General features: G+C 68.9%; 51 protein-coding genes, 1 tRNA gene and 7 pseudogenes (2 of these 59 cut by a window edge). 25 read left to right on the top strand and 34 right to left on the bottom strand.

All coding sequences use genetic code 11. The features are described 5' to 3' along the window. Both G4G29_RS13400 and G4G29_RS13405 read left to right on the top strand, forming a co-directional pair. Nucleotides 1-370, top strand: partial view of a YihY/virulence factor BrkB family protein gene (locus G4G29_RS13400; RefSeq protein ID WP_183150464.1) — the end only. Its footprint begins 842 nt before the window's first position; 370 of the gene's 1,212 nt are visible here — the last part of the coding sequence; its start codon lies off the left edge, out of view; it ends in the stop codon at nt 368-370. A 10-nt stretch (nt 371-380) separates the two neighbouring features. Next, a pseudogene (locus G4G29_RS13405) lies at nt 381-1,218 on the top strand (exodeoxyribonuclease III). A gap of 163 nt (nt 1,219-1,381) precedes the next feature. On the opposite strand, the pseudogene G4G29_RS24090 reads toward G4G29_RS13405, so the two are convergent. Then, nucleotides 1,382-1,915: pseudogene (locus G4G29_RS24090) on the bottom strand (DUF4166 domain-containing protein); the annotation flags it as partial. Between the two features lie 74 nt (nt 1,916-1,989). Between G4G29_RS24090 and trpS the strand changes: the two are divergent. Together trpS and G4G29_RS13420 are read left to right on the top strand one after the other, a co-directional pair. Then, nucleotides 1,990-2,994, top strand: a complete 1,005-nt coding sequence (gene trpS / locus G4G29_RS13415) for a tryptophan--tRNA ligase (RefSeq protein ID WP_183150465.1) — start codon at nt 1,990-1,992, stop codon at nt 2,992-2,994. 341 nt (nt 2,995-3,335) lie between these two features. Further along, complete coding sequence (locus tag G4G29_RS13420; protein ID WP_183150466.1) at nt 3,336-3,737, top strand: hypothetical protein; 402 nt, start codon at nt 3,336-3,338, stop codon at nt 3,735-3,737. Between the two features lie 55 nt (nt 3,738-3,792). Here G4G29_RS13420 and pth read toward each other — a convergent pair. Continuing rightward, nucleotides 3,793-4,373: pseudogene (gene pth / locus G4G29_RS13425) on the bottom strand (aminoacyl-tRNA hydrolase). A gap of 99 nt (nt 4,374-4,472) precedes the next feature. Further along, nucleotides 4,473-5,087 carry a 50S ribosomal protein L25/general stress protein Ctc gene (locus G4G29_RS13430; RefSeq protein ID WP_183150467.1) on the bottom strand — a complete coding sequence of 205 codons (615 nt, stop codon included), beginning with the start codon at nt 5,085-5,087 and terminating at the stop codon, nt 4,473-4,475. Nucleotides 5,088-5,314: 227 nt separating this feature from the next. Between G4G29_RS13430 and G4G29_RS23485 the strand changes: the two genes are divergently transcribed. Next, a complete protein-coding gene (locus tag G4G29_RS23485; protein ID WP_258566847.1) occupies nt 5,315-5,440 on the top strand; it encodes a hypothetical protein in 126 nt (41 codons plus the stop codon). A gap of 8 nt (nt 5,441-5,448) precedes the next feature. Here the strand turns inward: G4G29_RS23485 and G4G29_RS13435 are convergent, their stop codons facing one another. Further along, complete coding sequence (locus G4G29_RS13435) at nt 5,449-5,946, bottom strand: gluconokinase (protein WP_244632019.1); 498 nt, start codon at nt 5,944-5,946, stop codon at nt 5,449-5,451. Further along, nucleotides 5,943-6,710: a D-2-hydroxyacid dehydrogenase gene (locus G4G29_RS13440; protein WP_244632020.1), complete on the bottom strand. Its 768-nt coding sequence runs from the start codon at nt 6,708-6,710 to the stop codon at nt 5,943-5,945. The genes G4G29_RS13435 and G4G29_RS13440 overlap by 4 nt, the downstream gene beginning before the upstream one ends. A gap of 505 nt (nt 6,711-7,215) precedes the next feature. Here G4G29_RS13440 and G4G29_RS22260 point away from each other — a divergent pair. Further along, nucleotides 7,216-7,636: pseudogene (locus G4G29_RS22260) on the top strand (NAD(P)-binding domain-containing protein); the annotation flags it as partial. Then, entirely contained in the window at nt 7,625-8,623 is a 999-nt protein-coding gene (gndA, locus tag G4G29_RS13445) for an NADP-dependent phosphogluconate dehydrogenase (RefSeq protein WP_244632602.1), read from the top strand. The pseudogene G4G29_RS22260 and the gene gndA, both read left to right, overlap by 12 nt. Nucleotides 8,624-8,674: 51 nt before the next feature. Here gndA and G4G29_RS13450 read toward each other — a convergent pair whose 3' ends face one another. The 5 genes from G4G29_RS13450 to G4G29_RS13470 all read right to left on the bottom strand — a co-directional run bounded on the left by G4G29_RS13450 (nt 8,675) and on the right by G4G29_RS13470 (nt 13,893). Then, nucleotides 8,675-9,934: an FAD-binding oxidoreductase gene (locus tag G4G29_RS13450; RefSeq protein ID WP_183150468.1), complete on the bottom strand. Its 1,260-nt coding sequence runs from the start codon at nt 9,932-9,934 to the stop codon at nt 8,675-8,677. 56 nt (nt 9,935-9,990) lie between these two features. Next, complete coding sequence (locus G4G29_RS13455) at nt 9,991-10,716, bottom strand: ABC transporter ATP-binding protein (RefSeq protein WP_183150469.1); 726 nt, start codon at nt 10,714-10,716, stop codon at nt 9,991-9,993. Nucleotides 10,717-10,775: 59 nt separating this feature from the next. Beyond that, on the bottom strand, nt 10,776-12,233 hold the full coding sequence (locus G4G29_RS13460; protein WP_183150470.1) for an ABC transporter permease: 1,458 nt from the start codon (nt 12,231-12,233) through the stop codon (nt 10,776-10,778). Nucleotides 12,234-12,343: 110 nt separating this feature from the next. Continuing rightward, nucleotides 12,344-12,499 carry a hypothetical protein gene (locus tag G4G29_RS13465; protein WP_183150471.1) on the bottom strand — a complete coding sequence of 52 codons (156 nt, stop codon included), beginning with the start codon at nt 12,497-12,499 and terminating at the stop codon, nt 12,344-12,346. Beyond that, complete coding sequence (locus tag G4G29_RS13470; protein WP_183150472.1) at nt 12,496-13,893, bottom strand: SMP-30/gluconolactonase/LRE family protein; 1,398 nt, start codon at nt 13,891-13,893, stop codon at nt 12,496-12,498. Before G4G29_RS13470 ends, G4G29_RS13465 begins: the two co-directional genes overlap by 4 nt. 112 nt (nt 13,894-14,005) lie before the next feature. Between G4G29_RS13470 and G4G29_RS13475 the strand changes: the two genes are divergently transcribed. Beyond that, entirely contained in the window at nt 14,006-14,875 is an 870-nt protein-coding gene (locus tag G4G29_RS13475; RefSeq protein ID WP_244632021.1) for a dihydrodipicolinate synthase family protein, read from the top strand. A gap of 58 nt (nt 14,876-14,933) precedes the next feature. Beyond that, nucleotides 14,934-15,637, top strand: a pseudogene (locus G4G29_RS22265) (SDR family oxidoreductase). A gap of 68 nt (nt 15,638-15,705) precedes the next feature. Here the strand turns inward: G4G29_RS22265 and G4G29_RS23490 are convergent. The 4 genes from G4G29_RS23490 to G4G29_RS13495 are packed head-to-tail and all read right to left on the bottom strand — an operon-like array spanning nt 15,706 to nt 18,758. Next, entirely contained in the window at nt 15,706-15,834 is a 129-nt protein-coding gene (locus G4G29_RS23490; protein WP_274601175.1) for a hypothetical protein, read from the bottom strand. Next, the gene (locus tag G4G29_RS13485; RefSeq protein WP_183150473.1) at nt 15,831-17,018 is read right to left on the bottom strand and encodes an extracellular solute-binding protein; all 1,188 of its coding nucleotides are present in this window, start codon (nt 17,016-17,018) and stop codon (nt 15,831-15,833) included. The genes G4G29_RS23490 and G4G29_RS13485 overlap by 4 nt, the downstream gene beginning before the upstream one ends. A gap of 52 nt (nt 17,019-17,070) precedes the next feature. Continuing rightward, the gene (locus G4G29_RS13490) at nt 17,071-17,928 is read right to left on the bottom strand and encodes a carbohydrate ABC transporter permease (RefSeq protein ID WP_183150474.1); all 858 of its coding nucleotides are present in this window, start codon (nt 17,926-17,928) and stop codon (nt 17,071-17,073) included. Continuing rightward, nucleotides 17,928-18,758, bottom strand: a complete 831-nt coding sequence (locus G4G29_RS13495) for a sugar ABC transporter permease (protein ID WP_231924911.1) — start codon at nt 18,756-18,758, stop codon at nt 17,928-17,930. The genes G4G29_RS13490 and G4G29_RS13495 overlap by 1 nt, the downstream gene beginning before the upstream one ends. A 335-nt stretch (nt 18,759-19,093) precedes the next feature. Here G4G29_RS13495 and G4G29_RS13500 point away from each other — a divergent pair, with 335 nt between their 5' ends. Further along, complete coding sequence (locus G4G29_RS13500) at nt 19,094-19,897, top strand: IclR family transcriptional regulator (protein ID WP_183150475.1); 804 nt, start codon at nt 19,094-19,096, stop codon at nt 19,895-19,897. 84 nt (nt 19,898-19,981) lie between these two features. Beyond that, complete coding sequence (locus tag G4G29_RS13505; RefSeq protein ID WP_183150476.1) at nt 19,982-21,142, top strand: mandelate racemase/muconate lactonizing enzyme family protein; 1,161 nt, start codon at nt 19,982-19,984, stop codon at nt 21,140-21,142. A gap of 66 nt (nt 21,143-21,208) precedes the next feature. On the opposite strand, the gene G4G29_RS13510 is transcribed toward G4G29_RS13505, so the two are convergent. The 3 genes from G4G29_RS13510 to G4G29_RS13520 form a co-directional block, all read right to left on the bottom strand. Beyond that, on the bottom strand, nt 21,209-24,055 hold the full coding sequence (locus G4G29_RS13510; protein WP_183150477.1) for a hypothetical protein: 2,847 nt from the start codon (nt 24,053-24,055) through the stop codon (nt 21,209-21,211). Nucleotides 24,056-24,206: 151 nt separating this feature from the next. After that, nucleotides 24,207-24,971, bottom strand: coding sequence for a hypothetical protein (locus tag G4G29_RS13515; protein WP_183150478.1), 765 nt, complete (start codon nt 24,969-24,971; stop codon nt 24,207-24,209). After that, complete coding sequence (locus G4G29_RS13520) at nt 24,968-25,216, bottom strand: hypothetical protein (protein WP_183150479.1); 249 nt, start codon at nt 25,214-25,216, stop codon at nt 24,968-24,970. Before G4G29_RS13520 ends, G4G29_RS13515 begins: the two co-directional genes overlap by 4 nt. A 119-nt stretch (nt 25,217-25,335) precedes the next feature. Here G4G29_RS13520 and G4G29_RS20660 point away from each other — a divergent pair, with 119 nt between their 5' ends. From G4G29_RS20660 to G4G29_RS13535, 3 genes are all read left to right on the top strand, one after another. Continuing rightward, entirely contained in the window at nt 25,336-25,851 is a 516-nt protein-coding gene (locus G4G29_RS20660; RefSeq protein ID WP_202045251.1) for an acetylxylan esterase, read from the top strand. A gap of 500 nt (nt 25,852-26,351) precedes the next feature. Further along, nucleotides 26,352-27,080, top strand: a complete 729-nt coding sequence (locus tag G4G29_RS13530) for a response regulator transcription factor (protein WP_183150480.1) — start codon at nt 26,352-26,354, stop codon at nt 27,078-27,080. Between the two features lie 26 nt (nt 27,081-27,106). Continuing rightward, on the top strand, nt 27,107-28,597 hold the full coding sequence (locus G4G29_RS13535; protein ID WP_183150481.1) for an ATP-binding protein: 1,491 nt from the start codon (nt 27,107-27,109) through the stop codon (nt 28,595-28,597). 81 nt (nt 28,598-28,678) lie between these two features. On the opposite strand, the pseudogene G4G29_RS13540 reads toward G4G29_RS13535, so the two are convergent. From G4G29_RS13540 to G4G29_RS13565, 7 genes and pseudogenes are all read right to left on the bottom strand, one after another. Then, nucleotides 28,679-30,254 (bottom strand): annotated as a pseudogene (locus G4G29_RS13540) (flavodoxin reductase). Between the two features lie 15 nt (nt 30,255-30,269). After that, nucleotides 30,270-30,800: an FAD:protein FMN transferase gene (locus G4G29_RS24095; protein WP_345941182.1), complete on the bottom strand. Its 531-nt coding sequence runs from the start codon at nt 30,798-30,800 to the stop codon at nt 30,270-30,272. Beyond that, the gene (locus G4G29_RS24100) at nt 30,707-31,147 is read right to left on the bottom strand and encodes an FAD:protein FMN transferase (protein ID WP_345941079.1); all 441 of its coding nucleotides are present in this window, start codon (nt 31,145-31,147) and stop codon (nt 30,707-30,709) included. The genes G4G29_RS24095 and G4G29_RS24100 overlap by 94 nt, the downstream gene beginning before the upstream one ends. 13 nt (nt 31,148-31,160) lie before the next feature. Continuing rightward, nucleotides 31,161-31,634 carry an FMN-binding protein gene (locus G4G29_RS13550; protein ID WP_183150482.1) on the bottom strand — a complete coding sequence of 158 codons (474 nt, stop codon included), beginning with the start codon at nt 31,632-31,634 and terminating at the stop codon, nt 31,161-31,163. Nucleotides 31,635-31,727: 93 nt separating this feature from the next. Then, nucleotides 31,728-32,705: a ribose-phosphate diphosphokinase gene (locus tag G4G29_RS13555; protein WP_183152842.1), complete on the bottom strand. Its 978-nt coding sequence runs from the start codon at nt 32,703-32,705 to the stop codon at nt 31,728-31,730. Between the two features lie 63 nt (nt 32,706-32,768). Continuing rightward, nucleotides 32,769-34,198: pseudogene (gene glmU, locus G4G29_RS13560) on the bottom strand (bifunctional UDP-N-acetylglucosamine diphosphorylase/glucosamine-1-phosphate N-acetyltransferase GlmU). A gap of 1 nt (nt 34,199) precedes the next feature. Further along, nucleotides 34,200-34,271: transfer RNA gene (locus G4G29_RS13565), tRNA-Gln, on the bottom strand. A 112-nt stretch (nt 34,272-34,383) separates the two neighbouring features. Between G4G29_RS13565 and G4G29_RS13570 the strand changes: the two genes are divergently transcribed. From G4G29_RS13570 to G4G29_RS13580, 3 genes are all read left to right on the top strand, one after another. Then, a complete protein-coding gene (locus G4G29_RS13570; RefSeq protein ID WP_183150483.1) occupies nt 34,384-34,881 on the top strand; it encodes a GNAT family N-acetyltransferase in 498 nt (165 codons plus the stop codon). 7 nt (nt 34,882-34,888) lie between these two features. Next, a complete protein-coding gene (locus G4G29_RS13575) occupies nt 34,889-35,383 on the top strand; it encodes a MarR family transcriptional regulator (protein WP_183150484.1) in 495 nt (164 codons plus the stop codon). Between the two features lie 141 nt (nt 35,384-35,524). Then, nucleotides 35,525-36,460, top strand: coding sequence for a pseudouridine synthase (locus G4G29_RS13580; protein WP_202045255.1), 936 nt, complete (start codon nt 35,525-35,527; stop codon nt 36,458-36,460). On the opposite strand, the gene G4G29_RS13585 is transcribed toward G4G29_RS13580, so the two are convergent. The 4 genes from G4G29_RS13585 to G4G29_RS13600 all read right to left on the bottom strand — a co-directional run bounded on the left by G4G29_RS13585 (nt 36,447) and on the right by G4G29_RS13600 (nt 41,007). Further along, nucleotides 36,447-37,106 carry an ABC transporter permease subunit gene (locus G4G29_RS13585; protein ID WP_183150486.1) on the bottom strand — a complete coding sequence of 220 codons (660 nt, stop codon included), beginning with the start codon at nt 37,104-37,106 and terminating at the stop codon, nt 36,447-36,449. The two genes, G4G29_RS13580 and G4G29_RS13585, sit on opposite strands and share 14 nt — an antisense overlap. Then, nucleotides 37,106-38,149, bottom strand: coding sequence for a methionine ABC transporter ATP-binding protein (locus G4G29_RS13590; protein ID WP_183150487.1), 1,044 nt, complete (start codon nt 38,147-38,149; stop codon nt 37,106-37,108). The genes G4G29_RS13585 and G4G29_RS13590 overlap by 1 nt, the downstream gene beginning before the upstream one ends. Nucleotides 38,150-38,248: 99 nt before the next feature. Next, complete coding sequence (locus G4G29_RS13595) at nt 38,249-39,160, bottom strand: MetQ/NlpA family ABC transporter substrate-binding protein (RefSeq protein ID WP_183150488.1); 912 nt, start codon at nt 39,158-39,160, stop codon at nt 38,249-38,251. Nucleotides 39,161-39,270: 110 nt separating this feature from the next. Further along, a complete protein-coding gene (locus G4G29_RS13600) occupies nt 39,271-41,007 on the bottom strand; it encodes a Na+/H+ antiporter (protein WP_183150489.1) in 1,737 nt (578 codons plus the stop codon). Nucleotides 41,008-41,121: 114 nt separating this feature from the next. On the opposite strand from G4G29_RS13600, the gene G4G29_RS13605 reads away from it, so the two are divergent. Genes G4G29_RS13605 through G4G29_RS13615 form a run of 3 tightly spaced genes read left to right on the top strand, consistent with a single transcriptional unit; the run spans nt 41,122 to nt 42,584 of the window. Further along, nucleotides 41,122-41,460 carry a metalloregulator ArsR/SmtB family transcription factor gene (locus G4G29_RS13605; protein WP_183150490.1) on the top strand — a complete coding sequence of 113 codons (339 nt, stop codon included), beginning with the start codon at nt 41,122-41,124 and terminating at the stop codon, nt 41,458-41,460. 3 nt (nt 41,461-41,463) lie between these two features. Further along, entirely contained in the window at nt 41,464-41,958 is a 495-nt protein-coding gene (locus G4G29_RS13610; RefSeq protein WP_183150491.1) for an SRPBCC family protein, read from the top strand. Beyond that, entirely contained in the window at nt 41,958-42,584 is a 627-nt protein-coding gene (locus G4G29_RS13615) for a dihydrofolate reductase family protein (RefSeq protein ID WP_183150492.1), read from the top strand. Before G4G29_RS13610 ends, G4G29_RS13615 begins: the two co-directional genes overlap by 1 nt. Here G4G29_RS13615 and G4G29_RS13620 read toward each other — a convergent pair. Next, nucleotides 42,565-44,403, bottom strand: a complete 1,839-nt coding sequence (locus tag G4G29_RS13620; protein WP_183150493.1) for an ABC-F family ATP-binding cassette domain-containing protein — start codon at nt 44,401-44,403, stop codon at nt 42,565-42,567. The two genes, G4G29_RS13615 and G4G29_RS13620, sit on opposite strands and share 20 nt — an antisense overlap. A 110-nt stretch (nt 44,404-44,513) precedes the next feature. Here G4G29_RS13620 and G4G29_RS13625 point away from each other — a divergent pair, with 110 nt between their 5' ends. Further along, nucleotides 44,514-45,422: a spermine synthase gene (locus G4G29_RS13625; RefSeq protein WP_183150494.1), complete on the top strand. Its 909-nt coding sequence runs from the start codon at nt 44,514-44,516 to the stop codon at nt 45,420-45,422. Between the two features lie 20 nt (nt 45,423-45,442). Here G4G29_RS13625 and G4G29_RS13630 read toward each other — a convergent pair whose 3' ends face one another. Beyond that, nucleotides 45,443-46,141, bottom strand: a complete 699-nt coding sequence (locus G4G29_RS13630; protein WP_274601243.1) for an alpha/beta hydrolase — start codon at nt 46,139-46,141, stop codon at nt 45,443-45,445. A gap of 122 nt (nt 46,142-46,263) precedes the next feature. Here G4G29_RS13630 and G4G29_RS13635 point away from each other — a divergent pair, with 122 nt between their 5' ends. Next, a complete protein-coding gene (locus tag G4G29_RS13635) occupies nt 46,264-47,652 on the top strand; it encodes an HNH endonuclease signature motif containing protein (protein WP_183150496.1) in 1,389 nt (462 codons plus the stop codon). 136 nt (nt 47,653-47,788) lie between these two features. Here the strand turns inward: G4G29_RS13635 and G4G29_RS13640 are convergent, their stop codons facing one another. From G4G29_RS13640 to G4G29_RS13655, 4 genes are all read right to left on the bottom strand, one after another. Then, nucleotides 47,789-48,907: a sugar-binding protein gene (locus tag G4G29_RS13640; protein ID WP_183150497.1), complete on the bottom strand. Its 1,119-nt coding sequence runs from the start codon at nt 48,905-48,907 to the stop codon at nt 47,789-47,791. A gap of 59 nt (nt 48,908-48,966) precedes the next feature. Continuing rightward, nucleotides 48,967-50,340, bottom strand: coding sequence for a multiple monosaccharide ABC transporter permease (gene mmsB, locus G4G29_RS13645; RefSeq protein WP_183150498.1), 1,374 nt, complete (start codon nt 50,338-50,340; stop codon nt 48,967-48,969). Beyond that, on the bottom strand, nt 50,337-51,857 hold the full coding sequence (mmsA, locus tag G4G29_RS13650) for a multiple monosaccharide ABC transporter ATP-binding protein (RefSeq protein ID WP_274601244.1): 1,521 nt from the start codon (nt 51,855-51,857) through the stop codon (nt 50,337-50,339). Before mmsA ends, mmsB begins: the two co-directional genes overlap by 4 nt. Nucleotides 51,858-52,115: 258 nt before the next feature. Then, complete coding sequence (locus G4G29_RS13655; protein ID WP_183150499.1) at nt 52,116-53,129, bottom strand: LacI family DNA-binding transcriptional regulator; 1,014 nt, start codon at nt 53,127-53,129, stop codon at nt 52,116-52,118. A gap of 179 nt (nt 53,130-53,308) precedes the next feature. On the opposite strand from G4G29_RS13655, the gene G4G29_RS13660 reads away from it, so the two are divergent. From G4G29_RS13660 to G4G29_RS13670, 3 genes are all read left to right on the top strand, one after another. Further along, a complete protein-coding gene (locus G4G29_RS13660) occupies nt 53,309-54,790 on the top strand; it encodes an amidohydrolase family protein (protein WP_183150500.1) in 1,482 nt (493 codons plus the stop codon). Beyond that, nucleotides 54,787-56,199 (top strand): serine hydrolase domain-containing protein, encoded by a 1,413-nt coding sequence (locus G4G29_RS13665; RefSeq protein ID WP_183150501.1) that lies wholly within the window; start codon nt 54,787-54,789, stop codon nt 56,197-56,199. Before G4G29_RS13660 ends, G4G29_RS13665 begins: the two co-directional genes overlap by 4 nt. A gap of 69 nt (nt 56,200-56,268) precedes the next feature. Then, a protein-coding gene (locus G4G29_RS13670) for a serine hydrolase domain-containing protein (protein WP_183150502.1) crosses the window boundary here: on the top strand, nt 56,269-56,408 show its start. 1,249 nt of this gene lie beyond the right edge of the window; only the first 140 of its 1,389 coding nucleotides appear in the window; it begins with the start codon at nt 56,269-56,271; its stop codon lies beyond the right edge, outside the window.

Genomic DNA, 56,408 nt, shown 5'->3' on the forward strand with positions numbered 1-56,408 from the left:
CATCGGTCTGCTGCTGTGGTTCCGCGTCAACGGCGTCGTGATGCTCGTGGCATCGTCGTGGATCGCGGTCGCGGCGCAGGATCGCGACCTCCCGCTCATGCAGCAGACCGAGGCCGAGCGGCGGCGCGCGGAGTACGAGGCACTGCTGACGGCGGCACGCGTACGTGTTCGACAGGCGCAGTCCGCCCGCGAGGCTGCTCCGTGGTTCCGCTCTTGGGGCGCGAAGAGGGCTCTGCGGGCGGCGGAGAGCGAACTGGCCGATCTCGAGGCCTCCCGTCCTCCGCCGATCGAGGCCGCGTCACCGCTCGCGCAGCGCCTGCTCGCGGAGCTCAACCACAGGTCGTCTCGGGATGTCGGGGGCGCTCGTTAGGCTGGTGGACATGCCTCATCTGCGTATCGCCACGGTCAATGTCAACGGAATCCGAGCGGCGGCTCGCAACGGGATGAGCTCCTGGTTGGATGCTGCCGGCGTCGACATCCTCACCCTCCAGGAGGTCCGTGGGCAGGACGAGCACCTCGAGGCCGCCCTCCCCGGATGGTCGTTCGTCCATGACGAGGCGACTGCGAAAGGGCGCGCCGGCGTCGCGATCGCCAGCCGCACGCCTGCGCTCGCATCGCGCACCGACTTCGGCCCGGAGGACTTCGATTCCAAGGGGCGCTGGATCGAGGCCGACTACCTTCTCGGCGACCAGCCGCTGACCGTGGTGAGCGCGTACGTGCACTCCGGCGAGGCCGACACCCCGAAGCAGGACGAGAAGTGGAAGTTCCTCGACGCGTTCGGCACCCGCCTCGGCGAGCTCGGCTCCGACGGCGCTCTCGCGCTCGTGACCGGCGACCTCAACGTCGGGCACCGAGAGCTCGACATCAAGAACTGGCGAGGCAACCGCAAGAAAGCCGGCTTCCTCCCCCGAGAACGCGCATACTTCGACCGGTTCCTCGGTGAGTCCGGCGCGGAGGTCACCGCGGTCGACGGCACGATCGGCACCGGTCTGGGCTGGGTCGATGTCGGACGTCGGTTCCACGGCGAGATCGACGGCCCCTACACTGGTGGTCGATGCGCGGGCAGGCGTTCGACAACGACTCCGGCTGGCGCATCGACTATCACCTCGCGACGCCCGCTCTCGCGGAGCGCGTCGAGACCTATCACGTCGCCCGCGCGGCGGCTACGACCAACGCTGGAGCGACCACGCTCCGGTCGTCGTCGACTACCGCTACTGAGCGCTCGTCCGCGGCTCAGGCTCGGGCTCGGGCTCGGGATCGGGCTCGGGCTCGGGCTCAGGCTCGGGCTCGGGCTCGGGCTCGGGGTACCGATACCACCCACGCGGTACTCCAGAACCGTGCCCAGCAAGGGACTCCTGGCCCTCATCGACACCGTGCGACGCCCGTGGGCCTCATCCCAGCCGTCGACGAGATCCACGTGCACGCCGAGGATGCCGCGGAGCGCGATCCGGCGCCTGCCCAGTCGCAGCGCGACCGCGAGCGTACGCATGCGCAGGGCTCCCTCCGGCGTGACCGAGCACTCTTCGAGCATCTCCACGCGTCCGCGGGCCCCGAGGGCGTTGTGGACCACGCCGGGCTTCGCGGTGGCTGTGAGCCGATCCACGACGTGCTGCGTCCCCTTCGCGAAGCGGAGTTCGCGCCTGGTGTGGAGGATGGATCGGCCCGAGTCGGAAAGCGACGTGGCGGTGCGGATCCGGAAGGGCACGTCGCGCGCGAAGCGCGTGACGCACAGCCCAGGGCCGACGACGGGTGCTGCCAGCGCCGTGAGTCCGCGGAAACGGCTGCCGGCGACGACGAAGATCCCCTCCGCCTGATCGTCGTCGACGGTCGTCCGCAGCTGCGCGAGGATCGCCGGATGGAGTCGGTCTGCCTGCGCCCCCAGCACCTCGAGGAAGACCGCACCCCGAGCGGTCATGCCCGGTTCCCTCGGGAGCGTGAGATCATGCGCCCATCGTAGAGCGCGCGCACGCACCCCATAGGATTGATGCTGTGACGAAACCCCGCCTCTACTCCGGAATGCAGCCCTCAGCCGACTCCCTTCAGATCGGCAACTACATCGGCGCGCTGCTCCAGTGGCGAGATCTGCAGAACTCCTACGACGCGTACTTCTCGGTCGTCGACCTGCACGCCCTCACCGTCGCGCAGGATCCGGCTGAGCTGCGGGAGAAGACGCGACGCACGGCCGCACAGTACATCGCCGCGGGCATCGAGCCCTCGCTGTCGACGCTGTACGTGCAGTCGCACGTCCGCGCCCACGCCGAGCTCGCGTGGATACTCAGCACGATCACCGGTTTCGGTGAGGCCGGCCGCATGACCCAGTTCAAGGACAAATCGAGCCGATACGGCGCCGATGCCACCAGCGTCGGACTGTTCACCTACCCGGTGCTCATGGCCGCCGACATCCTGCTCTACCAGACCGACGTCGTGCCGGTCGGCGACGATCAGAAGCAGCATGTGGAGCTGACGCGCGACCTCGCGGAGCGGTTCAACTCCCGCTTCGGCGAGACCTTCACCGTGCCGATGCCGGTCATCCAGAAGGAGACCGCCCGCATCTACGACCTGCAGAACCCGACGGCCAAGATGTCGAAGTCGGCCGAGAGCGACGCAGGTGTGCTGTGGATGCTCGACGACCCGGCGAAGTCGGCGAAGAAGATCATGCGGGCCGTCACCGACAACGAGGGGTCAGTGCGCTTCGACCGGGAGAACAAGCCGGGGGTCTCGAACCTGCTGACGATCTACGCCGCTCTCTCCGGGCGTCAGGTCGCGGCGATCGAGGACGAGTACGCGGGGCGCGGCTACGGCGACTTCAAGAAGGGCCTCGCCGAGGTCGTCGTGAACGAGTTCGAGCCGGTGCGCGCCCGCGCCCTCGAGCTGCTCGACGATCCCGCGGAACTCGACCGCATCCTCGCGGAGAACGCCGGCCGCGCGGACGCCGTCGCCGACGAGACCCTGTCCCATGTGTACGACCGCGTGGGGCTGCTCCGCCGCGTCTGAGCCGCGCCCTAGGATGGGGGCGTGACAGATCCGCAGCTGCCTCCCCGTCCGGCGCCGAGAACCCCGGCTCGTTCGTGCCACCCACGGCATCGGGGGCCGCCCCCGCCCCGGAGGCTCCATCCGGAGTGGTCCCGCCGCCCGCTGCAATACCCGCATATCCGGCGGCACCTCCCGCGTACCCCGCAGCTCCGCCCACCCCAGCGGCGGCTCCCCGTATCCGACGGCTGCTCCCGCGTATCCGCAGACGCCTCCGTACGCGCCCGCGCAGGGCGCGCCGGCCGCCCCTCCCGGTGCGTATCAGGTCCCCGTGGGCGGGTATGCCGCCCGGCCGGCGCCTACCCGTGCCGGAGACCGCCCCGCGCCCGTCGGCGTACCTCGGGATGCTCGCTCTGATCCTCGCCCTGGTCGCCGCCGTGGTCCCCGCGATCGTGGTCGGGATCAGCGCCTTCGAGATCGGACGCGTCCTGCCCCAGGGCGTCTCGACCACGACCACCGAAGACCTCAGCGTGCTCGCGCCCGCGCGGGATCAGGTGTTGTGGGCCGAGCTCTCGTTCTGGGCGGGGACGATCCTCGGTATCGCGGCCATCGTGGTCGGGATACTCGCAATCGCCAAGAAACGGGGTCGCGGCGCGGGGATCGCCGCACTCGTCATCGCCGTGGTCGGAGCCGTGATCTTCTTCATCGTCCTGGTGTCGGCCCTCGCCGCAGGCAGTGCGGTCGGCTTCTCCAGCTATCCCGCCTGATCGCGCCGGCCTGCCCAGCCGGGCGCGTCGGCCCACGCGACCGGGCGCGCCGGCATCACCGTGGAGCGTGGTGCTTCTGCTGGGCCGCGAGCAGCCCTTCGCCGACGAGCAGCTCGACCGCATCGGCCGCGTCGTCGATGAGGATCGACAGGTTGGGCCGCTCTTCCTTGCCGAAAGGCGAGAGGACCCAGTCCGCCGGGTCCTGACGGCCGACGGGCCGACCGATACCCACTCGCACACGGGGAAATCTGCCGTACCGAGGGCACGCGCGACATCGCGCACGCCGTTGTGTCCGCCGTGCCCGCCCCCGGTCTTGAGCTTGATGGTGTCGAACGGGATGTCGAGCTCGTCGTGCACGACGACGACCTGCTCGACGGGGACCGAGTAGAACCGCGCCAGTGCGGCCACCGGGGTTCCGGAGACGTTCATGAAGGTGTTGGGCTTCGCGAGCACGAGCTTGTCGGCACCGGGTCGCAGCCACGTCTCGACGACGCGTGCCCCGCCCTTGTGCTCGCGGAACGCCTCGTTCCGGCGCGCAGCGATCTCGTCGACCACCATCTGACCGATGTTGTGACGGGTGTTCTCGTACCGCGGACCGGGGTTGCCGAGCCCGACCACGAGCCAGGTCGATGCCATGTCCTCGTCCTCTCCCTGCGCGGGCGAAACGCCTCGGTCAGGATACGACAGAGGGGACGCGATCGGATCGCGTCCCCTCTGTGATGATTCAGCCGGAGATCACTCCGCGGCGGCCTCGTCGGACGCCTCGGCGGTCTCACCCTCGGCCGCGGTCTCGTCCTCATCCTCGGTGGGAGCAGCAGGAACGGAGACGGCGACGACGAGCACCTCGGGGTCGGAGAGCAGCGTGGAGCCCTTGGGGAGCTTCACCTCGGCGGCCGTGATGTGCGCGCCCTCTTCGAGACCCTCGACCGAGACCTCGATGTTCTGCGGGATGTGGGTGGCCTCAGCCTCGATCGACAGCGTGGTCGCGTCGAGGTTCACGATGGTGCCGGAGGCGGACTCGCCGGTGACGACGATCGGGACGTCGATCGCGACCTTCTCGCCCTTCTTCACGACGAGCAGGTCGATGTGCTCGATGATCTGGTGCACGGGGTCCTTCTGGACGTCCTTCACCAGGGCGAGCTGGGACTTGCCCTCGATGTCGAGCTCGAGCAGCGCGTTGGCACGACGGATGATGAGCGAGACCTGGTGGCCGGGCAGCGCCACGTGCACGGGCTCGGTGCCGTGACCGTAGATGACGGCGGGGATCTTGCCGGCAGCGCGGAGGCGGCGGGCGAAGCCCTTGCCGAAGCTCTCGCGGAGCTCGGCGTGGACCTTGGTGTCTTCAGACATGGGGTTCTCCTTCGGGGCACGCAGCGAAGGCGCCGCGCGGTGGTCTTGGAATTGTGGGACTCGAACGCGGACGCGTGAGGAAAGCCACCGGGCTTGCTTCGCCGCGTCGATAACGGATGAACGCGCACGCGCAGAAGCATCCCTCGCCGAGGTACAGCCTCAATGGTACCGGATGACCCGGTAGGCTGAAGACACCGGTCCTTTTCTGCAGAACACGGAGAACCCCCATGCTCGACGGCGCCTTTTTCTCGCACGCACTGCTGTGGCTGATCGGCGCCATGAGCGTGTGCGCCGTCGTGGGCAGCCTCGGCGCCCTCTTCGCCATGGGCCGCTCGGGCTACCGCAAGGACTGATCTCGGCGTCAGGCCGCTGACGACCGCACGGCGTCCCGGATGACCCGCACTTCTTCGTCCAGGCCGAGCGACGCCTGAACCTGGACGCCCGTCTCCCCGGGCTGCAACGACTCGAGCGTCTCCAACTGGGAGTCCAGCAGCGATGCCGGCATGAAGTGTGCCTCGCGGGCATCCAACCGTTGCGCCAACGTCGCCCGATCGACCACCAGTTCTGCGAAGAACACGTCCGGCGCCTCCGCGCGGATCGCGTCACGATACCTCCGCCGCAGCGCCGAGCAGGCGACCACGATGAGATCCTCGCTGCGAAGCGTCACGCCGACGGTCCGCAGCCACGGCATCCTGTCGTCGTCATCGAGCGGGATGCCGGCGGCCATCTTGTCGACGTTGGTCAGCGGGTGCAGGTCGTCGCCGTCGACGAAGCGTGCGCCGACGGCTTCGGCCAGCGCGCTGCCGACCGTGGACTTGCCACTGCCGCTCGGCCCCATCACCACGATGCGCAGGCTCAATAGAACTCCACGGTGTCGACGACGGCACGCAGTTCTTGTCCGTCGAGCAGGCGCGTCGCGTTGTCGGCGAAGCGGCGGGCGATCCGCTCCTCCTCCTTCGAACTGAGCGCGGCGGTGTGCGGACTCACCAGCACGTTCGGGTGCGCCCACAGCGGAGACGTGTCATCGAGGGGTTCCTGCTCGAAGACGTCGAGTGCCGCGAAGGCCACGCGTCCGTCGTCCAGCGCCGGAAGCAGGGCCGCCTCGTCGATGACGCTGCCGCGGCCCACGTTCGTGAGGATGACGCCCGGACGCACTGCGGCGAGCACGTCCGCACCGATGAGGTGTCGCGTCTGGGCGGTCTCGGGCAGCGTCACGACGATCGCATCGACCTTCCGCACCGCATCGACCAGCTCATCGAGTGGCACGAGGCGGTCGACGCCGTCGACAGGTTGTCCGGACCGGGTCGTGCCCCAGACCTCGGCGCCGAGAGCGTGGAAGCGGCGTGCGCATTCGGAACCGATGCCGCCGAGGCCGACGATCAGGACCGTCATCTCGTCGACCTGACGCATCTCCCAGCGCTCCGGCCAGGTGCGCGCGCGCTGGTCGGCCAGAAGACGCGGCAGCCCCTTCGCTCCGGCGAGCACCGCGAACACGGCGAACTCGGCGAGGGTGCCGCCGTGCACGCCGGCGCTCGTGGTGAACACGATCCGGTCCAGCGCCTCACGGTCGAGACCTGCCGCCTTGATCGAGCTGCCTCCCCGGCCGCCGTCGTCATGACCCACCGCAGACGGGGATTCGCGGCCACCGTGCGGGCGAGGGCGGCGGGATCGACGTCCGGGATGCCGAACAGGACGTCGGCGGAGTCGACCATCTCGTCGAACGCCGCCTGCTGTGAGGGGCTGCGGACGAACGCCGGATCCCCCGTCCAGTCGGCGGGGCCGCGCATGGGCGGCATCACGGAGTGGTCGCGGACGACCTCGAGACGCGGCTCACGCTCTTCGATGAGCCGGCACAGCTCTTCGGGAAGGGGAACGGCCACGACCGCTCGCACCTTGGTCTCGGGCTCTGTCATCGGGACTCCCTCCGCGCACGGCACTGATCCGACCAGCGTAGAGGGCACAGCCTGCCTCGCCGAACTCGCCGCCACCTCTGACGTCCGTCGCCTCGTGACACAGGTGAGCGCCGACCTCCCGTACAGCGATACGCTGAAACCACCCCTTCTTCACGATCGAGGAGCCTTCTGTGCCCGAAGCATCAGCGAACATCGGAGTCGTCGGACTCGCCGTCATGGGATCGAACCTCGCCCGCAACCTCGCCAGCCGCGAGGGCAACACGGTGGCGATCTTCAACCGCAGCTACGAGAAGACCCAGACGCTCCTCGACGAGCACCCCGCGGCCGGTTTCGTCCCGGCGCGCACCTACCAGGAGTTCGCCGACTCGCTGCAGAAGCCGCGCACCGCGATCATCATGGTCAAGGCCGGCGGCCCGACCGACGCCGTGATCGACGCGCTCGTCGAGGTGTTCGAGCCGGGCGACATCATCGTCGACGGCGGCAACGCGTATTTCCCCGACACGATCCGCCGCGAGAAGGCGGTCAGGGAGACCGGCATCAACTTCGTCGGCGCCGGCATCTCCGGCGGCGAGGAGGGTGCTCACCGGTCCGTCGATCATGCCCGGCGGCTCCGACGAGTCGTGGATCACGCTCGGCCCGATCCTCAAGTCGATCGCCGCGATCGCCGAGGGTGAGCCGTGCGTGACGCACGTCGGCCACGACGGCGCCGGCCACTTCGTCAAGATGGTGCACAACGGCATCGAGTACGCCGACATGCAGCTCATCGCCGAGGCCTACGACCTGATCCGCCGCGGCACGGGCAAGTCGCCCGCCGAGATCGCGGAGATCTTCGCCGAATGGAACAAGGGCGAGCTCGAGTCGTACCTGATCGAGATCACCGCCGAGGTGCTCCGCCAGGTGGATGCCTCGACCGGCAAGCCCCTCGTCGACGTGATCCTCGACCAGGCCGGAGCCAAGGGCACCGGCGCCTGGACCGTGCAGACCGCGCTCTCGCTCGGCGTCCCCGTGTCGGGCATCGCCGAGGCCACCTTCGCCCGCTCGCTGTCATCGCACCCCGAGCAGCGCGCCGTCGCCGGCGGCCTCCCCGGCCCCGACGAGGAGTTCACGGTCGCAGCCGACGACACCGAGCAGTTCATCGAGGATGTCCGCCTGGCGCTGTACGCCTCCAAGATCGTCGCGTACTCGCAGGGCTTCGACGAGATCCGCGCCGGTGCGGCCGAGTACGGCTGGAATATCGACCTCGGTGCGATCTCGAAGATCTGGCGCGGCGGCTGCATCATCCGTGCGCAGTTCCTCAACCGCATCGCCGACGCCTACGCCGCGACCCCCGATCTGCCGGTGCTGATGACGGCACCGTACTTCGCGGAGGCGTTCACGCGGGCACAGGCGTCGTGGCGTCGGGTTGTCGTGACCGCCGCCCAGGCCGGCATCCCGGCCCCTGCGTTCTCGTCGTCGCTGTCGTACTACGACGGCATCCGCGCCGACCGCCTGCCTGCCGCCCTCGTGCAGGGTCAGCGCGACTTCTTCGGCGCGCACACCTACAAGCGCATCGACAAGGAAGGCACCTTCCACACGCTGTGGTCGGGAGACCGCACCGAGATCGAGGCGGAAGACACGCACTGACCTCGTGCCATCGAAGGGCCGGACACCGCGAGGTGCCCGGCCCTTCGTGCGTCACACGAGGATGTTGTGATTGCGGCGGAAGAGGTTCTGCGGGTCCCACGCCGCCTTGGTCGCACGCAGCCGGGTGAGCGCTGCCGGCGAGAACATACCCGGCACCGCCTCCGGTCGTTCGGTGTCGGCGAAGTTGCCGTACTCGGCGAGGCGGCCGGCGCGGATCGCCTCCCCGTCTGCCTCGATCGCGGAGCGTGTGGCCTCGTCGAGCATCCCGGGGATGTCGAACGCGCCGGCCATCACGAACCAGTTCGCCGTGCGCGCGGGGAACGCGGTGTCTTCCTGCGCGACGTCGTGGAACGCCCCGCCCAGCGACCGCAGGAAGACGACGGAGGCCGGATACGCGCGGCGGAAGGCGACGAGCCGCTCGATGAGCTCGTCGTCGAGATCGGCGTAGAGGCCGTTGCCGCCGATGAACCCGGGAGGCGCGGGAGCATCGTCACCCTCCGGCTGCGGCATCTCCATCAGCACGTCTCGGTATGCCGGAGTGGTGATCTCGGTCTGCACCCCGTCGAGCGCGGTGATCGGAGCCAACACCGCGCGCAGCCGATCGGGCTCCGGAGCTGCCCAGACGGCGCTCAGTCGCGCACCAGCCGGAGCGCTCGGATCCATCGGCGGGACGTCCATGTACGTCACGGTGAGCTCGCGCGGCGCCGTACGCAGCAGCTCCCTCGTGGTGCGGAGGACCTCCGCGGCATCGCCGTCGACGACGCTCTCGGCGAAGGCGATGCCCGGCAACGGGTGCGCGGCGAAGTCGAAGCGGGTGACCACGCCGAAGTTGCCTCCGCCGCCGCGCAACGCCCAGAAGAGTTCAGGATGCGCCTCGGGCGAGACCTCGACGACGTCGCCCGATGCCGTGACCACCTGCGCGCCGACCAGTTGATCGACGGCGAGACCCCAGGCTCGCACCATCCATCCGATGCCGCCGCCGAGCGTGAGACCACCGACACCGACCGATGCGGTGTCGCCGGAGCTGAGTGCGAGACCGTGCGCCGCCAACGCGGTGGCGACGTCACCCCACACCGCGCCGCCGCCGATGTGCACGGTGGCACCGTCGACCTCGATGCCGGACAGTTCGGAGAGTTCGAGACGCATGCCGTCGGCGGGGACATGCGACCACGGGCCGTGTCCGCCGGCGACCACGGTCAAGGGGACGGCCTCACGGGCGGCTTCTCGCACGACGTCGGCGAGTTCTTCGACGGTGCGAGGGCGGTGGACGGAGGGGCGGGGAGGAACAGAAGCATCGATGCTGTCAGCCATGCCGACACTGTAGCCACGGGTACCGACATCGCGCACCGGTCCCGCCCCGGCCCGCCCTAGGTCGTGATGTCCTGCACCACGCCCCTCGCGAGACGCAGCCGTCGCGTCGCGCGTCGCGCGACCGCGGAGTCGTGCGTCACCACGATGATGGTGATCCCCTCGGCGGACAGCGACTCGAGCAGCATCAGGATCTCGTCACGCATGCTCTCATCGAGGTTGCCGGTCGGCTCGTCGGCGAGAAGAACGCGCGGTCGCTTCACGATGGCCCTGGCGATCGCGACACGTTGCTGCTGACCGCCGGACAACTCGGAGGGCAGGTGTGCGCCACGGTCCTCGAGGCCGACGTGGGCGAGTGCCTCGGCGACCCTCGTGCGGCGTTCCGTCTTCTCGAGGCGGAGAGGCTCGAGCGCCATATCGACGTTCTCCGCGGCGGTGAGCGTCGGCACCAGGTTGAACCCCTGGAAGACGAACCCGATCTCCGCCGCCCTGATCCGACCGAGCTCCTTCGCCGATGCCGACGCGAGCTCCCTGCCCTCGAGCAGGAGCGAGCCGGCGGAGGGCGTGTCGAGCGCGCCGAGGAGCTGCAGCAGGGTCGACTTCCCGCCGCCGGTCGGACCCTGGATCGTGACGAACTCCCCGGGCATGATGTCCAGATCGACGCCCGTCAGCGCCTTCACGATGCGATCCTTCTGGGCGTACGTCCTGGTGACGGCCGTGAGGCGATAGAGCGCCTGCTCTTCCGCGATGCGCGGCTCCGTCTGCTCGAGGTCTGCCATGATCATGTTCTTCTCCTTGTGGTGAGGATTCGTGTTCTGTCGGGCTTCAGCGGGCTGCGTGGCACTCACGCGATCGATCGCAGGGCTTCTGCGGGGCTGAGACGTGCGGCGCGCCAGCCGCCGAATGCCCCGGCGATGAGACCGCCCAGCACGGCGAGGCACACGGCCGACACCAGCACCCAGGGGGTGAACGGCGCCTGGAGCACGATGTCGGCCGCCGGAGTCTGGAGCATCCCCCGCCACCGGTCGGCCCCTGCGCCCATGCCGCCTGGCGCCAGTTCCTGACCCCCGACGCTCGCCGCGACCGTGGGTCGGAGGACGTTGATCAGCACGATGCCCGCGATGCCCAGCACGAGACCCGCGGCTCCGCCGATGAGTCCCTGCACCATCGACTCTCCGGCCACCTGACGCACGACCCGGCCGTTCGACCAGCCGATCGCCTTGAGCGTGCCGAACTCCCTGGTGCGGCGTCCGACGCCGGACAGCGTGAGCAGCACGGACAGCAGCACGGCGACGGCGAGCACGATGATCGACAGCCACGTTCCGAGGTTCGTGATCAGAGCACTCGCGCTCGAGAGGGAGCCCGAGACGGTCGACGCGAGGTCGGACTGCGAGGTGACGGTCGCGTCCGGCAGCTCCGCAGCGAGCGAGGCGCTCACCGCGTCGATCGTGGCGACGGAATCGGCCTGCACATAGACAGTGGAGATGACGTCACCGAGCCCGGCGAGCGTCTGCGCCGTGCGCAGCGGCACGTAGACGTTCGCCGCGGTGTCGGCGCTGTCCGAGGTGGATGCGAGGAGCCCGACGACTTCGACATCCGATCCGCCCACATCGACGACATCTCCCACGGCGATCTCGTTCGTCGCGGCGTAGGTGCTGTCGAGGAGGGCGACCAGGGCATCGCTGTCATCCGCGTCGAACCCGCGTCCCTCCGTCACCTCGGTCGAGGCGAGCGGCCCGATCGCGGTGGTCGTCGGGTCGATCCCCAGAACGGAGAACGAGTCCACTCCGAAGGAGCCTCCGCCGCCCTGTCCGCCGTCGGGCGGAGCCTGCCCGTCTTCCGGGGCTGCCGGCTGTCCGTCGCCCTGCTGCGCGAATCCGCCGCTGGGCATCTCTCCGGAGAACGTGGAGTTGGTGAGGCTCAAGGCTGCTGAGGCGGCGGCGACGCCGTCGGTGGCGGCGACTGTGTCGAGCACCGAGGAGTCGAGGGTGCTTCGGAGGAAGTCGGGCCGGAGCATCGACTGCGCGAGCGTGGTCGTCTCGCCGTCGGTCTCCCCCGCATCGGCGTCGAACTCGAAGCGCGGCCCTTCACCCTGGCCAGGCTCGGTGGCCGCGCCCGTCACGGTGAGATCGGTGCCGACACCGTACACCGATTCCAGCGCCTGCGTCTGCGCGTCGCGCACGCCCGTCGTCAACGCGTTCACGACGATCACGAGCGCGATCGCCACCGCCAGTCCGATCGCGACGATCACCGTCTGCTTCTTGCGGCCGGCGAGTTCGCGCCGCAGGTATCTTCCGTACATCTCTCTCCTTCCGCCGCGGCCATCGCGGGGTGAGATCGACGTTAGGAACTGCGCATATGCGAGATCGAGGGCGCAGTGATGAGAAGCCTATGGGTTGCGGCGCAGCCGCCTCAGACCTTGCGCACAGCCTGCGCGAACAGCCGGGCGCGGACGGCGAGCGCGTCGAGATCGCCGCCGGGAGTGGCCGCGTCGCCGACGAGGGGTCCGCCCACACCGACGCCGAATGCGCCGGCAGCGAAGTACGCGCTCACGGTGTCGACGCTCACCCTCCGACGGGGATGATCCGCGCGTCGGGGAAGGGATCGCGGATGGCGCGGACGAACCCGGGGCCGAGCGCGGACGCCGGGAACAGCTTGACCGCGGCGCTGCCGGCATCGTGCCCTCGCTGGACCTCGGTCGGGGTGTAGACGCCGGGGAGGACGCCGATCCCCTGCGCGACCGCGTACTCGACCGAGGGGCTGAGCGTGGGCGTCACCAGGAACTGCGCGCCGGCGGTGACCGCCCGCTCCACATCGGCCTCGTCCAGCACCGTGCCTGCACCGATCAGCGCCTCGGGAGGAGCATCCCGCGTCACCTGGGCGATCGCCTCTTCGGCATCACTCAGCGTGAGCGCGATCTCGAGCGTCAGGATGCCCTCGCCGATGAGCGTCAGCGCCGCCGCGACCGTGGCGTCGACATCGGTCCCCGGAGAATGGCGACGATCCTGCCGGCGCTCAGCCGCTCCCTGAGCTGCGCGTTGTCCACGGTGCTCATCGCGCCACGCCCAGGGCCGAGTCGTCACGGGGCTCGGGGCCGCACCGCCCCACGGCCACGTCGGAGCGCCGCCGACGTCGACCCGGACCCCCAGCAGTGCCCCATCCGCTTCGCCGGCGTCTGCGAGCCCGATGCTCGCGGTCGTGATCACGAGCATCGTGTCGACGAGCGCGACCGCGGTCGGGCGCTTGGCGGGGAGCACGACGGTCTCGAGAAGCCCCTCCGGCGAGTACCGGCGCACTTCGGCAGCGTCCCAGACCGCGACCCAGAGCATGCCGTCGAGGTCGACCGTCATGCCGTCGGGGTTGCCGCCGTCGACGCGGCACACCGTGCGTCGGTTCGAGAGCGAGCCGTCGCCGGCCACGTCGAACGCCTCGATGCTGCGGTTCGGGAGCGTGTCGATGTAGTACAGGGTCGACCCCGTGCGGTCGAAGGCGAGTCCGTTCGACACCGTCACCCCGCCCAGACGTGCGACCGCGGTGCCGTCGGGCTCGATGCTCCAGAGCGTGCAGTGCGGGTCTCGGGGCATCGACTGGCTGCCCACCCAGAACCGGCCGAAGGGATCGCCGCCGCCATCGTTCATGTAGTCGCCGGGAGCGGCGATGTCGCTCGTCAGCGGTGAGACGATGCCGTCGTCGCTCACGTGCACCACCCGACGGTCCACACCGACGACCCATCCCTCCCCGGGTTGCGCGAGCGGGATCGGGGCGCCGATCTGCGCGCCGACGGCGACCGCGGTGTCCGGCACGACCCGTCCGTCGACGAGTCGGCCGCGGTGGAGGGATCCTGTAGCCATGTCGATCCAGGCGAGGCTGCCGTCGCGGCCGTCCCATCGCGGCGACTCGGCCTGGACGTATCGGGCGTCGGAGAGGATCTCGACGGTTCGCGCGGTCGTCGGGTGCGACATCAGGGACTTCCTTAGCTGGTAGCTCGTAACCGTTATGTGGCAGACTATCTCACAATATGCATATCACTTGCGAGAAATGTGGGCACACGATGAAGAAGCAGGGACTCCGCTGATGGCTCCGACACTCCACGGCTTGATGCCGATCCTGGCCACTCCGTTCGACGAGTCGGGCCGCCTCGACCGCGAGAGCCTGCGCCGACTGGTCGAGTTCCAGCTCGCATCCGGCGTCGACGGCGTCGCGGTCTTCGGCATGGCCAGCGAGGGCTTCGCCCTGACCACGGAGGAACGTCGCGTGATCCTCGACGACGTCGTCGGCGTGGTCGACGGCCGGGTCCCGGTGATCGCGGGCGTCAACGGCACCTCGACGGCCACCTCGATCGAGCAGTCGCTCCTCGCCGAAGAGGGCGGCGCCGATGCGCTGATGGTCCTCCCGCCGTTCATGGTGAAACCACCCGCCGGGACCCTCGTCGACTTCTACGGCGAGGTGGCCGCCGCGACCTCGCTCTCGGTGATGGTCCAGGACGCCCCGGGCGTCACGGGCGTCGCCATGGCCCCGGCCTCATCGCCGAGCTCGCCCGCCTCGACGGCGTCGACTCGGTCAAGGTCGAGGCGCCCCCGACTGCGCCCAAGGTCGGCGCCGTGGTCTCGGCGATCGACGATCCGGACTTCGCGGTCCTCGGCGGACAGAACGCCCAGTTCTGCCTCGAGGAGTACGCGAGGGGAGCCGTCGGCACGATGCCGGCGTGCGAGTTCCCGATCTGCTCGGGCCGGTGCTCGCGCTGTTCCTGGACGGGCGGGTCGACGAGGCCAGGGCGGAGTTCCGTCGTATGCTCCCTCTCGTGCTGATCGGTCTGCAGGGCGGCATCGCATGGGCGGTGCACAAGGAGGTCCTCGTCGCGCGCGGCGTCATCGACCACGCGACCGTCCGATACCCCCGCCTCGCGTCTCGACGCCGGCAGCCGAGCATCCGTCAAGCTCGTGATCGACGAGCTGTCGCTGCCGCCGATCCCCGCAACGGTGCGCGTGTGACCCGCCGCGGCGTGCTGCTGATCGGCGGCAGCTCCGACATCGGCCTCGCGATAGCCCGCGCCTTCGTCGACGGTGGAGACGCCGTGGTGGGTGTCGGACTCGAAGACCCGGACGATCCGGTCTTCGTGAACTACCTCATCGGCGACTGCAGCCGACCGGAGACCGCGGACCGCGTCGTCGCGGATGCCGCGGACGCACTCGGTCGGCTCGACGTCGTCGTGCTCGCGGCAGGGCGCATGCCGATCGCCCGCGCCGATGCGACGAGCGACGACGACTGGCGCGGAGCCTTGGGCGCGACGCTCGATTCGGCGTTCTTCGTGGCACGGGCGGCCCTCCCCGGCTCTCTCGCGGGTCCTCGATCGTCGCGGTCACCTCGGTCAACTCATCGCTCGCCGCACCCGCCCTGCCCGCCTATGCCGCGGCCAAGGCGGGTGTGGACGGCCTCATCCGCCAACTCGCGCTCGACTACGGCCCGCAGGGCATCCGCGTCAACGCCGTGCAGCCGGGGAGCATCTCCGCCGCCGACACGGGCGAGAGCGAGGGCTACCCGCTCGGACGGATCGGCCGCCCGGAGGAGGTGGCATCCGTCGTCGCGTTCCTGGCGTCCGATGCCGCGTCGTTCGTGACCGGCACGTCGATCCCCGTCGACGGCGGACTGTCGATCTCCTCCCCCGCTGCCTGGCTGAAACCGACCCTTCGGGATCGCTGGCTCTGATCCGCCGCCTCCCACGAAGAAGGCCGCGTCTCCATCCGGGACGCGGCCTTCTTCGTGTCTTCCGCCGCTCAGGCGTTGGAATCGAGCAGCCCCTGAACTTCCTTCTTCAGCGCGTTGAGTCCGGACTGCGCGTCGACCTGACCGGCGAGGATCGTCGCGACCCCGGCGCCGATGGCGGCGTCGATCTGCGCGGTCACGGCCACACGATCCCACGCGGCGCCACGAGCGTGCTCCGACACCTCGGTGCGGAACGCCGCCTGGAAGGTGTCGGCCGCCAGGGCGGGGATCTTGTCGGCGACGGTCTTGGCGGCAGGAGCGACCGCCGAGTTCTCGTACAGAGCCGTCGCCGCTTCGACGTTCGTGGCCGCGTAGAGGATGAAGTCTCGGCTCGTGAGCTCGCCCTCGCCCGCGGTCGCGAAGACGCCGCTGCCCCATGCCCGGTTGAAGGAGTCCTTCCGCCGGCGGTCGGGCGCGCGATCGCTCCGATGTTGTCGATGATGTTCTGGGCCGCGCCGTTGGTCTTGACGAAGGTCGAGGCGAGCGGAGCATCGTCGTACAGGGCGGCACGGCCGCTGGCGAACAGGATGCGGGCGTCGCTGCGCGCCACGTTCGTCTGCGTCAGGCCGGCGTCCTGCAACGACTTGTACCAGGTGACCGCCTCGACGCTCTCCGCGTCACCGAGCGTGCACTTCAGGTCGTCGGTGACCACATCGCTGCCGAAGCCCCACATCCACGGCACGGCGTCCTTCAGGTCGGGGTTCTTCGTGACCGCAGCGTACGGGATGAGCGAGGAGTCCTGCTTCTTGATCTTCTCGAGTGCGGTGGCGAACTGCTCCACGGTCATGCCCGAGGTGATGCCGACGCTCTTCGCGATCTCTCCGTTGGTGATGATGCCGATGCCGGCGGCCGTCAGCGGGAGGACCAGCAGCTTGCCGTCCATCGTGTACGAGTCGAGCACGCCCTGCGGGATGCCGAGGCCCTTCGCGAGGTCGCTGAGATCGGCGAGCACGTTCATCGGCGTGAGCACCTGCCATCCGCCCGACTGCCCGACGCCCATGAGGTTGCCCGAGCGGCCGGTCAGGGCGAGCTGGGTGGCAGCCTGATCGTAGGGGTAGATGACCGGGGCGACGGTGACGCCCTCCTTCTTCGAGAATCCGTCGAGGATTCCCTGCCAGGCCGACTTCAGGGCTTCCTCGCCCAGCGAGTTGCCGTAGAAGTTGATCGTCTCGGCCTTCGTCGCGGCGTTCGCGGCGGCACCGGCACCGGCGCCGGGTGCGGCGGGCGTCGCACACCCGGCGAGCGCGAGCGCGCCGAACGCGGCGAGCACGGTGCCGCCTCCGAGGAAGGCTCGGCGGCTCAGCTGTGAGTTCGAGATGGTCATGGAGACTGCTCCTTCGAGGTGATGGGGGTAGAGCTGTTCAGGCGACGCAGGGCTACCCCTTGACGGCACCGGCGGCGAGGCCGGAGACGAAGTAGCGCTGCAGGAGGATGAAGATGAGGACGAGCGGGAGCGAGGTGATCAGGGACGCGGCCATGAGGGCGGGCCAGTCGGCGGTCCCCTCGCGGATGAAGGCCTGGGTCAGTCCGGCCGGGAGCGTCTGCTTGTCCGGGCCGGCGAGCGTCAGAGCGAACAGGAGATCGCTCCACCCGCGCATGAAGGCGAACATGCCGGCGGTGATGAGCCCGGGGACCACGAGCGGGAACACGATGCGGAACATGGTGCCGGTGCGCGAGAGCCCGTCGACCTTCGCGGCCTCGATGATGTCGTCGGGAAGGGCGTCGATGATGCCCTTCAGCAGGAACACGGCGAGCGGCAGCGTGAACGTGGTGAACGAGATGATCAGCGCCGTGTAGGTGTACAGCAGTCCGGCCGAGCTCAGCATCAGGTACAGCGAGATGAGAAGCAGGGCGCCGGGGATCAGCTGACCGATGAGGAACATGAACATGACGGCGTTGCGGCCCCGGTACCGGAACTTCGACAGGGAGTACGCCATGAGACCGCCGACCAGGACCGCGAGCAGAGCGGTGCCGGTGGAGACGATGATGCTGTTCATCAGGTTCTTCAGCAGCAGATCGTTCTGGAAGAAGCCGACGAAGTTCTCGATCGTCGGATCGACCGGGAAGAACGGACGGTCCAGCGAGAAGACGTCCTCCTTCTTCGTGAATGCGGTGGCCGTGAGCCAGTACACCGGCAGCAGACCGAACAGAGCCAACAGCAGGAGCAGGACCCGCCCCGGAATGGACAGGTGGGGGCGGATGATCGACTCCCCCACATCGCGACTACGGCGCATCACTTCTCCAGCCGTCGGTTGAGGAACAGGTACCCGGTCGTGATGATCGCGAGCAGGACGAGCCAGAGCGTGCCCATGGCGGAGGCCTTGCCGAGCTCGTAGCTGCCGAAGGCGAGGTCGTAGAGGCTGACCGCGAGCGTCGTGGTGGAGTTGCCCGGCCCGCCGCCGGTCATCACGAAGATGGTGTCGAAGTTGCCGAAGTTGTAGATGAACTCGAGCACGGCGACGAGGGTGACCGGCCCGGCGATGTGCGGCAGCGAGATGTGGCGGAACCGCTGCGCACGCGTCGCACCGTCGATCGTGGCGGCCTCGATCTGCTCGCTCGGCAGCGTCTGGAGCACCGCGAGGGCGACGACCATGATCCACGGGAAGGAGTGCCAGGTCTTGGCGATGACCACGGCGGCCATCGCGCCGGTCGGCGTGCCCAGCATGCTGACCTCCGGGAGGCCGAAGACCGAGAGCACATGGTTCACGACGCCGTAGCTGTCGTTGAAGATCCATGCCCAGAGGAAGGAGACGACCACGCCGGGGAGAAGCCACGGCAGCATGAGCGCGCCGCGGAGGATGTTCCGTCCGCGCATGCGGGCGTTCAGCAGCAGGGCGAGCGCCACACCGAGCACGAGGGGGAAGACGGTGGAGAGCGAGGCGAACACGAGGGTCGTGCCGAGCCGGGCGAAGAACTCCTCCCAGACGGCCGCGTAGTTGTCGAGACCGACGAACGTGCGTTCGGGGCGCAGGAGCGATTGGTCGAAGAGGCTCGTGAAGATGCTCGACACGAGGGGGAAGATCGCGATCACGAGGAACAGGAGGACCGCGGGAAGTGCGATCATGAAACCGAAGGTGCGATCCTTCGCGCCCAGCGTGGAACGTCGCCCGGAGCGTGGCTCGACGGCCTTCTGCTCACTCTCCGCTGGCCGCTCGAGTATGGCTTGTTGCATTGCAGTCACTTTCCCGTAGAGACGACCCCGTGGGGCCCTGCGCGTCGTCGTCACAGTGGTCGACGTCGACGTGCGGCAAGTCAACCACAATGCGGATGAGAAATCCACAACATGCATAAGACACCCACATTTGTGTTGCTCGAAGTCATTTCTCTCCGTAGGATGACTGGCAGCGGCGGAGGCCGCCGGCGTCGCAGGTGCGACGCATGTGAGGAGGAGGAGTCACCATGGCGTCGGAATCGGTGGGCGGCACCCAGACCGTCGAACGGGCGATGTCCTTGCTCGCCTGCTTCACGGAGGAGTCCGGCGAGCTGCGGGTCTCGGAGCTCTGCACGCTCACCGGCCTCGGGCAGTCCACGGTCTCCCGCATGATGTCGGCCCTCGACCGCATGAAGTTCGTGGTGCAGGACAATCGCACCGGGCTCTACCGCCTCGGCCCCGCGGCCGTCTCCCTCGGCACCATCGCCCTCAACGGCTCCCCTCTCTTCCGCGCGTCCCGGCAGATCGCGCAGAACCTCGCGCGCCGGATCGAGATCGGCGTGAACGTGGCCGAGCTCAGCGGCTTCACCTTCATGTACCTGTGCAACTTCGAGGGCGCCCTCGCGCCGAAGTCGTTCGACATGGCAGGGCGCACGGGCCCCCTGCACGCGACGGGCCTGGGCAAGGCCCTTCTCTCCGGCATGACCGACGCGCAGGTGGACGAGTACTTCACGCAGACGCCTCAGCGCTTCACCCCGCACACCATCGTCGACCGCGAGGCCATGCAGACCGCCCTCGACGAGACCCGCAGCCGTGGCTACGCGACCGAGATCGAGGAGCTCGCCTTCGGCCGCGCCTGCATCGCCGCGCCGATCCGCAACCGTGCGGGCGAGATCGTGGCGGGCATCTCGGCGAGCGGCCCCCTGTCGGTGCTGGATCTGCACGCCCCGCACCAGGAGCTCGCCCTGCAGCTGATCGAAGCCGCCGACGAGATCTCGGTCGCCCTCGGCTACAGCCCTTCGCGCACCGCATCGGCGTTCGCGGCGCTCTGAGCTCTGCCGCTGCGTGCGGCTCCCGTTCCCCGACCGCGGCGCCCCGCCGTCGGCCGCTCGACCATCCCTGTCTTCGGAGACCCCATGAGAATCACGCGCGTCCAGACCTTCCCGCTCTACCTCTCGAAGGAGGATGCGAACAACTCGTATGCGGGCGACACCGCCGTCGAGCACCGCGGCTACGTGATCCGCCCACCGTGGCGGAGCCTGTACTCCCCGGGCTACGAGACCCTGCTCGTGAAGATCGAGACCGATGAGGGACTGGTCGGCTGGGGCGAGGCACTGGCACCCGTCGCGCCGGTCGTCGCAGCGGCCATCGTCGACAATCTGCTGACTCCGCTGATCCTCGGCGAGGACCCGCGCTCGGTGCGCACGCTCTGGCACCGGATGTCGGAGTCGATGCGGGAACGCGGACACCTCACCGGACACCAGGCCGACGCGATGGCCGCGGTGGACATCGCCCTCTGGGATCTGTGGGGCCATGCGACCGGCCTGTCGGTCTCGGAGCTCGCCGGCGGCCGCTTTCACGAGGTCCTGCCAACCTATGTCTCCGGGATCCGCGGGGCCGACGACGTCGAGCGCGCGGAGAAGGCCGCAGAGCTCGTCGAGGGCGGCGTGCGGCGCATCAAGCTGCACCTCGGCATCGACATCCGCACCGATCTCGCGACCTATGACGCGATCCGCGCCGTGCATCCCGATCTCGAGGTCGCGCTCGACGCGCATTGGACCTACCGGCTCGGCGAGGCACGTGCCCTCGGCCGCGAGCTGGACGACCGGAGGGCGTGGTTCTTCGAGGCACCGCTGGCGCCGGAAGACGTCGAGGGTCACCGCGACCTCGCCGCCGCGCTCGCGACCCCGGTCGCGGTGGGCGAGGCCATGCGCAGTCGCTTCGAGTTCACGGACTGGCTCACCCGCCGCGCCGTCGGTCTGACGCAGCCCGACATCGGCCGCACGGGCATCACCGAGGGTCTCGCGATCTCCGCGGTCGCCGACGCGTTCCACGTCCCGGTCGCTCCGCACCACTCCGCCGCCTTCGGTATCGCGATGGCCGCCGGCGTGCGCGTCGCCGCGAGCGCTGCATCGCTGCTCGCCTTCGAATACCAGCCGTTCACGCTGCCCGTCGCGAACCGCCTCCTCACCACACCGCTCGAGGTCCGTGCGGACGGCGGCTTCGTCGTGCCGACCGGTCCGGGGCTCGGCGTCACGGTCGACGAAGCGGCCATCGCGGAGTACGTGCGGCACTGACCCTGCGGGAGCGCCGCGAAAGGGTGGGCCGGCCGGAGCGATCCGGCCGGCCCACCCTTTCGTCGTTCAGTCCCCGATGCGCACGAACTGCGCAGCGCTGACACGGTGGATGCTGGTGTTGCGGACTTCGAGCCGCACGGTGCCGACGGCGTCGGCGTCGTACCGGAACGAGCCCAGCGAGCGCCACGCCGCGGCGCCCTGCGTCTGATCGACGATCACCTCGGAGCTGCCGTTCTTATGCTCGACGACGTACGCCGCCGAGGTGGTCGTGGTCGAGTTCGTCGGATACCAGACCGAGACCCGGTACAGCCCGGCCTGCGACAGGTCCACGTTCCACGTCACGGTGCTGCCGACCGAGTCGGAGTCGCTGTAGCGCGTCCGGGTGCCGTTCCATCCGGACAGTCCGCTGGGGTACCAGTTGCCGGATTCCAGGTAGCCGGGCCACGGAGACTGCGTGTGCGCGATCACGCCCTCGTCTGCCACCCGCACCAGCACGCCGCGGCGCAGCGTCTGATCGAGCCGTGCCTCGAACCGCGTCGACGAGCCTGGCGCGACCCCCGAGCCGGCCGTGACGGTCCAGGTGTGCGTCAGGTCCGACCTCGGCGGCACGGTGATGGTCGCGCTCTGCTGCCCGACACTCCATCCGGTGAGGCCGTACAGTGCGAGCGTGGCTTGCAACGGAGCGACGCCGGTGTTGATGACGAGCGCGGTCAGCTTCGCGACGGCGCCGGGTCCGCTGACGATCTCGACATCGGACGTGAGCGACACCAGCCGACGGCGGTCGATCACCTCGATCGTCGCCGGACGCAGGGTCACGGGGTCCTCTCCCGGCATCGACAGCTTCGCGGCGACCTCGACCTCGCCGACGGGCGCTGCCGCGGCGATGATGACCGCTGCCTCGACCCTGGCCGTGTCGTGTGCCGGCACCGCGATCGCCGGCACGGCGCCATCGAGCTGCCACCCGGTCGGCAGGGTCATCGCGATGTCGCCGGTGATCGGATCATCCGTCGCGTTGCGCACCTCGATGATCAGCGGGACGCGATCGCTCGCGGTTCCGGTCGCCTGGGCGACGACGTCTCCGGTCACGCCGGGGTTCTCCCCGCTGATCCGCGACGGCAGTCGCAGAGTGACCTCCGAGGTCGTCGTCCCCCCGGTGGTGATCGTGTACCGGAACTGCTTCGTGAGGTCGTCGACGGGGATCGTCCACTCGTACGGGTACACCTTCTGCGGCGCCTGCTTCAATGCGCCTCCGCCAATGCGGTACGACAGGGTGGCCTGCTGCTCGGTGTCGATCTGCACGTAGGCGTCGTACCCGTCGCCGCCCGGCCGCACGAGCAGCATCCCCCGCGCGACGCCGTACTCGGTGGCGGTGTCGGTGTCGATCTCGTGGAAGCTGTCGCGCCCGTGGTCGACGACGTCGTCGTGCGGGAGCCCCGGCCTCTGCACCGCCACGTTCCGCACCACGAGGGCGAGGAGTCCTCTGGCCGGCACGGAGACCGTGATCCGCCCGCTGACGGCTGCCGTGGTGGATCGCGAGCCGTTCGCGGCCACGATCTCCACCGCGGTCGAGGAGCTGCGTGGCAGGCCGGTCAGCTCGCTGGAGAGATCGACGGTCACCTGCTGCGCGGCTCCAGCCGAATTGGTGAGGCTGACGTAGAGGGCGTCGTTGCCGACACCGCCGATCCAGTTGACCAGCGGATTGTCCAGGGAGAGGAGCCCTTCGGGGAAGTAGGGCCACACACCGTCCTCGCCGAAGAACGTGCCGGGGGCGTGGCCGTAGGCGAAGAACTTGAAGTACGCGAAGTCGGCCTCGAACACATGGGGGAATTCGATGGCGCCGCCGCTGCGGTAGAAGCTCTCGCTGATCAGGTAGTCCATCGCGAGCCCGAGCTGGGCCGGTGCGTGATGGAAGTAGTACCCGGTGATGCCGACGGGGCCGCTGGTCGCGAAATCGGGCTTCATGTGCGCGACCTGGAACTGGCGACCGTAGTAGCCGGGGTAGGTGGTGAACCGGCCGATCACCATGTTGTGGGCGATGTCGGCCAGCAACCCGTCTCCCGTGTGATGCGCGAGCCGCAGCAGCGCTCCCGCCCAGCACGGGTTGAACACATAGCCGCCGCCGGGGTTCGTGAGTGTGCTGACACCGAGCTTGAACGACGACAGCGCCTCGAACGTCAACCCGGAGGGCGAGACGTACCAGGCGGGGACCGTCTCCGTGGGGACGCTCGTGTTCGGGTACGACGGCAGCGAGGAGCGTGTCTCCCAGTCGTACTGCTGTGTGATGACGTGCCCGACGGGGACCGTGACCGTGCCGCCGGGAACGGGGCGCACCGCCGTCTGCGTGATGAAGCGCTGGACCTCCCGGTAGGCGCCGTCGAGGAATTCGTCCTCCCCTGTCACCTCGAACATCTCCAGCAGGTCCACCCAGTAGCGGGAGAAGCTGTAGGCGAATCCGCCGGGAGGCTGGCCGTTGCTCCGGTACGGGGTCAGGATCTGCTCCTGCGAGTATCGACGCGCGATCAGCGTGGCCTCGGTCAGATAGGCGGGGTCGCCGGTGATGCGGTAGGTCGCCAGGGCGTTCGAGAACGGCGCCCTGCTCTGACCGACGACGCCCGCCTTGGTCGCCTGGACGGCGAGTCGCTGGATGCCGGCGTTGCGGCCGTGCGTGAGCTGGGAGAGCGCGGCGAGGTTCACCGCGTCGGTGGGTATCCGCCCGATGCGGTACTGCGTCGTGTCGTTGTAGACCGGGCTCCCGATCACCGGCGAGTGCCCGATGCCCTTCCGGGAGACCTGGTACTCGACGAGGGGCCGCGCTCGACGTTCGTACAACGTGCTGTCGGCGGTCCCGGTCAGGTAGTGCGCGGCGAGGACGACGCCGCTCGCCGCGGTACGGACGGCATCCTCGTTCTCCACGTCGACGAACCCCTTGGCGCGGCTCCACCATCCGGAGTGCGAGGGATGTAGTCGACGGCGTCGTCGCCGTCCGGCTCGACGGCGATCAGCGCCGCCATCGCGTGCACGGCATCCGTCAACGATCGGTCGTACACGTTCTGCCGATACGCGGTCAGCCCGTACTCGTGCCGACACAGGTGCGTGTACGTGCCGTACAGGTGTCTGCGCGCGCGGCGAGCCCGAACGCGAAGCCGCGCTGCTCGCCGACGGCCATGGCGGTGCGCAGGCCCGGCTGCGGCGAGTAGATGCTGGGCACGATGTCGAGGCTGTCGTTGCGCAGGCTCATGCCGTACGGCTGCCTGTCCGACATCAACTGCCGCTCGTGCACGAACTCCGCCACCTCTGCGGGGAGGTAGACGCCGGATGTGATGGCGACGCTGCCCACCGCGTACTGCGTGAGCGCCATCGGCGCGAAGAGCTCCCACGCCCCCAGCGGCGCCGAGCCGTCGAGCACGGAGAGGGCGTGCTGATACGACCCGCACAGCACTTCATCCAGGTCGTCGAGCGACCTGGTGTCCTGGCTCTGATAACCGACGATGTAGTCGCCGGCGATCTTGGCCGTCACCACGTGGTGGGCCTCGGGGTTGGGTCCGTCGAGCCGCCAGCGCACCACGAGGTCGAAGTCGTCCGTACTCGTCGTCAGTTCGATCACCTGCGGGCCGAGCACCTGGTACGACGTGAAGCCGAGCCAACTCGGGGACAGCGGTCCATAGAGTTCCGGCGCGCTGCCGGTGGGCAGCGTGCCCTCCAGAACGAGCCACTGCTCGTCGAAGCGATGCGAGGGGTCGGTGACGGGAAGCCATCCACCGGCGTGCGCGACCTCGAGGTCGCGCACGATGGTCGTCCCGCCGTCCCAGGTGGCGTGGAAGAACGTCATCCGATGGCTCTGGCCCACGAGCTGCGCGACCTGCGTGAAGACGAGGTTCGGCTTGTCCAGTCGGCGGAGCGCGTCGGCGTAGACGCCTCCGTCGTGGTGAGCTGCGCGACGGCCGCTGACGCGTTACCTGTCTGCGACCCGAGCACCGGCGGGAGCACCCCGGCGATCACCAGCATCCGCAGCACGGAGCGCCGGCTCCACAGTGCGGGATTATCTTGGGCTTCATCGCCAGCAATTGAATCCATGATCCACATAATGCAATTGGTATGCGATCATGTCAATGGATGATGCCTCAGGCGGTGCACCTCGTGCTGCCCGCACGGGTAACGTCGAACGCGCTGAGCACCACGAGAGGACGCATGCGGTGACGGAGGATTCTCCCGAGGAGATGACGGAGTACTCGCTGAGCACGCTCATGGCGCCGCTCGAGCCGCCAGCGGAGCCCGACGACTTCGACGACTTCTGGCGCGAGACGTTCCTCGAATTCGGCGTCGGTCCGGTCGCATGGGAGTTCACGCAGGACCTCCCGCCGACGCCGACGCACCGTGTCGCCGAGATCCGATTCCATTCCTCCGCCGAGGAGCAGGCCGCCGCGTACGCCATGGTTCCACACCGGATCGCCGAGACGCGTCGAGGGCTCGTGGTCGGGCACGGATACGGCGGACGCACCGCCCCCGACCCCGACCGCGTGCCCGCGGACACCGCGGCGATCTTCCCCGTCGCACCGGCACGCACGCGGTCGCCGACAGCCGCTTCCCCGCACTGCCGGACGAACACGTGCTGGCGGGCATCGCGCACCGCGACACCTACTCGCATCGTTTCAGCGCCGCCGATGTCTGGCGTGCCGCCACCGTCCTCCTCGACATGGCGCCCGCGGTGACCGGAGCGCTGGACTTCAGCGGCGGGAGCTTCGGTGGCGGGATCGGAGCGATGGCGCTGCCCTGGGATGATCGCTTCCGCAGAGCCGCGTTGGACGTGCCGAGCTTCGGGAATCACGATGTGCGGCTGTCGCGGCGCTGCACCGGGAGCGGGGAGGCCGTTCGCGAGCACCTGCGCGATCACCCCGAGGCGCGCCCCGTCCTCGACTACTTCGACGCAGCGACCGCGGCGCGTCGCCTGCGCATCCCGGTGCACGTGAGCGCCGCCCTGCTCGACCCCGCCGTCGACCCCCGGGGCAGTTCGCCGTCTACCACGCACTGCCCGGCCCCGCCGACTCGGCGTGCGCGCCTGCGGACACCTCGCAGGACCGATCGGCGAATTGTCCGATCGCCTCGCGCTTCAGGCCGGCACCGACTTCCTCGCGCTCCCCGATGAACGGCTCTCAGACAACGCATAGCGATCTCCATAGAAATCACATAGGAGATTCCGCAGAATAGGCGCATGACCAGCGACCTGCCCGACCTGCGCCGTCCCGACGGCTCCCCCCTGCGCATCCTCGCCGTCGACGACGAGCAGATGCTCACCGACCTTCTCGCGATGGCCCTGCGCATGGAGGGGTGGGAGGTGCGCACCGCCTCCTCGGGGATGGAGGCGCTGCAGGTCGCTCGCGATTTCGAACCCGACGCGCTCGTGCTCGACATCATGATGCCCGACCTCGACGGGATGTCGGTGCTCAAGCGTCTCCGCGAATCGGGCAACCTGGTCCCGGTGCTGTTCCTCACCGCGAAGGACGCCGTGGGAGACCGCGTCGCCGGGCTCACGGCGGGCGGCGACGACTACGTCACCAAGCCCTTCAGCCTGGAGGAGGTCATCGCCCGCCTGCGAGCGATCATCCGCCGCACCGGCCACGCCACCGCGGACGACGGGCAGTCGATCCTCCGCGTCGCCGACCTGACCCTCAACGAAGACAGTCACGAGGTGATGCGAGACGGCACCGAGATCGAGCTCACCGCCACCGAGTTCGAGCTGTTGCGCTATCTCATGCGCAACGAGCGCCGGGTGCTGTCGAAGGCGCAGATCCTCGACCGCGTGTGGAGCTACGACTTCGGCGGCAAGTCCTCGGTCGTCGAGCTGTACATCTCGTACCTCCGCAAGAAGATCGACGCAGGGCGCGCCCCGCTGCTGCACACCGTGCGCGGCGTCGGCTACATGATCAAGGCCCCGCAGTGAGTTCAGCGACGATGATGAGACGGCCGATGAGCCTGCAGACACGGCTGATGACCGCCGTGATCGGGTTCGTCTCGCTGATCCTCATCATCGTCGCCATCATCACCAGTGCGACGCTCGGGAAGACGATGGAGGATCAGCTCGACCAGAAGCTGAACACCTACGCGCACCAGCTCGCCCGCCTGACCGAGGGCTTCGCGCCGTCGTCGGCCACCGCTCAGAACATCCTCACCGGCCCGTATTCACCTCCGGTGGGTCTGGTCTTCGTCGTCTCGAGTCCGGTCACCGGCTTCAGCGGGGCCGTCGTGACGAACACGTCGGAGGACGAGCTGAACGGTTCGCTCAAGAGCCTCGACGGCACGCAGATCGCCGAGATCGCGGTCGCGCTCAACGACGCATCCGTCGCCACGGTCTCCCTGTCCGACCTCGGCTCCTACCGGATGATGGCGGTTCCGGCGGCCAACGGAGTGACCGTCGTGACGGGGCTCCCCCGCGACGAGATCCAGAACCAGCTCGCGCAGCTGCTCACCGTGATCGCCCTCGCCACGATCGGCGGCCTGATCCTGCTGGCTCTGACCACGGCGATCACCATCAGGGTGAGCCTGCGTCCGCTCAGAGCAGTGGCGGTGACGGCCACCAGAGTCGCGAATCAGCAGCTCGACCGCGGAGAGGTCAGTATCACCGAGCGGGTACCGGCTTCTGAAGCCGACCCCCGCACCGAGACCGGCCTCGTGGGTGCGGCATTGAACAAGCTGCTCGATCACGTGAACACTTCGCTGGCCTCGCGGCAGAAGAACGAGGAGCGGATGCGCCGCTTCGTCGCCGACGCGAGCCACGAGCTCAGGACACCGCTCGCGTCGATCCGCGGTTACTCCGAGCTGTCGCTGCGCGCACTCCGGCAGCAGAGCACCGAGGAGCAGACCGAGGTCATCGAAGGCACCACGTCGTCGCTGGAGCGCATCCAGGCGCAGTCGCTGCGGATGACCCGCCTCGTCGAGGATCTTCTGCTGCTCGCCCGGCTCGACGAGGGGCAGGAGCTCGTCTACGGCACGGTCGACCTCACGCAGTTGGCCCTCGAGAGCGTCTCGGACGCCCGTCCGACCGCCCCCGACCATCACTGGAACATCGAGGTGCCCGACGAACCCGTCACGATCGTGGGCGACGCGGGCCGGATGCACCAGGTCGTGACGAATCTGCTCGCGAATGCCCGGACGCACACCCCGGCCGGCACGTCGATCACTCTGAGCGTCGCGCGGGAGGCCGGTGAGGCGGTGCTGCGCGTTCACGACGACGGCCCCGGCATCGACCCCGGCATCCGCGACGAGCTGTTCGCCCGCTTCGCGCGAGGCGACTCCTCTCGGGCCCGCCAGACCGGTGGCACCGGACTGGGACTCGCGATCGCGAAGGCCATCGTCGAGGGCCACCACGGGTTCATCTCCGTGACGAGCGAGCCCGGCGACACGACCTTCACCGTGCGCGTGCCGGTCACCCCGGCGGAGCGCGTGGATCCCGACGCCTGACGCCGCGACGCCGCGGCCTTCCCGACGGGCATCCGAACTCCCGACGTGCCCGAGGCCGGGGTGGGGCCGGGCGGGGCGGGGTCAGTAGCCGGCGAAGGCGTCGGTCGTGAGGGTGCGGGCCTTCTGCAGTGCGGGCGCGAGGTCGGCGATCAGTCGCGGAGGCCCGGAGATGAACGCATGACGCGTGGTGATGTCTGCCACGGCACGCTCGAGCGTCTCCGCGTCGAGGCGGGCGCCCTGCCCCCAGGTCCAGTGCGCGGGAAGGTCCGCCGGTTCGTCACGGGTGAACACCACCGTGCGCACACCGGTCGCGGCGAGCTCGTCGCGGAACGCCAGTTCGGAGGCGTCGGACGCGACGTACACGAGCACCACGTCGCGCTGCTGCCCCGTCGCCTGCAGCTGCCGCAGCTGCGACACGAAAGGCGTCACGCCGATGCCCGCTGCGACCATCAGCACCGGGTGATCGCCCCGCGGCAGGATGAAGTCGCCCCACGTTCCGGTGACGGCGAAGGTCGCGCCCGGCTCCGCGGCCGCGAGAGCGCGCTTGTAGCTGGACGGGTGCTTCTGGTCGCCGTTCTTGTACGCGATGCGCAGGGTCGGCAGATCGGCCGGAGCCGACACGATGCTGAACTCCCGGCGGGTGCCGCGCGCATCGGGCCGGTGATGCGGAACATCGAGCTCGAGGTACTGACCGGGCAGGAAGCGCACATGCCCCTTCGCCCGGAAGGTCAGCTCCTGTGCCGTCGGGGTCACGAACTCCCTGCGCTCGAGCACGAGACGCACCGACCCGCGCAGGGCGAAGGCGAACGCGACGAGGTTGCCGATCAGGAGCGCCCGTTCCTGGCCGAGGGTGAACAGGCCGGCGACGGCGATCGGCCATCCGGCGAGCACCCCCACCACGACGGCCACCACGAGCTGCTGGCGGCGACGCGGCGGAGAGTGAGCGGCTCGGAGAGCATGAAGGCGCCGAGGAACAGGAACGGCGACTGCAACACGGCGAACTGCAGGGCCGTCAGCATGTCGAACCCGATGTCGAACTGGGCGGCCTGGACCGCCTGCCGCACCACGGAGGTCGCGACAGCGACCACGAGGAACACCAGCACGACGCGCACCTTCTCGGTGCGCCACAGCACCGCCAGCCCGAGGACGGCCACGGGGATCGTGAGCACAGGGGTACCGACCCACCACGACGAGGAGGTGCCGAGCCACTCGAAGGCGCCGAAGGCCCCGAGGATCGATACGACGGCGGCACCGAACGCCGCGGGGTTGAAGATGTGGCGGCCTCGCCAGGCGATCAGGTACTTCGACACGCTCGCCACGGCCCCCGCGAGCGCGCGAGACCGAGGAGGGCGCCGAGTTCGAGCCCCGGACGAAGGACGAACAGCAGGATGAGCGCGGTGACGAGCGACGATTCGATACGCCATGGAAGACGCAGGATCCGCTGTGCGCCGGCGTCCACAGCCGAGATGACGACCGCGAGCACCCCGAACGAGGCGACGAGTTCGAGCGGGGTGGGCGAGACGATGACGCCGAGCAGCGACAGCACCAAGGCGATCACGGCCAGAGCGATGAGCGCGAACAGCACGAGTCGGTACATCGACAGCGAGCCCAGTACCGCGAGGACCCGCTGGCGCGCGGCGGCGAAAGAGGTGATCACGTCGTCCAGTCTTTCCTAGTTCGGGGCCGAGGGGCCCGTCTTTCCGGAGAGGAACAGCTCGGCGGGGCCGCCTGGCGAGCGCTGCACCCGGCCGTCGGTGCTCATGCGCACCCAGTGCACGCCCCAGTCCGCAGCGATCTCGGGGCCTCCGGGGAAGAAGAGCGCCGTCGCGACGGCATCGGCGGTCATCGCGTCGGGCGCCAGCGCCCAGGTCGCGGCCCAGGTCTGCACCGGGACCCCTGTGCGCGCATCGAGCACATGGTGCAGCCCGCTCCCCCACGCACGACGGTTCACGGCCGATGCGCACAGCGCGCCGTCACGCACCCCGACCACCCCGATCGCCTTCTGCGGATCGTAGGGATGCTCGAGCCCGATGCGCACTCCCGCGCCGCGCACCCTGATGTCGCCGCCCGCGTCGACCACGAGATCTCCCGGCACGTGCGACAGAGTGCTCAGGACCAGGTCGACGAGGCGCCCCTTTCCGAGCGCCCCGACGTCGAGGAGCGCCGGTGCCGTGACCGCGACCTCGGAACGCGTCCACGCCACCCGCTGCTCCCAGTCCGAGGGGGCGCGCACGGGCTCCCCGGCACGAGCGAGTACTCGGCGTCGTAGCCGATCGCTGCGAGGCTCACGGCCACGAGGGGATTGACCGCGCCGTCGGTCGCTGCGGAGAGCGCACGGTAGGCGTCGAGCATCGGTCCGGCATCGGTCGACGCGAAGGCGCCTCCTTCCGTGCCGAGACGTGTGACCTCGGAGTCGGGACGGAACCGGGACCACTCCCGGTCGAACCGCTCCACCTCGGCGCTCACGGCCGTGCGATCCGCCTCCGTCAACGCGACGGTCGACTCGATGTCCCAGTGCGTTCCGATCGCCTCGAAGCGCCAGCTCGCCATGGGCGTCAGGCGCCTATGCGGCCGCCTGCTCCTTGATCGACTCGACCGCGTCGTTGAACCCACCGCTCGTGAGAGACGATCCTGCGACACGACTGACGTTCAGATCGTCGAGCGCCACGCCCTCGACCTCGGCGGCGATGCCGTCGATGAACTGGCCCTGGTACTGCTCGGTCTCGGGGGCCTGCGGGTCACCCGTGACCTCGACGTCGGTGACCACACCGTCGGCGAGGGTCAGCGTGACGGAGATCTGCTCGACCGTCTCCGGGGTCTGGTACGAACCGTCGGCCGTGTAGGTGCCGTCGGCGTAGTCTCCTCCGGTCGCGCCGCTGGGGGCGGAGGCGGAACCGGTGCCCGCCGCCTCGTCCGTCCCATTCGACGAGTCTCCGGTATCGGCCGCGCCGGAGCAGCCGGCGAGCACGAGCATGCCGGCGATCCCGAGAAGAGCGGAACCCTTGCGGACAGAGGTCGGTACAGTCGTGCGGATCATGCTGGCCTCCCGGTGCGGTGTCTGTCGACGCGTTCGCCGATGCATTCGACCGTATGCACCGCGGCTATGCGCGGGCTGTGCCGAGACGATGAGTTACGCGTCGCCACCGAACATGCTCGTGACCGAACCGTCTTCGAACACCTCGTGGATCGCACGAGCGAGCAACGGGGCAATGGGGAGAATGGTGAGCTTGTCCCACCGGCGCGATTCGGTCAGTGGAATCGTGTCGGTGATGACGACCTCATCGATCGACGAGTCCTGAAGTCGATCGGACGCCGGGTCGCTGAAGATCGCGTGGGTCGCCGCGACGATCACCCGGTGGGCACCGTTCGCCTTGAGCGCCTGGGCCGCCTTGACGATCGTGCCGCCCGTGTCGATCATGTCGTCGACGAGAAGACAGGTGCGGCCGTCGACAGCACCCACGATCTCGTGCACCGAGACCTGGTTGGCGACCTTCGGGTCACGACGCTTGTGGATGATGGCGAGCGGCGCGCCGAGGCTGTCCGACCAGGTGTCGGCGACGCGCACGCGACCCATGTCGGGCGAGACGACGGTGAGGATCTCGCGATCCGCCGGCGAGAGGGTCCGCTCGAAGTAGTCCAGCAGGACCGGCTTCGCGAAGAGGTGGTCGACGGGGCCGTCGAAGAACCCCTGGATCTGCGCAGCGTGCAGGTCGACGCTCATGACGCGATCGGCGCCGGCGGTCTTGAGCAGGTCGGCGACCAGACGAGCGCTGATCGGCTCACGCCCGCGGCCCTTCTTGTCCTGACGCGAATACGGATAGTAGGGCGCGACCACGGTGATCCGCTTGGCCGATGCGCGCTTGGCGGCATCGATCATGATGAGCGTCTCCATGAGCCACTCGTTGACCGGCTCGCCGAAGGTCTGGATGAGGAAGAGATCGACGCCGCGGATCGACACCTCGAAGCGGGCGTAGATCTCGCCGGAGGCGAAGGTGCGGTGCTCGACCGGAGCGATCTCGGTGCCGAGCGCCTCGGCGACGGCCGCGGTCAGCGCGGGGTGCGAGCGTCCGCCCGCGACGACGAGCCGCTTCTTGGTCTTCGCGATGATGCCGGGGCGACCCCGTTGTCGCGATCCAGATCGACCGTCTTCTTCTTCCGGGCCATGCTCCGCCTATTCCGCCGAATTCTCCCGAGCAGCGGCGTCCGCCGCACCCGTTCCTGCTCTGTTCTTCTCGACCCAGCCCTCGACATTGCGCTGGGGTGCGACGGTCATGGCCAGGGCTCCGGCCGGGACATCCTTGCGGACGACCGCGCCGGCGCCGGTCTTCGCGCCTGCCCCAAGCCTAACGGGCGCCACGAGCACCGTGTGCGAGCCGGTGTGCACCTCGTCGCCGATCTCGGTGCGGTGCTTGTTCACGTCGTCGTAGTTGGCGGTGATGGTGCTCGCGCCGAGGTTCACGCCCCGGCCGATCGTCGCGTCGCCCACATACGAGAGATGCGGCACCTTGCTGCCTTCACCGATCTCGGCGTTCTTGGTCTCGACATAGGCGCCGATCTTGCCCTTCGCGCCGAGGACGGTGCCCGGCCGCAGGAACGAGAACGGACCGACCGTGGCCTCCGCGCCGATCACCGCGAGGGTCGCATCCGTGCGGCGGACGATCGCGTCTTCGCCGACCTCGCAGTCGACGAGCGTCGTGTCGGGGCCGACGACGGCGCCGGGGGCGATGACCGTGGCGCGCAGGATCTGCGTGTTCGGGAGGATCGTGACGTCGGGCGACAGCTTCGCATCGTCGTCGATCCAGGTGGTCGCCGGGTCGACGATCGTGACGCCCTCGAGCTGCCACCGACGCACGATGCGCTGGTTGAGCAGGCGCCCCACCTCGGCCAGCTGCGCTCGGTCGTTGACGCCGAAGGTGACCGAGACGTCGGAGACGACGGAGGCGGCGACGCGGTCGCCGTCGCGGCGCAGCAGCCCGGGGACGTCGGTGAGGTACATCTCCCCTGCGCGTTGTCGACGCCGACACGAGGCAGATACGTGCGAAGGGTCGCGGCGCGGAACACGTACATCCCGGCGTTGATCTCGCGGACGGCGGCCTCTTCGGCACTCGCGTCCTTCTGCTCCACGATGCGGTCGACCCCGCCGTCGGCGTCACGCACGACGCGTCCATAGCCGGTCGGGTCGTCCACCAGGGCCGTCATCAGCGTGGCCGGCGCACCGGATGCGCGATGCTCGGCCAGGAATCCGGACAGGGTCTCGACGTCGGCCAGCGGGCAGTCTCCGGAGAGCACGAGCACATCGCCGTCGAAGTCGTCGGGGAGGGCGTCGATCGCGACCTGCACGGCACGACCGGTGCCCGGTACGTCGTCCTGGTCGATGAACACCGCATCCGGGTAGTCCTTCGAGAGCGCGGCGACGACCTGGTCGCGCTCATGACGCACGACCACCTCGATGTGCGCCGCCTGCAGGCGCGCGGCCGTGGTGAGCACATGCCCGACCAGCGGGCGTCCGCCGATCGGGTGCAGCACCTTGGGCAAGCGCGACTTCATGCGCGTTCCCTGACCTGCGGCGAGGACGACGATGGCGAGATTGTTCCCAGTCATGCTCCGCCGCCAGGACTCGAACCTAGACCTCACAGCTCCAAAGGCTGTCGTGCTGCCATTACACCACGGCGGACCGCGCCGCCCGTGAGAGCACCGCGGGGTCAAGTCTGCCATGTCCCGGCCCGTGTTCTGCTGACACCCGATCCGTCACCGGCCGGAAACACGGATCTGGGATGCTGGCCTCCATGAGCATCGTGATCGAGAAGGTGGAGAGCGCGTCCCCCGCCCTGACAGAGTTCCTGGTCGCCCATCATGCCGAACTGGAGCACACGGCGCCCGCCGAGAGTCGTCACGCACTGGTGTTCGAGCGTCTGCTCAGGCCGGGCGTGCGACTGTTCGCCGGCTTCGTCGACGGCCGCCCCGTCGCCACCGGAGCCCTCGCGACCGTCGCCGAAGGCCACGAGGAGATCAAGTCGATGCGCACCGACCCGGCGCTGCGCGGCCGAGGACTCGGGCGGTCGATGCTGGCCTTCCTCCTCGCCGACGCGGAGGCTCGTGGCATCGCGCGGGTCTCCCTCGAGACCGGCAGTGCCGAGTTCTTCGTGCCGGCCCGCGCGATGTACACGGCGGCCGGATTCCGGGAGTGCGGCCCGTTCGGCAGCTACCTCCCCGACCCGTACAGCACGTTCATGACGCTCGAGCTGGCGGCGGCATCCCGCGCACCGCACCCGCGCACGCGATAATGGGCGGATGAGCGAGGTGGATGAGGTCGACCGGATCGTCGGCGCGTGGAACACGCAGCGTCCTGACCTCGACTTCTCTCCCCTCGAGGTGCTGTCGCGGATGGACCGGCTCTCCCGGCACCTCGATCGCGCCCGTCGCGATGTGTTCCGCCGCAGCGACCTGGAGCATTGGGAGTGGGACGTGCTGTCGGCGCTGCGACGTGCGGGCGCTCCGTTCCAGCTCTCCCCCAAGCAGCTGCTGCAGCAGACGCTCGTGTCGAGTGGCACGATGACGAACCGGATCGACCGGCTCGTCGGTCGACGCTTCGTGCGCCGCGAGGCCGACCCCGGCGACGGTCGCAGCGTGCTGGTGATCCTCACCGACGACGGGCGCATCCGTGTGGATGCGGCGATCACGCGCCTCGTCGATGTCGAAGCCGATCTGCTGCAGGCCCTCTCGCGCTCCGACAGAGACCGCCTGGCCGGGCTGCTGCGCAAGCTGAGCCTGAGCTTCGACTCCTGATCTCAGCCCGTCAGCGCTCCGGTCTCAGCGAGCCGACTCGGGAACCGGGGCATAGGACCGGGGCCGGCACGCCGGTCGCTTAGGGTGGAAGGATCCCGTTCGCGACCAGCGACGCCGTTCCCCGGAGGCCGACCGATGGGCATGCCCTCTCCCCTCCCCGTGCGCGACGGCGTCGGAGCGACACGACTGCACGTGCCGTTGCGAGGCGTGTGGCCGACGGTGGCCGCGTACATGGTCGAGCGCTTCTTCCATCTCGACCCGGAGCGACTGCTCGAGCGCTTCGACCGCGGCGAGATCGTGACCGCCGACGGATCGGCCGTTCCCCGCGACGCCCCGCTGGGCAGCGTGGAGTTCGTCTGGTACTACCGCGAGCCCGCGGTCGAGACCCGCATCCCGTTCGAGCTCGAGATCCTGCACCAGGACGACCATCTCGTGGTGGTCGACAAGCCGCACTTCCTGCCGACGACGCCAGGGGGCAAGTTCCTGCAGAACTCGGCGCTGATCCGCCTGCGAAATCTCCTCGACAACCCCGACCTCGCGCCGATCCACCGCCTCGACAGGGCGACGGCCGGGCTGCTCATGTTCTCGTCGCGCCCGGCGACCCGGGGCGCATACCAGCTCCTGTTCGAGAACCGCCAGGTGCAGAAGGTGTACGAGGCGGTGTCGGCCCTCCCCGCCGGCCCGCTCCCCTCGTTCCCGGTCGTTTACCGGAACCACATCGAGAAGCCGCGCAGTCAGGTGCGCGTACAGGTCGACGACGCCAGGGAGCCGAACGCCGAGACGCTCATCGACCTGATCGGCTCCGACGACAACGTGGTGCACACCCTGCTGCGACCGCACAGCGGCAAGATGCATCAACTGCGCGTGCACCTCGCCGCCCTCGGCATCGGCATCCTGAACGACCGCTTCTACCCTGACCTGCTCGACGATCTGCCGGACGACTTCGACCGCCCGCTCCAGCTGCTCGCGAGAGAGCTGCGCTTCGTCGACCCGCTCACCGGCGCGGACCGGGTGTTCACCACGCGGCGCACCCTGCAGGAGGCACCGGGCGCCGGAGCGCCCCTCAGCGACGCATGACCTTGCGGGCGAGCCGCGTCCCGAGGATCTGCACGAGGTGCACGAAGACCACGATCAGCACGATCGCCGTCCACATGACGACCGGTTCGAACTGACGGAAGCCATAGATCTGCGCGAACGCACCGAGACCGCCGCCGCCGATCAGACCCGCCATCGCCGTCATGTCGATCAGCGCGACCACGATGAACGTGTAGCCGAGGATCAACGGTCCGAGCGACTCCGGGATCGCGACCGTGAACAGGATGCGCCAGGGGCCGGCGCCCATCGCGCGCGCCGCCTCGATCACCCCAGGAGACACCGAGACCAGGTGCTGCTCGACGATACGGCCGATCGCGAACGCGGCAGCCAGGGCGATGATGAAGGCGCCGGCCGTCGTGCCGATGCCCACGCCGACCACGGCCCGCGCGAACGGCTGGGCGACGGCCACGAACAGCACGAACGGGATCGGACGGAAGAAGTTCACCCCCAGGTTGGCGATGAGCGCGACAGTCTTGTTCTCGACGAGACCACCGGGTCGCGTGACATAGAGGATGACGCCGATCGCCAGCCCGAGCACGCCGCCGAGCAGGAGGGCGAACGTCGTCATGTACAGCGTTTCGAGGGCGGCCGCCCACAGCTCGGGCCACAGTTCGTTCAGGCGGTCCATCAGCGCGCCTCCTCTCCGGCGATCTCGGTGACTTCGACCCGCTCGCCGATACCCGCGAGTGCGCGGTCGATCGCGGCGGCGTCGCCGCGGATCGCCAACGTCAGGTGCCCGAAGGCCCGGCCGCGGATGTCGTTGATGCCACCGAACACGAGTTCGAAGTCGAGGCCGGCGGCGGCGAGGTCGAGGAACACCTGCGCCTGCGAGGAGTCGCCGTCGCGGAACGAGAACGTCACGAGGCGACCGCGATGCCGCTCCCGCAGCACCGCGAGCTCCGAAGGCGACGGCACACCCTTCACGACCGTGCCGACGAACCGCTGGGACGCGGGATTCTGCGGCGCGGAGAACACGTCGAACACCTCGCCGTTCTCGATCACTCGACCGTTCTCCATCACGGCCACTCTGGTGGCGATGGTCTGGATGACGTCCATCTCGTGCGTGATCACCACGATCGTGACGCCCTGCTCCCGGTTGACGCGCCCCAGCAGGTCGAGTACCTCGTGCGTCGTCTGCGGGTCGAGTGCGCTCGTGGCCTCATCGGCGAGGAGGATCGCGGGCTTGGTGGCGAGCGCGCGGGCGATGCCGACGCGCTGCTTCTGGCCACCGGAGAGCTGCTCCGGGTAGGCCTTCGCCTTGTCGGAGAGCCCGACGAACGACAACAGCTCCGTCACGCGCGCCTCGATATCGGGCTTCGACCACCCGGCGAGGGTGAGCGGGTACGCGATGTTCGCCTTGACCGTCCGCGACGAGAACAGGTTGAACTGCTGGAAGATCATGCCGATGCCCCCGCGGACCCGGCGCAGATCGCGCTCCTTGAGGGCGGTGATGTCGACCCCGTCGACGGTGATCGTGCCGCTCGTCGCGGGTTCGAGCGCGTTGATCAGCCGCACGAGCGTGGACTTGCCCGCACCGGAGTACCCGATGATGCCGAAGACGTCGCCCTTCTCGATCGAGAGGGTGACGTCATCCACGGCGACGATCTCGGACTCGCCACGGGTGCGGGAGGGATAGGTCTTGGAGACGTTCGTCAGGGTGACGATCGGCATGTGCTGCTCCGGTCTGCTTCGGGAACGAAGAATCGGGTGACGCGTGTCGCGCCACCCGATTCTCCCTCATCGGGCGGGGGGTGGAGTTCCCCTCGCCCGCTACTTGCTGGCTTCGGCGTCCGCCTGGACCTTCTCGAGCGATGCGACCAGATCCTCGACCGGCGTCTGCAGTGCGACGGCGGTGCCGCCCGACGACTCGAGCAGGCCCTTCTGGACGGCCTCGTTCGTCTGGAAGATCTCGACGAGCTTGAGGTACGTCTCGTTGTCGGCGTCTTCCGCGCGGGCGGCGAAGATGTTCACGTACGGCAGCGCGCTGGGGTCCTCGGGGTCGTCCTGCGCGATCGCGTCTTCGAACGTGAGTCCTGCGTCCTGCACGAAGTCGTTGTTGATGATCGCTGCGGCGACGTCGGGCAGCGACGTCGGGATGAGCGCGGCCTCGAGCGCCTTGACCTGGACCTTGGACTTGTCGGTGTCGACGTCGGCGAGGTCGGAGTACGGGGTGCCGCCGCTCTTGAGCTCGACGAGCCCTGCCTGCTGCAGCACGTTCAGTGCGCGAGCCTGGTTGGAGGCGTCATCCGGGACGGCGACGGTCTCGCCCTTCGGGATGCTGTCGACGTCGTCGTACTTCTTCGAGTACAGCCCGAGCGGGTAGATCGCGGTCGATCCGATCGGGGTGAGGTCGGAACCGGAGGCGTTGTTGTACTCGGCCAGGTACACGATGTGCTGGAACTGGTTGAGGTCGATCTCGCCCTCGGTGAGAGCCGGGTTCGGCTGCTCGTACGAGCCGAAGTCGACCAGTTCGACCGTGATGCCCTCGTCGGCGGCGGCCTCGACGAAGGCCGGCCACTGCTCGTCGCCCTTGCCGACGACGCCGACCTTGACGACCTCGTTCTCGGACGACCCCTCGCTCCCTGAGCCGGTGTCGGAGGTTCCCGTGGCGCAGCCTGCGAGCGCGACGAAGAGCGGGACCACGGCGAGCGCGGCGATGATGGAGGTGGTACGGCGTGACATGGAAGGAGTTCCTCTCTTGGGGGACTCGAATACGTTAGACAGGCCGTGCCGCGCACGCGGAATCGTGTGTCACACGGCGTCACAGCCAGGACGGGGCGCCACGACGAGGTTCAGTCGTACTCCTCGATCCCCTGCAGGCGTACCTGCTCGAGGTCGAGTCGGGCGGAGATGCGCCGGACGACGATGTCGTCGACCGTCCCGGCGCCGCGCAGTCCCAGCAGCACTTCGCGCTTGCGGTCGATGAGGGCGAGCTTGAGGCGCGTGTGCTCCTCGTGACGGATCAGCGGCGAGCGCTGGGCCAGATCGACGTCGGTCGATGTCGCGATGATCTGCAGCACCGTGCCGTCGGTGGCGTCCTCGTCCGTGGTCTGCGGGGCTCCTCCGCCGCCGATGCCGTACGGGTCGGGCTCGCCGAGCATGTCGTCCAAGGCCTCGGCCTCCGCGTCGACCAGAGCCTGCTCCCGCGCGAGTGTGCGCGCGTTCGCGAACTCCAGCATCTGATACCCCTCGGAACGCACGCGGTCGCGGACCTCCTGCCCGATCCCGTGCTCGGCGGCGAGGTCGTCGAGGGCGGCGAGGGCCGCTCCGGAGATCGCGCGCTCGGCGAGTTCGTACTCCTCGTCCTCCACGTGGTCGACGGGGAACCTCGCCCACCGCACGGCGGCCGGCAGCAGGGGGCCCTGCACCAGGAGGCTCAGCAGGATGACGCCGGCGGTGACGAACACGATCTCATCGCGTCCGTTGATGGCGCCACCCTCCGTGATGCTGACCGGCACGGACAGCGCGATCGCCAGCGACACCGCACCGCGCATCCCCGCGATCGTGGAGACCGCCCTCGCGCGGGCGCGGGATCCGGGTGCCGGCCGTGGACCGGACTGCCGCTGGAAGATCACGTTCAGCAGCTGGAACACGTATCGCACGACCAGCAGCGTCACCCACACGGCGAGCGTGATGAGCACGAGTCGTCCGATCGCCGCGGCCGAGATCTCGTGCGCGACGTACTGCACTTCGAGGCCGATCAGCACGAACAGCGCGCCGTTGAGCAGGAAGACCCCGAACGGCCACGCCGCATCGGCCTGTCGTCGGGACGAGGCCGTCGTGACCCGCGGCGACACGTACGCGACGATGAGCCCGGCGACCACGACGGCCAGAACACCTGAGGCGTGCACCATCTCGGCGGCGAGGAAGGCGGTGAACGGGATCAGCAGCAGAGCGACGTTGATCACGATGGTCGAGGACGTGCGGCGCAGCAGCAGGTAGCCGAGTCCCGCGATCACCACACCCGCCGCGATACCGCCGACGTACGAGATCAGCACATCGAGCGTGACCGACAGCGGGGTGATCTGACCGCCGAGCGCGAGCGACACCGCGATGGCATACAGCACCAGGGCCGTGCCGTCGTTGGTGAGGCTCTCGGCCTTGAGCTTCATGAACATACGCCGCGGCAGCAGTCGTCCGAGCGCCGCGACGGCGGTGGCATCCGGTGGCGCGACGGCTGCGCCGAGGATGAGGGCGATCTCCCACGGCATCCCGAAGAGCACGCCGATGCCGGCGACCGCGAACGCCGAGGCGACCACGAGCACCGTGCTCATCGGGAGGATGTAGCGGAAGTCGCGGCGGATCGATCGCAGCGACGTGGTCAGGCTCTCCCAGAAGAGCATCACGGGGAGGAACAGCAGCAGCACCGTCTCCGGCGGCAGCTGCACCTCGCGCAGCTGCGGGACGAAGCCGAGCAGCAGACCGAAGATGACCAGGACGAGGGGCAGCGCGAGACGCACGCGCGGGGCGATCAGGGTTCCGACGAGAATCGTGAGTCCGAGCAGGACTGTTACTTCGAGGCCTTCCATTCCTACCTCCCAACAGCGGTGAGAGAAGGATATTCCTCCGGCGGCGGATCTCCTCTGCGGCGTCGGCCCGGTTGCCGCTGGACACACTTTCCCATATGGGTATATGTTGCTCTCATGGCACGAGCAGCGACGACCTCGGATGTGTTCAATGCGATCGCCGAGCCTCGGCGTCGGCAGATCCTGACCCTGCTGCGCGACGGCGAACGAGCCGCGACAGCGCTGTCGGAGGACTTGGGCATGTCCCAGCCGGGCACGTCGAAGCACCTTCGCGTGCTCCGAGAAGTGGGCCTGGTCCGGGACCGCCGAGCGGGCAAGCAGCGCCTCTACGCCCTGGACGCCCGCGGCCTGCGAGCGGTGCACGAGTGGTCGGGCGGATTCGAGCGGTTCTGGAGCGAGAGCTTCGACCGACTGGACGCATATGTGCAGGAACTCAAGAACGAGAGGCAGGACTAGCGGATGCAGACGACAGGACGGATGGCCCCGACGGCCGAGCGGGAGATCGTGGTCTCGAGAGTGATCGACGCGCCACGGGAGCTGGTGTTCGAGGCCTTCACCGAAGTGCGGCACCTCTCGCATTGGTGGGGCCCCACCGGGTTCACCACCAGCACGCGATCGTTCGAGTTCCGCGTCGGCGGCGAATGGGTGTTCGTGATGCACGGGCCCGACGGCACCGACTACCCCGAGTGGATCGTGTGGACCGCGATCGAGCCGCCGTCGCGGATCGCCCTTCGGCACGGCGAGCATCGCGACGACCCCGATGCGTTCGAGTCGGTCCTCACCTTCACGGCAGACGGGGAGAGGACCCGGATCGAGATGCTCACCGTCTTCGCGACCCCGGCGCTGCGCGATGCGGCGGTCGAGAAGCACGGGGCGATCGAGGGCGGTCGACAGACGCTGGCGAGTCTGGCCGGGTACGTCGGCGAGCTCGTGCGGGATGGAGGACTCGACTGATGGCCGGCACCGTGTTCTTCAGCGTCTCGATGTCGCTGGACGGCTACATCGCCCCCGACTCCCCGGAAGAGCTGATGGGACAGCAGTGGATGGAGCTGCAGAAGTGGGTCTTCCGTCAGAGGCACTTCCGCGAGAACCTGAAGCTCGGCGACGGCGGCGAGGAGGGCCGCGACAACGACATCGTGCGCGAGACCTTCGAGCGCACCGGCGCGAGCGTGATGGGCAAGCGTATGTTCGACGCCGGCGAGCACGCGTGGCCGGACGATCCGCCGTTCCACACCCCGGTCTTCGTCGTGACGCACGAGGAGCGTGCGCCGTGGGAGCGCCGGGGAGGGACGACGTTCCATTTCGTGAACGACGGCATCGAGGCGGCACTCGAACGTGCGCGCGCAGCTGCCGGACCACGGGACGTGCGTATCGCGGGCGGCGCCGCGACGATCGTGCAGTGTCTCAACGCCGGCCTGGTGGATGAGTTCCACGTGGCGCTCTCGCCGGTGCTGTTCGGCCGCGGCATCCGCCTCTTCGACGGTGTGGACCCGAAGCGGGTGGTCCTCGAGCTGCGAGAAGCGGAGCCTTCGCCGAGCACCACGCACCTTCGCTACCGGGTCAGCCGATCTCCTCGGTGAGTTCGAACCAGCGCAGCTCCAGCTCTTCGATCTCGGCCTGCTGCTCGCCGATCTTCTTCATCCGCTCGCCCAGTCCTTCATAGTCCGACTGGTCGTGATCGGCGAGGGCGCTCTTGGCGGCGTTGACCTGCTGGGTGAGCTTCTGGATGCGTCGCTCGAGGGCCGACACCTCTTTCTGCGCCGCGCGCAGGGCGGCACCGTCCAGGCCCTTGGCGGCCGCGCTCGATGTCGCCGTCGCCGCAGCGGTCGCGGTCTGCTTCGGGGTCGCGGCGTCCTGCCGCTCCCGCAGGCGCAGGTACTCGTCCACCCCGCCGGGAAGGTGGCGCAGGTGGCCAGCGCCGTCCGGACCGGGAAGGATCGCGTACTGCTGGTCGGTGACCCGCTCCAGGAAGTAGCGGTCATGGCTGACCACCAGCAGCGTGCCCGACCAGGAGTCGAGCAGGTCCTCGATCGCGGCCAACATGTCGGTGTCCATGTCGTTCGTGGGCTCGTCGAGGATCAGCACGTTCGGCTGTTCCAGAAGGACGAGGAGCAGCTGCAGACGGCGCTGCTGCCCACCCGAGAGGTCTTTGACCGGCGTCGACAGCTGCGCCGACGAGAAGCCGAGGCGTTCGAGCAGCTGCCCTGGCGTGAGGTCCTGCGCCTTGGAGCCGGCGCCGAGGGTGTACGAGGTGCGCAGGCCGGAGATGACCACCCGCACCGGGTCCTTCCAGTACTGGTCGAGCTCGTCGAGACGCTGCGTCAGGGTCTTCACGTTCACGGTCGTGCCGCGCTTGACACGCCCCACTGTCGGTTCCACGGTGCCGGCGATGAGCCCGAGCAGCGTGGACTTGCCTGCGCCGTTCACCCCAAGGATGCCCGTGCGCTCCCCCGGCGCGATGCGCCATTCGACGTCCTTGAGGACGACCTTCTCGCCTCCGTCCGCGGTGGGGTAGGTCACTCCGACGTCGAGCAGATCCACCACGTCCTTGCCGAGGCGCGAGACGGCGAGGGACTGCAGCGACACCGTGTCGCGGATCTCCGGCACGTCGGCGATGAGCTCGTTCGCCGCGTCGATGCGGAACTTGGGCTTGGCCGTGCGCGCCGGCGCGCCGCGCCGGAGCCACGCGAGCTCCTTCTTGGCGAGGTTCTGACGCTTCGCCTCGGTGGCGGCGGCCATCCGATCGCGTTCGACGCGCTGCAGGATGTACGCCGCGTAGCCGCCCTCGAAGGGCTCGACGATGCGGTCGTGCACCTCCCACGTCTCAGTGCAGATCTCGTCGAGGAACCACCGGTCGTGGGTGACGACCATGAGGGCGCCCGAGTTCGGCGACCAGCGCTTCTTGAGGTGCGCGGCGAGCCACGTGATCGCCTCGACGTCGAGGTGGTTCGTCGGCTCGTCGAGGGCGATGACGTCCCAGTCGCCGGTGAGCAGCTTGGCGAGGGAGACGCGTCGCCGCTGGCCACCGCTGAGCGAGCCGATCTCGGCATCCCACGGCAGATCGGTGAGGAGTCCGTCGATCACGTCGCGGATGCGCGCGTCTCCCGCCCACTCGTACTCCGGGGTGTCGCCGACGACGGCGGCGCTGATCGTCAGGTCGTCGGGAAGGGTGTCTGCCTGGTCGAGGACTCCGATGCGCGTGCCGCCCCGCACCGTGACGCGGCCGGAGTTGGGCTCTTTGATGCCGGCGAGCATCCCGAGGAGGCTGGACTTGCCGTCGCCGTTGCGGCCGACGATGCCGATGCGGTCACCCTCCTCGATTCCCAGGGTCACGGAGTCGAAGACGACTCTGGTCGGATATTCGAGGTGCAGGGCTTCAGCCCCCAGAAGATGTGCCATGTTCCCTCAAGGGTAGTCGGGGATGACGGGCGCGACGGCCGGTTCCGCGGCAGGCGGACTCCGACCGGCACTGCCCGACCTAAGATCGACGGGTGCCAAGGAATCGCCGGATGTTCTCGCTCATGCTCGACGGCCGCGAGGCGAAGCTGGTGCAGTCGCGGAAGCGACCCGGTCGCTACGAACTCAGCGTCGACGGAATCCCGCAGTCGGTCGTCTCGATGACCGATCCCACCGCACTCGACTACGCCTACATCCGGCACATCGCCAGGGCGATCGATGCTGCGGCCGAGCCCGGCGCTCCGCTTTTCACGGTGCATCTGGGAGCCGGAGCGCTCACGCTGGCACGCTACGTCGAGGCCACGCGAACCGGATCGCCGCAGCTCGTGGTCGAGTTCGAGCCTGCTCTGTACGAAGCGGTGATCGCCGCGCTGCCCCTGCCTGCCACCGCCGATCTGCGAGTCATCTTCGGCGATGCGCGAGCGGTCGCCGATGCGGAGCTTCCAGACGGGTCCCTGTCGTCGATGCCGGCATCCCCGACCCCCACGCTCGGCGCCGCGGCGGTCGGGCGCACCGCGGTCGACACCGAGTGGGTGGATGCGCGCTTCACCGTCGTCGATCTCTGGGATGCCGCCGTCATCCGACACCGTGTGGCCAGCCAGGAGTTCTACCGCCGGGTCGCCGCACGCGCCGCCGCAGACGGAGTCGTGGCCGTGAATCTGCTCGACGGGCATCCGTTCGAGTACTCGCGGCGACAGGCGGCCACCCTGAACTCCGTCTTCACCCACGTCGCCGTCGTCCTCGACGCGGAACCGGACGATGACGAGGGTCCGCTCGGCAACGTCGTGATCTTCGCGAGCGATGACCCGCTGGACGTCGTGACGACCCCCGACCTTCTCGGCACACCGAGACCGCACATGCTCCACGCCGACGGTCTGACGTCATGGTTCGCCGGAGCACGCATCATGACCGACGCCGACGGCACGGACTCCCCCGACCCCGACGACCCGCTCTGGGACTAGAACTTCGCGGGGCGGCGGAGTCAGCGCCCGCCGAACATCTCGGGGAGCGACGCGGTGAACTCGTCGAAGTGGCTGTACCAGATCGTGTGTGCGGCGCCGGGGACGCTGCGCACCTCGACCCCGCCCTGCTCGAACCGACGCGCATCCTGATCGGTGACCCAGGCGCTCGGATCGGCGCGGATCACGATCGACCCCGGCACCGCCTCCCACGCCTGGTCTGGACCGCAGGAGACGGATGCCGAGGTCGCCGGGTCGAAGCGCGCGGCCGCACGTGCCTCCACCTCGGCATCCCTCTCCGAGGAGAACGGTCGGGTCGCTCTGAGTCCGTCCGGCGACATCCGCAGGAGCCGATCCTGCGCGTACGCGGCCGTGAGCGCGTGTCTGTCGGCGCCCCCGGCGAGGACGAGCGCGGCGTCGACATAGACCGCGAGGTCGGGGCGCAGCTGCTCCGCGGCCGCAGCCAGCACCGTGGCCCCGTACGAGTGGCCGATGGCGTCGACCGGCCCGCCGGGAGCCAGAACGCGCACCGTGTCCACGACGGCCGACGCCGCCCGCTCGATCGTGAGCTCCGGATCCCGGGGCGAGAGGCCATGACCGGGGAGGTCGAGCGCGATCACCCGACGACCGCGGTCCACGAGGCGCGGGACGACGCGCCACCAGCTCGCTCGAACCCATGAGGCCGTGGAGCAGGACGGCCGTGCGGGGGCCTTCGCCGATATCGAGTGCGTGGAGGAGCATCCGGTTCAGTCAATCACGGTCGTTACCGTTTCGTGACGATCTCGCAGCGGAGATCTCCTCGAAGCTTTCTTCGAATGTCGGTGGCCTGTGATGGACTGTCGTCATGACCGCACTGCTCGACGCGACCGACGCCCAGCTGGCGATGCTCGCCGATCTGGTCGCGTCGTTGGAGGCCGCGGAGGCGACGCTGAGCAGCATGCACGCGGCCCGCGACGGCATGCTCGCGATGGCGGGGCGCCTCGCCGTCGACATCGCGCGTGCGGCGGCGCATCCCGATCACGGCGACATGGCGATCCGCACGGTGGCGGCCGAGATCGGTGCGGCGCAGCATGTGAGCGACCGCACGATCGAGCGCCGGATGGCGGAGGCCTCCTGGCTGGTGGAGCGGTTCCCCACCGTGTGGCAGGCACAGGGCGAGGGGAGGATCACCGCCGCGCACGCGCGGGTGATCGTCGAGGCGGGAGCACATCTCGACGACGACACCGACCGTGCCGCCTACGCCGCCGAGGTGGTCGAGCTCGCCGTGCACGAGTCGCCCAACAGGCTGCGGCGGATGGCGCGGCGCATCGCGGAACGGTTCCAGGAGCGCAGCATCACCGAGCGCCATCGCGATGCCCGTGAGTTGCGGCGCGTGTGGGTGAAGGATCTCGACGACGGGATGGCCGAACTCGGGGCGCGAGGTCCCGCGGTGCTGCTGCACGGCATGTTCGACCGGTTGTCGCAGATGGCGCATGCGGTGCAGGAGGAGAGCACCCGAGCGTCGAGGATGCCGCCACGGATGGTGTTTCCGGCACGGACGACGGTGGACCCGTCGATGGACGCACGGTGGATCAGCTCCGCGCAGATCTCCTGGTCGACCTCGCGCTCACCGGCGCCCCGCGGGTCACGAGACCACGGAGAGCCTGCTGGGCGAGATCCGCGCCAGGGTCGAGGTCACGGTGCCGGTGCTGACGTTGATGGACGACGACACCTCGGCATCGGGTTCCTCGGCAGCGGGTTCCTCGGCAGCGGGTTCCTCGGCATCGACACCCCGGCCGAGCTCGACGGCACGGTGCCGATCGACGCGCTGACCGCCCGCACACTCGCCGGTTCTGCTGTCGGGTGGGATCGGGTGCTGACGCATCCGATCTCCGGCGCGCTGCTCGCGGTCGACCGTTACCGTCCGAGCGAGCAGCTGCGGCGACATCTGCGCGCGCGGGATCAGCGCTGCCGGTTCCCGGGGTGCGGGATCGCGGCGCGGAAATGCGACCTCGATCACAATCACGCCGCCTCGACCGGTGGGGCGACGTCGGACACGAACCTCTCCGCCTTCTGCCGCCGACATCACATGCTCAAGCACCACTCCCCCTGGCACGTCGACCAGCGCCCCGGCGGAGTGCTGGAGTGGACGGGTCCGACCGGGCGCACCTACATCGACCGGCCGCCACCGCAGAACACGGTGACGTTCACCGCGGCCCCGGCGAGCGTGGAACCGGCGCTGACGCCGTTCTGAGACCAGGGCCGTTCCCCGGTGCGCGGTGCGCCGTCCGTGGGTCGCGACGAACCGCCCTGCCGAGAGACGACGAACCGCCCGGACCCGAAGGCCCGGACGGTTCGCATGTCCGTGAGGACGACTGCGGCGTGGCCGCTTACTCGTACGACTTCACGATCTCGAGGAGGCTCGGGACGTTGGCGTAGGCCTCGGCCGCGTTCTCCTTGGTGACGATGACCGGAGGCAGCAGGTAGGAGGGAACGACCTTGACGCCGTTGTCGTACTGCTCGGTGTCGTTGACGTCGACCTCTTCACCCTTCTGCAGCTGGCCGACCATCTTGATGGCCTGCTCCACGAGCAGCGTGGTGTCCTTGTTGATCGTGGAGTACTGGATGCCCTCCATGATCGACTTGACCGACTCGACCTCGGAGTCCTGACCCGTGACGACCGGGACATCCTTGCCCGCGCCCTGCACCGACGTGATGATCGCGCGAGCGAGCGTGTCGTTCGGGGAGAGGACGCCGTCGAGCGCCTCCGAGCCGTACGTCGACGTGAGGATCGAGTCCATGCGGCGCTGTGCGTTCTCGGGCTTCCACCCCTCGGTCGCGGTCTGCGAGATCTCGGTCTGACCGGAGACGACCTTGAGCGTGCCGTCGTCGATCTTCGGCTGCAACACCTCCATGGCGCCGTTGAAGAACACGGCCGAGTTCGCGTCGTCCGGCGAACCGGAGAACAGCTCGATGTTGTACGGAGCCTCATGTCCTGCACGCTCGGCGAGCCCGTCGAGCAGCGCCTGCCCCTGGAGCTTTCCGACCTCGAAGTTGTCGAACGCGACGTAGTAGTCCACCGCCTTCGTGTTCTCGATCAGACGGTCGTAGGCGATGACGGCGACACCGGCGTCATGGGCGGCTTCGACCTGGGTCGCGAGCTGCTTGCCGTCCTTCGCGCCGATGATGATGACCTTGGCTCCACCGGTGACCATCGCCTGGATCTGGTTCTGCTGCTCGGCGACCGTGTTGCTGGCCGGCGCGTACTGCACGTCGGCCTTGAAGCCGGCCTTCTCGAGACCATCCGTGAACAGCTGACCGGCGAGGACCCAGTTCTCCGAGGTCTTGTCGGGAAGGGCGACACCGATCGTGGCATCGGCGGCGAAGCCCTTGGCGGTCTCCTCCCCCGCTCCGGATCCGGTGTCACCGCCGCGCTCCGAAGAGCAGCCGGTGAGGGCGAAGGCGCCCGCGACGACAAGCGCTGTCGCCGACAGAAGAATCTTCTTCATGTGATCTCTTTCTCTGGTGTGTGAAGGTCTCGTCACGCGTGCGGCACGCGAGTCGACCCCTACTTTCCGCGCGTCTCTTCGACGGCGGGGGCTTCGTACTTCTGACTGGTGGGGTAGTTCGCCTTGGTCGGATCGAACGTGTCGGTCGCCGGATCCTGCTTGCTTCCGAACCGGCGCGTCAGGAAGCCGATGATCGACGGGCGCCCCTGCTGCTTGTTCCACACGTCGACGCCGACGGCGAACAGCAGCACGAGACCCTTGATCATCGAGACCACGTCGGCGCCCGCGCCCAGCAGCGCGAGGCCGTTGTTGAGGAACGCCATCACGAGACCACCGATGATCGACCCGATCACGGTTCCGATGCCGCCGGAGACGGCGGCGCCGCCGATGAACACCGAGGCGATCGCGTCGAGCTCCCACCCGTTGCCGTCCTGCGGCCCCGATGCCGTGGCCCTGGCGACGTAGATCATGCCGGCGAGCGAGGCGAGGACCGACATGTTCATCATCACGAAGAAGTCGACCCAGCGGTCCTTCACGCCCGACAGGCGCGCAGCCTGCCGGTTGCCGCCGACCGCGTAGATGTGGCGGCCGAACACGGTGTTGTTCGTGATGAAGGAGTACAGGATCACGAGGGCGAGCAGGATGACGCCCGAGATCGGGAAGCTGGTGCCCTCACGGCCCGTCGCGAAGAGCCATCCCGCGATGAGGATGACGGCGGAGATGAGCACGACCTTGGTGACGCTCACCCACAGCGGCGCCATGTCCGCGCCCATCTTGCGCTGGATGCGGCGGGTGCGGATCTCCCAGAACACGATCCACAGGGCTCCGACGAGCGCGAGGACCATGGTGAGCACGTTGAAGGGCACGGGGATGAACGACAGCTCAGGCAGATACCCCGCGCCGATCACCTTGAAGCCCTCGGGCACGGGGACCGACTGCGAGTCTCCGACCCACTGGTTCGCGCCGCGGAAGAACAGCATGCCTGCGAGTGTCACGATGAACGCGGGAACCCCGACATAGGCGACCCAGAACCCCTGCCAGGCTCCGACGAGAACACCGACCCCGAGGCCGAGGAGCACGCCGAGCGGCCAGGGGAGGTTCCAGTCGGCCATCGCCTTCGCCACCACGATGCCTGTGAACGCGGCGACCGAGCCGACCGAGAGGTCGATGTGACCCATGATGATGACCATCACCATGCCGATCGCGAGGATCAGGATGTACGAGTACTGGTTGACGACGTTGATCAGGTTGCCGGACGAGAGCGTCAGGCCGGTGCCCTTGACGATCCAGGTGAGGACCTGGAAGACGACCAGGATCACGACGAGGCTGCCGAGGATGCCGAACTGGCGGAGGGTCGACTGGCCGCCCCCGAACATCTTCGTGATGTCCTTGAAGTGGAAGCCGCGCTTCGTTGCGGTGGTGTCGGTGGTCATGCGGATGCTTTCTGGTTCGTGGAGGTCATGCTGCGCATGAGGTCCTCGGGCGTCGCCTGGTCGGCCGGGATGCAGTCGGTGACCCGACCTTCGAAGACGGTGTAGATGCGGTCGGAGATGCCCAGGAGCTCGGGGAGCTCGCTGGAGATGACGATGACGCCCTTGCCCTGCGCCGCGAGCTCGTTGATGATCGCGTAGATCTCGTACTTGGCGCCCACGTCGATGCCGCGCGTCGGCTCATCGAGGATCAGCAGGTCGGGGTCGGTGAACATCCACTTCGCCAGCACGACCTTCTGCTGGTTTCCGCCGGACAGCTTGCCGACGCCCTCCTCGACCGAGGGCGTCTTGATGCGCAGCGCCTTGCGATAGCGCTCGGCCACCGAGAACTCCTCGCGGGCGTCGACCACGCCGCGCCTCGCGATCTTCGAGAGCTTCGCGGCGACGATCGACCGCTTGATGGTGTCGAGCAGATTGAGCCCGAGCACCTTGCGGTCTTCGCTCACGTAGGCGAGCCCGTGCTTGATGGCCGCCGACACGTCGTGGAGAGCGATCTCCTGACCGTCCTTGATCATCGTGCCCGACAGGAACGTGCCGTACGACCGGCCGAAGATGCTCATCGCGAACTCGGTGCGCCCCGCGCCCATGAGCCCGGCGATGCCGACGACCTCGCCGCGACGGACGTCGATGCTCGAGCCCTTGACGACCATGCGCTCCGCGACGGTCGGATGCTGCACCCACCAGTCCTTGACCTCGAAGAACACGTCGCCGATCTCGGGCGTGCGGTCGGGGTACCGGCTCTCGAGCGAGCGACCGACCATGCCGCGGATGATGCGGTCTTCGTTGATCTCACCGCGCGAGATGTCGAGCGTCTCGACCGTGCGTCCGTCGCGGATGATCGTGATCTCGTCGGCGATCTGCTCGATCTCGTTGAGCTTGTGGCTGATCATGATCGATGCGATGCCCTTGGCCTTGAGGCCGAGGATCAGGTCGAGCAGGTGCTGCGAGTCGTTCTCGTTCAGCGCCGCGGTCGGCTCGTCGAGGATCAGCAGCTTGACGTCTTTGTTGAGCGCCTTGGCGATCTCGATCAACTGCTGCTTGCCGACCCCGAGGGTCTTGATCTGCGCGTCGGGGTCTTCGTTCAGCCCGACACGGGCCAGCAGCTCGATCGTGCGTTCCTTCTGGGCCTGCCAGTCGATGCGTCCGCCACGCTGGATCTCGTTGCCGAGGAAGATGTTCTCCGTCACGGAGAGCTCGGGGATCAGGGCGAGCTCCTGGTGGATGATCGCGATACCCGCCTGCTCGCTGGCGACGATGTCCTTGAAGCGCTGCTCCTCGCCGTAGAGCAGGATCTCCCCCTCGTAGGTCCCGTACGGGTACACCCCGGAGAGGACCTTCATGAGGGTCGACTTCCCGGCGCCGTTCTCGCCGCAGATCGCGTGGATCTCGCCGGCCCGGACGGTGATGGAGACGTCGGCGAGCGCCTTGACACCCGGGAACTCCTTGGTGATGCTGCGCATCTCCAGGATCGGGCCTGACACGGTCGGCAACGTTGCTGTAGTGCTCACGGATCTTTCCTCGCGACGTGCGGTCACCTTCGATGTGACCGTTCACATTGGTACATCGTCGTCTTCGAGGCGACCTCTGTCAAGTCGGCGCCGGCATTTCGAATCCCTACCGTGACACGGCCGGGATCCGCGTGATCCCGGGCCTCCAGGCAACAGCAAGGATCGAAAGGATTCGACACCCTCGACCGGTCGCCGAGGCGCGAGGACGCCTCAGCGCATCGCGGCGGATTCGCGCGCCCGCAGCAGGGTCTGAAGCGGGCCGAACTCCGGCGCATCCTCGCCGCGGATCTGGGCGAGCAGGATGCGCACCGCACGGCGCCCCAACTCGGGGAAGTCCTGATGCACGGTGCTGAGCGTCGGCGCCACGTGGGCCGCCACCGGGATGTCGTCGAAGCCGATCACGCTCACGTCATGCGGCACCCGCACTCCCGAATCACGGAAGCCGTGCATCAGGCCGATCGCCATGAGGTCGTTCGCCGCGAACACCGCGGTGAAGTCGCGTCGCAGCGAGAGCTCCTTGCCCGCGAAGTAGCCGAAGTCCGCCGTCCAGTCGCCGCGGATCGGCGGGAACGTCGGCAGATCGGCCTCCCGCAGACCGTCGAGGTACCCGCGCATGCGCGACTCCGCCTCGATCCAGTCCTGCGGGCCCGCCAGATGCAGGATGTCGGTGTGGCCGAGGGAGATCAGGTGCTCCGTCGCCGCCCTGGCCCCCGCCACCTGGTCGGCCGACAGGCTCACCCCGTCCGAGCCCGACGCGGTCTGCAGCGTCACGAACGGCATGTCGACGTTCATGCCCCGGAGGACATGGAACACCCGCACCTGCGGAGCGAGCACGACGATGCCGTCGACCTGCTCCCGCGAGAGCTGCCGGACCGCGGTGCCGATCGCCTCGGGCGTCGTGTCGGCGAGGTTCAGCGTCGAGACCGAGTAGCCCTCCTCGCGGGCCGCATCCTCGATCCCGGCGATCGACGACGTGGGACCGAACTCCCCGATCGTGGCGGAGAGGATGCCGAGCATGTTGGACTTGCTGGTGACCAGGGCGCGCGCGGCGAGGTTCGGCCGATAGTCGAGGACCGAGATCGCGTCGAGGACCTTCGCCTTGGTCTCCGGGCGGATGCTCGGATGGTCGTTGAGCACGCGAGACACCGTCTGGTGCGAGACCCCCGCGAGTCGCGCGACATCGCGGATGCTCGGCATCCGCGCACGCTCGGAAGCAGTGGCCATCACGTGCCTCCTCGCTTGTGCACGGTCACATCGTCACTTCATTATGTCTCGCGGCGCGCGCGCATGCACGTCTCGGGCGCGCGGAGGGCGCCGGAAGGGTTGTGCGCTCGCACCGGAATCACCCCGGCTTTCGTCGAGCGGCACCGGACCACCCGGCCCCTGCATGGCATCGTGGCGGCGTGGACACTCTGCTGCGCGGCGGGCGCGTCATCGACCCGAAGACCGCGACCGACCGGGTCGCCGACCTCCTGATCGCCGATGGACGGATCGCCGCGATCGGCGACGATCTCGATGCACCGGGAGGCGCCGACATCGTCGACGCCTCCGGTCTGATCGTCGGACCGGGGTTCATCGACCTCCACAGCCACGTGCACTCGATCGCGGGACAGCGGCTCCAGGCGATGGACGGCGTCACCACGGCACTCGACCTCGAAGCCGGGCTCATGCCCATCGCCGAGGCCATGGCGCGCGCGGCGGCCGACGGTCGGCCGGTGAACTACGGCTTCTCGGCATCCTGGTCGCAGGCCAGGGCCTACGCGCACCTGGACCGCGTTCCCGTCGCCGACTTCACCGCCTCGATGGACCTGCTCGCAAAGCCCGACTGGCAGCGGTCCTCCTCCCCTGCGGAGCGCCGCCACTGGCTCGGCCTGCTCGAGGACGAGCTCGGCGCCGGCGCCCTCGGGATCGGCGTGCTGATGGGGTACGCGCCGCGCTCCGATCCCGACGAGTACCTGGACCTCGCGCGGCTCGCCGCCGCCGCGCACGCCCCGACCTTCACGCATGTGCGCGAACTGATCGAGGCAGACCCCCGCACGCCCATCGACGGCTCGGAGGAGCTGGTCAGAGCCGCGGCCGAGACCGGCGCCGCGATGCACCACTGCCACGTCAACAGCACGTCGCTGCGGCACGTGGACCGCGTGCTGGCACTGCTCGACCGCAGCCGTGCCGCCGGGTCGAGGGTGACCGTCGAGGCCTATCCCTACGGCGCGGGCAGCACCGCGATCGGTGCGTTCTTCCTGGCCCCGGAGAAACTCGCAGGACTCGGCATCACGCCGCGCTCCCTCGTGCTGGTAGACACCGGAGAGCGCATCGCCGACGAGGCCCGTCTGCGCGAGGTGCGTGCGACCGACCCCGGCGCGACCTGCATCGTCACGTTCCTCGATGAGGCCGATCCCTTCGATCGCGCGCACCTGCACCGCGCGCTCGCCTACCCCGACGCGATCGTCGCGAGCGACGCGATGCCGATCTCCTGGGCGGGCGACGGACGGACGGTGTACGAGCAGCGCGACTGGCCGCTCCCCGCCGGGGGCCACACCCACCCCCACACCGCAGGCACCTTCGCGAAGTCCCTGCGTCTGATGGTGCTCGAGAGCGGCACGTGGACCTGGCTCGAAGCGTTCCGTCGCTGCTCGCACCTGCCGGCGCGTGTTCTCGACGAGGTGTCTTCGGGGATGCGCGCCAAGGGCCACCTCGGGATCGGCGCCGACGCGGACGTCGTGGTCATCGACCCCGCCACGCTGACCGACCGTGCGACCTACGCCGACCCGACCAGGCCATCGCGAGGCATCCGCCAGCTGTACGTGCACGGCACAGCGGTCGTGCACGCGGGAGAGATCGTGACCGACGCCCTGCCGGGGCGCGCGGTGAGAGGAGACGCATGACGAACGACGAGCTGCAGGAGTTCCTGGACGCGACGGCCGCAGAGCTCGGTGTGCCCGGCGCCGTGGTCGGCGTGGTCGACGGCGACCACGACCTCGTCGCCGCGACCGGGGTCGGCGCCCTCGACACCGGTGCACGGGTGACCGAGCGGACGCTGTTCCAGATCGGATCCACGTCGAAGACCTTCACCGGGACCGTCGCGATGCACCTGATCGAGCAGGGCGAGCTCGACCTCGAGACCCGCGTCGTCGACGTGCTCCCTGACTTCCGCCTGGCCGATGCGGATGCCCTCGCCGCGCTGCGGGTGCGACACCTCCTCACCCATTCCGGCGGCTTCCTCGGCGACGCCGACGAACAGCCGGGCTGGGACGACGACGCGCTCGCCCGCAACATCGCGGGGTACTCGGACCTCCCGCAGTTCTTCGCTCCCGGCACGATCGCGTCGTACAGCAATGCCGGTATCCGGCTGCTCGGCCGCATCATCGAGGTGGTGACGGGTGCGCCGTTCGAGCGGGCGGTTCAGCGCGTGATCCTCGACCCGCTCGGGATGACGGAGACGTTCTTCTTCCCCTGGGACGTGATCGGCCGACCGCATGCGGTCGGGCATGTCCCCGGCGAGGACGGCGCGATGACGACGTTCTCCTCCTGGCCGTTGACCCGCGACATCGGACCGGAGGGCGGCATCGTGTCGTCGGTGCGCGACCAGCTGACGTACGCACGGTTCCAGATGCGCGGCGAGAGCGCGGGCGCCGCCCCGGTCACCACGGCCACACGACGGCTGATGCAGCAACCCCAGTTGACCGCGGGACCTCCCGTCGACGCGATCGGGTTCCCGTGGCTGCTCTCGCGCCACGGATCGGCCAGGGTCGTCATGCACGGCGGGAACATCGCCGACACGCAGCTGAGCGAGTTCGTGCTCGCGCCCGACGAGGACCTCGCGATCACGGTGCTGACGAACAGCGGCAGCGGCAAGGCACTCGGCGGGAAGGTGATCGACTGGTGCTTCGAACGTCTTCGCGGCATCTCTCGGTCCGCGGAGCAGGTCGACCTGCGCCCGCTGGAGAGGCTCGACGAGGTCGTCGGCCGCTACGACGCCGGCCAGTGGCACTACGACGTCACGCGCGTCGGCGACGCCCTGGAGTTCGACATGGTGCTGCGGGAGGACATCGCCGCACTCGGCATCCGCCGCGTCCGCCCGTGCGTCTGCGCGTGCGGTCGGACGGTGCGCTCGTCACGGACACGGACCAGCCCGTCGGGCGCCTCCTCGACACCGCGGAGGGCGGCCCCGAACTGCTCCACCTGGGTCTGCGTGCGGTCAGACGACGCTGAAGACCGCGCTTCGTCCGACACGACCAACGTCGAGCCAAGTCTCGTCCGGGCCGACCAACGCCCCCGCGAAACACCCGAATAGTCTCGGCCCATCGCCGTCACCCCGATCGACGGCAAGCGGGACGAACCATTTCGACGAAGAGGAGCGCACGTGTCCGACCTGAACGAAATCGGCAGCTGGGTGCAGGAGAACCTGCCCACGTTGCTCGCCGACGCGCACATCCCCGCGGCATCCGTCGCGATCCTGTCCGGTGGCGAGATCTTCACCGCCGCCACCGGCATCCTGAACCG

Source organism: Microbacterium sp. Se63.02b, from assembly GCF_014171575.1.
In the GTDB taxonomy this organism is placed as follows: domain Bacteria; phylum Actinomycetota; class Actinomycetes; order Actinomycetales; family Microbacteriaceae; genus Microbacterium.

What these genes read in the sequence shown, in the direction of transcription:
- G4G29_RS13665 (WP_183150501.1), top strand. Translation starts at nt 54,787, where the DNA reads ATGACGAACGACGAGCTGCAGGAGTTCCTGGACGCGACGGCCGCAGAG.
- G4G29_RS13470 (WP_183150472.1), bottom strand. Translation starts at nt 13,893, where the DNA reads ATGTCGCACCCGACGACCGCGCGAACCGTCGAGATCCTCTCCGACGCC.
- G4G29_RS13455 (WP_183150469.1), bottom strand. Translation starts at nt 10,716, where the DNA reads ATGATCATGGCAGACCTCGAGCAGACGGAGCCGCGCATCGCGGAAGAG.
- G4G29_RS13605 (WP_183150490.1), top strand. Translation starts at nt 41,122, where the DNA reads ATGGCACGAGCAGCGACGACCTCGGATGTGTTCAATGCGATCGCCGAG.
- G4G29_RS13485 (WP_183150473.1), bottom strand. Translation starts at nt 17,018, where the DNA reads ATGACCATCTCGAACTCACAGCTGAGCCGCCGAGCCTTCCTCGGAGGC.
- mmsA (WP_274601244.1), bottom strand. Translation starts at nt 51,857, where the DNA reads ATGCGCAGCATCACCAAGGAGTTCCCGGGTGTCAAGGCGCTCGCCGAC.
- G4G29_RS23485 (WP_258566847.1), top strand. Translation starts at nt 5,315, where the DNA reads ATGCTCGACGGCGCCTTTTTCTCGCACGCACTGCTGTGGCTGATCGGC.
- G4G29_RS13640 (WP_183150497.1), bottom strand. Translation starts at nt 48,907, where the DNA reads ATGAAGAAGATTCTTCTGTCGGCGACAGCGCTTGTCGTCGCGGGCGCC.
- G4G29_RS13600 (WP_183150489.1), bottom strand. Translation starts at nt 41,007, where the DNA reads ATGGAAGGCCTCGAAGTAACAGTCCTGCTCGGACTCACGATTCTCGTC.
- G4G29_RS13575 (WP_183150484.1), top strand. Translation starts at nt 34,889, where the DNA reads ATGAGCGAGGTGGATGAGGTCGACCGGATCGTCGGCGCGTGGAACACG.
- G4G29_RS13475 (WP_244632021.1), top strand. Translation starts at nt 14,006, where the DNA reads ATGGCTCCGACACTCCACGGCTTGATGCCGATCCTGGCCACTCCGTTC.
- G4G29_RS13460 (WP_183150470.1), bottom strand. Translation starts at nt 12,233, where the DNA reads ATGTACGGAAGATACCTGCGGCGCGAACTCGCCGGCCGCAAGAAGCAG.
- G4G29_RS13495 (WP_231924911.1), bottom strand. Translation starts at nt 18,758, where the DNA reads ATGATCGCACTTCCCGCGGTCCTCCTGTTCCTCGTGATCGCGATCTTC.
- G4G29_RS13585 (WP_183150486.1), bottom strand. Translation starts at nt 37,106, where the DNA reads ATGGACCGCCTGAACGAACTGTGGCCCGAGCTGTGGGCGGCCGCCCTC.
- G4G29_RS13610 (WP_183150491.1), top strand. Translation starts at nt 41,464, where the DNA reads ATGCAGACGACAGGACGGATGGCCCCGACGGCCGAGCGGGAGATCGTG.
- G4G29_RS24100 (WP_345941079.1), bottom strand. Translation starts at nt 31,147, where the DNA reads ATGGCGAGCTGGCGCTTCGAGGCGATCGGAACGCACTGGGACATCGAG.
- G4G29_RS13500 (WP_183150475.1), top strand. Translation starts at nt 19,094, where the DNA reads ATGGCGTCGGAATCGGTGGGCGGCACCCAGACCGTCGAACGGGCGATG.
- G4G29_RS13570 (WP_183150483.1), top strand. Translation starts at nt 34,384, where the DNA reads ATGAGCATCGTGATCGAGAAGGTGGAGAGCGCGTCCCCCGCCCTGACA.
- G4G29_RS13550 (WP_183150482.1), bottom strand. Translation starts at nt 31,634, where the DNA reads ATGATCCGCACGACTGTACCGACCTCTGTCCGCAAGGGTTCCGCTCTT.
- G4G29_RS13620 (WP_183150493.1), bottom strand. Translation starts at nt 44,403, where the DNA reads ATGGCACATCTTCTGGGGGCTGAAGCCCTGCACCTCGAATATCCGACC.
- G4G29_RS13625 (WP_183150494.1), top strand. Translation starts at nt 44,514, where the DNA reads ATGTTCTCGCTCATGCTCGACGGCCGCGAGGCGAAGCTGGTGCAGTCG.
- G4G29_RS13515 (WP_183150478.1), bottom strand. Translation starts at nt 24,971, where the DNA reads ATGACGTTCTTCCACGCCACCTGGGACGGCGGGACGACCATCGTGCGC.
- G4G29_RS13490 (WP_183150474.1), bottom strand. Translation starts at nt 17,928, where the DNA reads ATGCGCCGTAGTCGCGATGTGGGGGAGTCGATCATCCGCCCCCACCTG.
- G4G29_RS13530 (WP_183150480.1), top strand. Translation starts at nt 26,352, where the DNA reads ATGACCAGCGACCTGCCCGACCTGCGCCGTCCCGACGGCTCCCCCCTG.
- G4G29_RS13580 (WP_202045255.1), top strand. Translation starts at nt 35,525, where the DNA reads ATGCCCTCTCCCCTCCCCGTGCGCGACGGCGTCGGAGCGACACGACTG.
- G4G29_RS13430 (WP_183150467.1), bottom strand. Translation starts at nt 5,087, where the DNA reads ATGTCTGAAGACACCAAGGTCCACGCCGAGCTCCGCGAGAGCTTCGGC.
- G4G29_RS13595 (WP_183150488.1), bottom strand. Translation starts at nt 39,160, where the DNA reads ATGTCACGCCGTACCACCTCCATCATCGCCGCGCTCGCCGTGGTCCCG.
- mmsB (WP_183150498.1), bottom strand. Translation starts at nt 50,340, where the DNA reads ATGACCACCGACACCACCGCAACGAAGCGCGGCTTCCACTTCAAGGAC.
- G4G29_RS13450 (WP_183150468.1), bottom strand. Translation starts at nt 9,934, where the DNA reads ATGGCTGACAGCATCGATGCTTCTGTTCCTCCCCGCCCCTCCGTCCAC.
- G4G29_RS13655 (WP_183150499.1), bottom strand. Translation starts at nt 53,129, where the DNA reads ATGGCCACTGCTTCCGAGCGTGCGCGGATGCCGAGCATCCGCGATGTC.
- G4G29_RS13590 (WP_183150487.1), bottom strand. Translation starts at nt 38,149, where the DNA reads ATGCCGATCGTCACCCTGACGAACGTCTCCAAGACCTATCCCTCCCGC.
- G4G29_RS13635 (WP_183150496.1), top strand. Translation starts at nt 46,264, where the DNA reads ATGACCGCACTGCTCGACGCGACCGACGCCCAGCTGGCGATGCTCGCC.
- G4G29_RS13505 (WP_183150476.1), top strand. Translation starts at nt 19,982, where the DNA reads ATGAGAATCACGCGCGTCCAGACCTTCCCGCTCTACCTCTCGAAGGAG.
- G4G29_RS13535 (WP_183150481.1), top strand. Translation starts at nt 27,107, where the DNA reads ATGAGCCTGCAGACACGGCTGATGACCGCCGTGATCGGGTTCGTCTCG.
- G4G29_RS13520 (WP_183150479.1), bottom strand. Translation starts at nt 25,216, where the DNA reads ATGGATTCAATTGCTGGCGATGAAGCCCAAGATAATCCCGCACTGTGG.
- G4G29_RS13615 (WP_183150492.1), top strand. Translation starts at nt 41,958, where the DNA reads ATGGCCGGCACCGTGTTCTTCAGCGTCTCGATGTCGCTGGACGGCTAC.